The 43,042-nt window shown below is 52.8% G+C and carries 46 protein-coding genes; 21 read left to right on the top strand and 25 right to left on the bottom strand.

Features of this window, described 5'->3' with window-relative positions:
* Positions 1 to 93: 93 nt before the first annotated feature.
* The 4 genes from leuD to leuB all read left to right on the top strand — a co-directional run bounded on the left by leuD (position 94) and on the right by leuB (position 4,072).
* On the top strand, positions 94 to 699 hold the full coding sequence (leuD, locus tag ACPGUT_RS08980) for a 3-isopropylmalate dehydratase small subunit (RefSeq protein ID WP_423990529.1): 606 nt from the start codon (positions 94 to 96) through the stop codon (positions 697 to 699).
* A gap of 284 nt (positions 700 to 983) precedes the next feature.
* A complete protein-coding gene (locus tag ACPGUT_RS08985) occupies positions 984 to 1,823 on the top strand; it encodes a hypothetical protein (protein WP_423990531.1) in 840 nt (279 codons plus the stop codon).
* Between the two features lie 47 nt (positions 1,824 to 1,870).
* Positions 1,871 to 2,896 (top strand): endonuclease/exonuclease/phosphatase family protein, encoded by a 1,026-nt coding sequence (locus tag ACPGUT_RS08990; RefSeq protein ID WP_423990617.1) that lies wholly within the window; start codon positions 1,871 to 1,873, stop codon positions 2,894 to 2,896.
* Positions 2,897 to 2,968: 72 nt separating this feature from the next.
* Positions 2,969 to 4,072 (top strand): 3-isopropylmalate dehydrogenase, encoded by a 1,104-nt coding sequence (gene leuB, locus ACPGUT_RS08995; RefSeq protein WP_423990533.1) that lies wholly within the window; start codon positions 2,969 to 2,971, stop codon positions 4,070 to 4,072.
* A gap of 74 nt (positions 4,073 to 4,146) precedes the next feature.
* Here leuB and ACPGUT_RS09000 read toward each other — a convergent pair whose 3' ends face one another.
* From ACPGUT_RS09000 to ACPGUT_RS09010, 3 genes are all read right to left on the bottom strand, one after another.
* Positions 4,147 to 6,258, bottom strand: a complete 2,112-nt coding sequence (locus tag ACPGUT_RS09000; RefSeq protein ID WP_423990535.1) for a methyl-accepting chemotaxis protein — start codon at positions 6,256 to 6,258, stop codon at positions 4,147 to 4,149.
* A 117-nt stretch (positions 6,259 to 6,375) separates the two neighbouring features.
* Positions 6,376 to 6,813 (bottom strand): hypothetical protein, encoded by a 438-nt coding sequence (locus ACPGUT_RS09005; RefSeq protein ID WP_423990537.1) that lies wholly within the window; start codon positions 6,811 to 6,813, stop codon positions 6,376 to 6,378.
* A 90-nt stretch (positions 6,814 to 6,903) separates the two neighbouring features.
* The gene (locus ACPGUT_RS09010) at positions 6,904 to 7,770 is read right to left on the bottom strand and encodes a branched-chain amino acid aminotransferase (RefSeq protein WP_423990539.1); all 867 of its coding nucleotides are present in this window, start codon (positions 7,768 to 7,770) and stop codon (positions 6,904 to 6,906) included.
* Positions 7,771 to 7,955: 185 nt separating this feature from the next.
* Here ACPGUT_RS09010 and ACPGUT_RS09015 point away from each other — a divergent pair, with 185 nt between their 5' ends.
* From ACPGUT_RS09015 to dxs, 7 genes are all read left to right on the top strand, one after another.
* Entirely contained in the window at positions 7,956 to 8,471 is a 516-nt protein-coding gene (locus ACPGUT_RS09015) for a MarR family winged helix-turn-helix transcriptional regulator (protein ID WP_423990541.1), read from the top strand.
* On the top strand, positions 8,468 to 9,166 hold the full coding sequence (locus tag ACPGUT_RS09020; protein ID WP_423990543.1) for a response regulator: 699 nt from the start codon (positions 8,468 to 8,470) through the stop codon (positions 9,164 to 9,166). The genes ACPGUT_RS09015 and ACPGUT_RS09020 overlap by 4 nt, the downstream gene beginning before the upstream one ends.
* Positions 9,167 to 9,236: 70 nt before the next feature.
* The gene (locus ACPGUT_RS09025) at positions 9,237 to 9,653 is read left to right on the top strand and encodes a hypothetical protein (protein WP_423990545.1); all 417 of its coding nucleotides are present in this window, start codon (positions 9,237 to 9,239) and stop codon (positions 9,651 to 9,653) included.
* A 29-nt stretch (positions 9,654 to 9,682) separates the two neighbouring features.
* Complete coding sequence (locus ACPGUT_RS09030) at positions 9,683 to 10,609, top strand: histone deacetylase family protein (protein WP_423990547.1); 927 nt, start codon at positions 9,683 to 9,685, stop codon at positions 10,607 to 10,609.
* Complete coding sequence (locus tag ACPGUT_RS09035) at positions 10,606 to 10,839, top strand: exodeoxyribonuclease VII small subunit (RefSeq protein ID WP_423990549.1); 234 nt, start codon at positions 10,606 to 10,608, stop codon at positions 10,837 to 10,839. The genes ACPGUT_RS09030 and ACPGUT_RS09035 overlap by 4 nt, the downstream gene beginning before the upstream one ends.
* Positions 10,840 to 11,706, top strand: a complete 867-nt coding sequence (locus tag ACPGUT_RS09040; protein ID WP_423990551.1) for a polyprenyl synthetase family protein — start codon at positions 10,840 to 10,842, stop codon at positions 11,704 to 11,706.
* Between the two features lie 18 nt (positions 11,707 to 11,724).
* On the top strand, positions 11,725 to 13,665 hold the full coding sequence (gene dxs, locus ACPGUT_RS09045) for a 1-deoxy-D-xylulose-5-phosphate synthase (protein ID WP_423990553.1): 1,941 nt from the start codon (positions 11,725 to 11,727) through the stop codon (positions 13,663 to 13,665).
* Between the two features lie 65 nt (positions 13,666 to 13,730).
* Here dxs and rpe read toward each other — a convergent pair whose 3' ends face one another.
* Positions 13,731 to 14,414 carry a ribulose-phosphate 3-epimerase gene (gene rpe / locus ACPGUT_RS09050; RefSeq protein ID WP_423990555.1) on the bottom strand — a complete coding sequence of 228 codons (684 nt, stop codon included), beginning with the start codon at positions 14,412 to 14,414 and terminating at the stop codon, positions 13,731 to 13,733.
* 191 nt (positions 14,415 to 14,605) lie between these two features.
* Between rpe and deoC the strand changes: the two genes are divergently transcribed.
* A complete protein-coding gene (gene deoC / locus ACPGUT_RS09055) occupies positions 14,606 to 15,616 on the top strand; it encodes a deoxyribose-phosphate aldolase (protein WP_423990557.1) in 1,011 nt (336 codons plus the stop codon).
* A gap of 10 nt (positions 15,617 to 15,626) precedes the next feature.
* Positions 15,627 to 17,975 (top strand): aldehyde dehydrogenase family protein, encoded by a 2,349-nt coding sequence (locus ACPGUT_RS09060; RefSeq protein ID WP_423990559.1) that lies wholly within the window; start codon positions 15,627 to 15,629, stop codon positions 17,973 to 17,975.
* 87 nt (positions 17,976 to 18,062) lie between these two features.
* Here the strand turns inward: ACPGUT_RS09060 and ACPGUT_RS09065 are convergent, their stop codons facing one another.
* The 8 genes from ACPGUT_RS09065 to ACPGUT_RS09100 all read right to left on the bottom strand — a co-directional run bounded on the left by ACPGUT_RS09065 (position 18,063) and on the right by ACPGUT_RS09100 (position 26,633).
* Positions 18,063 to 18,752, bottom strand: a complete 690-nt coding sequence (locus ACPGUT_RS09065) for a DUF1523 family protein (protein WP_423990561.1) — start codon at positions 18,750 to 18,752, stop codon at positions 18,063 to 18,065.
* Between the two features lie 7 nt (positions 18,753 to 18,759).
* Positions 18,760 to 19,029: a hypothetical protein gene (locus tag ACPGUT_RS09070; RefSeq protein ID WP_423990562.1), complete on the bottom strand. Its 270-nt coding sequence runs from the start codon at positions 19,027 to 19,029 to the stop codon at positions 18,760 to 18,762.
* Between the two features lie 15 nt (positions 19,030 to 19,044).
* Positions 19,045 to 20,385 carry a DUF6638 family protein gene (locus tag ACPGUT_RS09075; protein ID WP_423990564.1) on the bottom strand — a complete coding sequence of 447 codons (1,341 nt, stop codon included), beginning with the start codon at positions 20,383 to 20,385 and terminating at the stop codon, positions 19,045 to 19,047.
* On the bottom strand, positions 20,382 to 21,221 hold the full coding sequence (locus ACPGUT_RS09080; RefSeq protein WP_423990566.1) for a hypothetical protein: 840 nt from the start codon (positions 21,219 to 21,221) through the stop codon (positions 20,382 to 20,384). The genes ACPGUT_RS09075 and ACPGUT_RS09080 overlap by 4 nt, the downstream gene beginning before the upstream one ends.
* 135 nt (positions 21,222 to 21,356) lie before the next feature.
* Entirely contained in the window at positions 21,357 to 23,291 is a 1,935-nt protein-coding gene (locus tag ACPGUT_RS09085; protein WP_423990568.1) for an ATP-binding protein, read from the bottom strand.
* Between the two features lie 70 nt (positions 23,292 to 23,361).
* Positions 23,362 to 24,492 carry a hypothetical protein gene (locus tag ACPGUT_RS09090; RefSeq protein ID WP_423990570.1) on the bottom strand — a complete coding sequence of 377 codons (1,131 nt, stop codon included), beginning with the start codon at positions 24,490 to 24,492 and terminating at the stop codon, positions 23,362 to 23,364.
* Between the two features lie 231 nt (positions 24,493 to 24,723).
* Complete coding sequence (locus tag ACPGUT_RS09095; protein ID WP_423990572.1) at positions 24,724 to 25,797, bottom strand: hypothetical protein; 1,074 nt, start codon at positions 25,795 to 25,797, stop codon at positions 24,724 to 24,726.
* A gap of 131 nt (positions 25,798 to 25,928) precedes the next feature.
* The gene (locus tag ACPGUT_RS09100; protein ID WP_423990574.1) at positions 25,929 to 26,633 is read right to left on the bottom strand and encodes an HAD family hydrolase; all 705 of its coding nucleotides are present in this window, start codon (positions 26,631 to 26,633) and stop codon (positions 25,929 to 25,931) included.
* Positions 26,634 to 26,749: 116 nt separating this feature from the next.
* Here ACPGUT_RS09100 and ACPGUT_RS09105 point away from each other — a divergent pair, with 116 nt between their 5' ends.
* Positions 26,750 to 27,199 carry a MarR family winged helix-turn-helix transcriptional regulator gene (locus tag ACPGUT_RS09105; RefSeq protein WP_423990576.1) on the top strand — a complete coding sequence of 150 codons (450 nt, stop codon included), beginning with the start codon at positions 26,750 to 26,752 and terminating at the stop codon, positions 27,197 to 27,199.
* A 35-nt stretch (positions 27,200 to 27,234) separates the two neighbouring features.
* Positions 27,235 to 30,429: a reductive dehalogenase gene (locus ACPGUT_RS09110; RefSeq protein WP_423990578.1), complete on the top strand. Its 3,195-nt coding sequence runs from the start codon at positions 27,235 to 27,237 to the stop codon at positions 30,427 to 30,429.
* A 45-nt stretch (positions 30,430 to 30,474) separates the two neighbouring features.
* On the opposite strand, the gene ACPGUT_RS09115 is transcribed toward ACPGUT_RS09110, so the two are convergent.
* Positions 30,475 to 30,759, bottom strand: coding sequence for a DUF3572 domain-containing protein (locus ACPGUT_RS09115; protein WP_423990580.1), 285 nt, complete (start codon positions 30,757 to 30,759; stop codon positions 30,475 to 30,477).
* Between the two features lie 85 nt (positions 30,760 to 30,844).
* Here ACPGUT_RS09115 and ACPGUT_RS09120 point away from each other — a divergent pair, with 85 nt between their 5' ends.
* Positions 30,845 to 32,266, top strand: a complete 1,422-nt coding sequence (locus ACPGUT_RS09120; protein ID WP_423990582.1) for a diguanylate cyclase domain-containing protein — start codon at positions 30,845 to 30,847, stop codon at positions 32,264 to 32,266.
* Between the two features lie 7 nt (positions 32,267 to 32,273).
* On the opposite strand, the gene ACPGUT_RS09125 is transcribed toward ACPGUT_RS09120, so the two are convergent.
* The 4 genes from ACPGUT_RS09125 to ACPGUT_RS09140 all read right to left on the bottom strand — a co-directional run bounded on the left by ACPGUT_RS09125 (position 32,274) and on the right by ACPGUT_RS09140 (position 34,367).
* Positions 32,274 to 32,759 carry a periplasmic heavy metal sensor gene (locus tag ACPGUT_RS09125; protein WP_423990584.1) on the bottom strand — a complete coding sequence of 162 codons (486 nt, stop codon included), beginning with the start codon at positions 32,757 to 32,759 and terminating at the stop codon, positions 32,274 to 32,276.
* A gap of 1 nt (position 32,760) precedes the next feature.
* Entirely contained in the window at positions 32,761 to 33,177 is a 417-nt protein-coding gene (locus ACPGUT_RS09130; RefSeq protein ID WP_423990586.1) for a hypothetical protein, read from the bottom strand.
* Positions 33,170 to 33,763 (bottom strand): sigma-70 family RNA polymerase sigma factor, encoded by a 594-nt coding sequence (locus tag ACPGUT_RS09135; protein ID WP_423990588.1) that lies wholly within the window; start codon positions 33,761 to 33,763, stop codon positions 33,170 to 33,172. The genes ACPGUT_RS09130 and ACPGUT_RS09135 overlap by 8 nt, the downstream gene beginning before the upstream one ends.
* A gap of 73 nt (positions 33,764 to 33,836) precedes the next feature.
* The gene (locus ACPGUT_RS09140; protein ID WP_423990590.1) at positions 33,837 to 34,367 is read right to left on the bottom strand and encodes an EF-hand domain-containing protein; all 531 of its coding nucleotides are present in this window, start codon (positions 34,365 to 34,367) and stop codon (positions 33,837 to 33,839) included.
* A 174-nt stretch (positions 34,368 to 34,541) separates the two neighbouring features.
* On the opposite strand from ACPGUT_RS09140, the gene ACPGUT_RS09145 reads away from it, so the two are divergent.
* Together ACPGUT_RS09145 and ACPGUT_RS09150 are read left to right on the top strand one after the other, a co-directional pair.
* On the top strand, positions 34,542 to 34,943 hold the full coding sequence (locus ACPGUT_RS09145) for a DUF983 domain-containing protein (protein ID WP_423990592.1): 402 nt from the start codon (positions 34,542 to 34,544) through the stop codon (positions 34,941 to 34,943).
* A gap of 27 nt (positions 34,944 to 34,970) precedes the next feature.
* Positions 34,971 to 35,711 (top strand): NUDIX hydrolase, encoded by a 741-nt coding sequence (locus tag ACPGUT_RS09150; protein ID WP_423990594.1) that lies wholly within the window; start codon positions 34,971 to 34,973, stop codon positions 35,709 to 35,711.
* Here the strand turns inward: ACPGUT_RS09150 and ACPGUT_RS09155 are convergent.
* From ACPGUT_RS09155 to ACPGUT_RS09165, 3 genes are read right to left on the bottom strand one after another with little or no spacing between them, the layout of a single operon-like run.
* Positions 35,695 to 36,600 (bottom strand): DMT family transporter, encoded by a 906-nt coding sequence (locus ACPGUT_RS09155; RefSeq protein WP_423990596.1) that lies wholly within the window; start codon positions 36,598 to 36,600, stop codon positions 35,695 to 35,697. The genes ACPGUT_RS09150 and ACPGUT_RS09155 overlap by 17 nt on opposite strands.
* Before the next feature lie 40 nt (positions 36,601 to 36,640).
* Positions 36,641 to 37,549, bottom strand: coding sequence for a fatty acid desaturase (locus tag ACPGUT_RS09160; protein ID WP_423990598.1), 909 nt, complete (start codon positions 37,547 to 37,549; stop codon positions 36,641 to 36,643).
* Positions 37,549 to 37,767, bottom strand: coding sequence for a DUF2061 domain-containing protein (locus tag ACPGUT_RS09165; RefSeq protein WP_423990600.1), 219 nt, complete (start codon positions 37,765 to 37,767; stop codon positions 37,549 to 37,551). The genes ACPGUT_RS09160 and ACPGUT_RS09165 overlap by 1 nt, the downstream gene beginning before the upstream one ends.
* A gap of 103 nt (positions 37,768 to 37,870) precedes the next feature.
* Between ACPGUT_RS09165 and ACPGUT_RS09170 the strand changes: the two genes are divergently transcribed.
* Both ACPGUT_RS09170 and ACPGUT_RS09175 read left to right on the top strand, forming a co-directional pair.
* Positions 37,871 to 38,734, top strand: coding sequence for a helix-turn-helix domain-containing protein (locus ACPGUT_RS09170; RefSeq protein WP_423990602.1), 864 nt, complete (start codon positions 37,871 to 37,873; stop codon positions 38,732 to 38,734).
* Between the two features lie 144 nt (positions 38,735 to 38,878).
* Positions 38,879 to 39,184 carry a hypothetical protein gene (locus tag ACPGUT_RS09175; protein WP_423990603.1) on the top strand — a complete coding sequence of 102 codons (306 nt, stop codon included), beginning with the start codon at positions 38,879 to 38,881 and terminating at the stop codon, positions 39,182 to 39,184.
* Here the strand turns inward: ACPGUT_RS09175 and ACPGUT_RS09180 are convergent.
* The 5 genes from ACPGUT_RS09180 to meaB form a co-directional block, all read right to left on the bottom strand.
* Positions 39,169 to 39,633 (bottom strand): low molecular weight protein-tyrosine-phosphatase, encoded by a 465-nt coding sequence (locus ACPGUT_RS09180; protein WP_423990605.1) that lies wholly within the window; start codon positions 39,631 to 39,633, stop codon positions 39,169 to 39,171. The two genes, ACPGUT_RS09175 and ACPGUT_RS09180, sit on opposite strands and share 16 nt — an antisense overlap.
* Positions 39,634 to 39,682: 49 nt before the next feature.
* Positions 39,683 to 40,162 carry a copper chaperone PCu(A)C gene (locus ACPGUT_RS09185; RefSeq protein WP_423990607.1) on the bottom strand — a complete coding sequence of 160 codons (480 nt, stop codon included), beginning with the start codon at positions 40,160 to 40,162 and terminating at the stop codon, positions 39,683 to 39,685.
* A 46-nt stretch (positions 40,163 to 40,208) separates the two neighbouring features.
* Positions 40,209 to 40,562 (bottom strand): hypothetical protein, encoded by a 354-nt coding sequence (locus tag ACPGUT_RS09190; protein WP_423990609.1) that lies wholly within the window; start codon positions 40,560 to 40,562, stop codon positions 40,209 to 40,211.
* Between the two features lie 125 nt (positions 40,563 to 40,687).
* Entirely contained in the window at positions 40,688 to 40,975 is a 288-nt protein-coding gene (gene rpmB, locus ACPGUT_RS09195; protein WP_423990611.1) for a 50S ribosomal protein L28, read from the bottom strand.
* A 193-nt stretch (positions 40,976 to 41,168) separates the two neighbouring features.
* The gene (meaB, locus tag ACPGUT_RS09200; protein ID WP_423990613.1) at positions 41,169 to 42,158 is read right to left on the bottom strand and encodes a methylmalonyl Co-A mutase-associated GTPase MeaB; all 990 of its coding nucleotides are present in this window, start codon (positions 42,156 to 42,158) and stop codon (positions 41,169 to 41,171) included.
* A 98-nt stretch (positions 42,159 to 42,256) separates the two neighbouring features.
* On the opposite strand from meaB, the gene ACPGUT_RS09205 reads away from it, so the two are divergent.
* Positions 42,257 to 43,042: DEAD/DEAH box helicase (locus tag ACPGUT_RS09205; protein ID WP_423990615.1), on the top strand; the 786-nt coding region annotated here is incomplete at its 3' end.

Genomic DNA, 43,042 nt, shown 5'->3' on the forward strand with positions numbered 1-43,042 from the left:
CGTACGCACCTTGTGTCTCCTGGCATGGCAGCCGCTGCTGCGCTGACCGGTCGCCTGACCGATGTTCGTGAACTGATTTAAGGAACCAAAATCATGGAAAAGTTTGAAAAACTCACCGGGATTGCGGCGCCTATGCCGTTGGTCAACATCGACACTGATATGATCATCCCAAAAATCTTTTTGAAATCAATCGCGCGTACGGGTTTTGGTAAAAACCTGTTTGATGAGATGCGTTTCAATCGTGATGGCACCGAGATCGAAGATTTCGTTCTGAACAAACCACAGTACCGTTCTGCGGAAATCCTGATTGCGGGCGACAACTTTGGTTGTGGGTCATCGCGGGAACATGCACCTTGGGCGATTGCGGATTTCGGCATCAAATGTGTGGTCTCCACCAGCTTTGCTGACATCTTTTTCAACAACTGTTTCAAGAACGGCATCCTGCCAATCGTTCTGCCACAGGAACAAGTTGATCTGTTGATGAAGGACGCGGAAAAAGGTGCAAATGCCCGTATGACCGTTGATCTGGAAGCCCAGGAAATCACCACATCAGATGGCGACGTTGTGACGTTCAACGTTGATGCATTCAAAAAGCATTGCCTGCTTGAAGGTCTTGATGACATTGGCCTGACAATGGAAAAGAAATCGTCCATCGACGCGTTTGAAGCAAAAGCTTCGCAGGCGCGGCCCTGGGTCTGATCCTGTTTCAACACAGAAAGCTACACGGTCCGGCAGAAGTGATTCTGCCGGACCGTGGCATTTTTATGGTTAATTTTTCAGGTGGATGAAAAATTACGCCATGTGCGTTGTGATTTTTCTGTTCTGAAGCATGTATTTATGAAGGTTTGTTTAACTACTTCTTGAAAGTTCCTGTAAAAAGCGACAAAAAGAAGGCAAGTATTTTGTTTGAATTGTTTCGTGGTGCGTATTGAAATGACGTGGCTCACTCAGATCACAGAGCCCGTATCACAGGACAAGATACATTGGTCGCACAATTTACGGGCGCATATATCAGGGCTTTGGCTGTCGTTTTGCTGATCGCATCACCGACACTGGTTTTACCTGCACAAAGCCAAGAAACGGCCCAGATTGTCACCTTGGTTGCCTTGTTTTCCGCAATTCTCGTGTTTGTTGAATACGCTTCGGCCTATCCCAGCCTGATCGAATTCAGGGATGCACCACCGTTCAACCGGGTCAGGTTTGTATCGTTGCTGTTGACAGTTTTGCTGGGCGCGATCGTGGTTCGTGGCCAGTACGAAGTGACCGCACTGACGCAATTCGTAACAGCAATCGGCGCGTTGATCGGGTTTTCGATGGATTTTCCGGGCAGCCCGGTCCGGCTGGTGATCGGCATGTTTCCGGAAGACAGCGACGCCTCCAGCGTGCTTCTTATCCGGGCGCTGGTTGGGGTAAGTTACCTGATTTCTCTTATCTCTCTGGCGGTGTTCGCCATCCTGATGCGGTTGCAAAGTTGGCCTGCTAAGGATCGGGTTTTTAATGTTTGGATTAACCTGCCAACATTCGACCCTACATCTGGCGGAGACGTCGTCGCCCGCTTGCTTCGTGATGCGCGCATTAATATTTTGTTAGGATTTATCCTGCCATTCTTGATCCCGATGGCGATGAGTTCCGCTGCAATACTGTTTGATCCCGGTGCTTTATCGTCTTCGCAAACACTGATCTGGATGGTGGCGATATGGGCGTTTTTGCCTGCAAGTCTCTTTATGCGCGGCATTGCCATGGGGCGCATCGCTTACATGATCCGGGAGCAACGGCGTCAGTCTTACGAACGCTCTGTTGCAGATGGATATGTGCCTGCCTGATAATCTGCCTGTCCACAGCTGGTTGTGCGCGGGCAGATATTTTACGCATCGCAAGTTACAATGTTGGTCTAGATCGAGATGGGCCGGGGCTGTTGTTGCGTGACATATTACGTGGCGATAACGATCAGATTTCTGCCCTGACCAAGATCATTTCGCAGGTGTCCCCAGATATTTTGGTGTTGCAGAAATTTGACTACGATCATGATTTAGAGGCGTTGACTGCATTTTCGGAAGCCCTAGAAGATGCCGGTGTGGCTTATCCATATCTTTTTGCCAGAATGCCGAATGCGGGAATGGCGACTGGGTTGGATCTTGACGGCGATGGGTACACAGGTGATGCCAGCGATGCCCAAGGGTTCGGCCGTTTTGCCGGGAATGGTGGAATGGCAGTTATGTCCAAGCTGCCACTGCAGACCGATGACATGCGGGATTTCAGCGATTTTCTTTGGAAAGACCTACCGGGTGCAAACCAGCCTTATACATCGGATCAGTTTACGCCATCTGATATGGCTAGATCGGTTCAACGCCTTTCATCTGTGTCACATTGGGAATTGCCTGCCATGTTGCCAGACGGGAATATTCTATATCTGTGGACAATGGCGGCCGGTCCTCCAGTCTTTGATGGTCCGGAAGACAGAAACGGCCGTCGGAATCATGATGAAACTGTATTTTGGTTGCGGTTCATGGATGGGGACCTGCCCTTCATCCCTTATGGTGATGATTTCATCTTGCTTGGTGGTTTCAATTTGGACCCGGTTGATGGCGGTGGTCGGGCAGGGGCCTTGCATTCTCTTTTGTCGGATCCACGTGTGCAGGATCCGTCCCAATCTTCGATCGGGGGAATAAAAGCGTCAGTCGATCAGGGGGGGATCAATGACAGTCATCTTGGTGACCCAGCGCTAGATACCGTGGATTGGCCTGATGTTGATGGTGGGCCCGGAAATATGCGTGTGGATTATATCCTGCCGTCGGCGCATCTGAATATCGTAGATTTAGGGGTATTTTGGCCGGAAGACGGATCAGGAAATGAGGCATCGACACATCGCTTGATCTGGGTGGATATCGCGTTTTAGCGCAGTATTCTTGACCTCCCTCGTGACAAACGCTACTCGGGTGCAACGCAGATTTATATGATCGGATACCCCATGAGCAACCCATCAGTTCTTATTCTTCCAGGTGACGGCATCGGCCAGGAAGTTATGGTCGAAGTACGTAAAATTATCAGCTGGTTTGGTGATAAACGCGGGCTGACTTTTGATGTGTTCGAAGACCTTGTGGGTGGTGCTGCATACGATAAATACGGTGTGCCGCTGCATGACGATACCATGGCAAAGGCGCAGGAAGTTGACGCTGTTTTGCTGGGTGCTGTTGGCGGACCAAAATATGACGACCTTGATTTTTCAGTTAAACCTGAACGTGGCCTGCTGCGCTTGCGCAAGGAAATGGATCTCTACGCCAACCTGCGCCCGGCGCAGTGTTTTGATGCGTTGGCGGATTTTTCTTCTCTGAAGAAGGATATCGTTGCAGGCTTGGATATTATGATCGTTCGCGAACTGACATCTGGTGTGTATTTCGGCGAGCCGCGTGGCATTTTTGAAGAGGGTAACGAACGTGTCGGGATCAACACCCAGCGTTATACCGAATCTGAGATTGAACGCGCCGCCCGTTCTGCGTTTGAGATGGCGATGCGTCGTAACAAAAAACTGTGTTCCATGGAAAAAGCCAATGTCATGGAGAGCGGTATTCTGTGGCGCGATGTGGTGAACGAAGTTGCGAAAGACTACCCTGAGGTGGAACTGTCGCATATGTACGCAGACAACGGTGCGATGCAGCTGGTACGTGCACCAAAGCAGTTTGACGTGATCGTAACGGACAATCTATTTGGTGACATTCTGTCTGATTGCGCAGCGATGTTGACCGGCTCTCTGGGTATGCTGCCATCTGCAAGCCTTGGTGCGCCAATGGAAAATGGCCGTCCAAAAGCGATGTACGAACCTGTTCATGGGTCCGCGCCTGATATCATGGGGCAAGGTAAAGCCAACCCATCGGCGTGTATTCTTAGTTTTGCCATGGCGCTGCGGTATAGCTTTGATCAGGGCACCGAAGCGACCCGCCTAGAGAAAGCCGTTGAAAAAGTGTTGGCGGATGGCACGCGCACAGCTGACCTAATGCAGGCTGATGGCGGTAAGCCAGCTTCGACATCAGAAATGGGTGATGCAGTGGTTGCGGCGCTGGACGCCAGCCTCTGATTTTTAGAAGTTATGAAGATTACGAATACCGTGTCGGCCTACGCCGACACGGTATTTCTTTGATGAGATTTTAGTCAGGCATTTTCAGCGATCCCGGCATCAGATTGCTGTGCCTGGCGCCAATTCTCCAGCTCTTCGTTATCACCGGGGCTTTCGACCTGGAATGATGAAGTATTTTCGGAAAGCGTATTCACGGCCTGGCTTAGGTTTTGGGTGGCTGCATTGCTTTCTTCGAACATGGCAGCGTTCTCTTGGGTTACCTGATCCAGTTGATTGATTGCGGTATTGATTTCCTTCAGGGTGGTTGATTGTTCTCGCGAAGATGAGGAAATCTCATCAACCCTTTCGCTGATGGCTATGATCAATTTTTCGACCTCGGAAATTGTGACGCCAGCATTGCCTACCAGTTCAACCCCGTTTTTCACTTCATCCGCAGATGCTGAAATCAACTCTGCGATTTCCCGGGCCGCGTCGGATGATCTTTGCGCAAGGGCACGGACTTCGGCGGCGACAACCGCAAAACCCAAACCTGCTTCGCCCGCTCTGGCGGCTTCGACACCAGCGTTCAAAGCCAGTAGATTTGTCTGGAACGAAATCTCATCAATGACACCAATGATGCGGGAAATCTTGGATGAACTATCAGAAATTTTTTCCATCGCGGCTTTGGTATCGCTCATCACGGATGCGCTTTTCTGGGCGGAATCCTTTGTGTCGTGAGACATACGTTTGGCTGTTTCTGCCAGCTCTGTTGCCGAGAGAACGGATGCGGTCAGCTCATCCACGGCAGCGGCGGTTTCTTCCAGTGCGGCGGCCTGCTTTTCAGTGCGCGTTGCCAGGTCATCTGAAGCGGCCGAAATTTGCGTCACATCCCCCCGGATGGACGAAGTGTTGCTGACGATATCTTTAACGGCAGCCAGCAAAGAGGTCACAGTTGCGTTGAAATCCAGACGGATTCGTTCGAATTCTTCCGGGAAGTCTTCATTCATACTGATCGTAAGGTCGCCGGATGACAACTGTTGTAAAGAGCGGGCGATTGTTTCTACGACCTGGACGCGTCGCGTGATGTCAGTTGCAAATTTCACAACTTTAAAAGGGTTTCCATCGGCATCAAAAATTGGATTGTAGGTCGCCTGTATCCAAATTTCCTGATTGTCCTTTGTTATGCGCATAAACTCACCACCGACAAATTCCCCCTGCTTTAGGGATTGCCAGAACCTTTGATATTCATCGGATTGTCGTGTGTTGTCATCTACAAATATCCGGTGGTGCTGCCCCTGTATTTCCGACAGAGAATATCCAAGGGCATCCAGAAAATTGTCATTTGCCGTGATGATAGTGCCGTCCAGGTTAAATTCGATCACGGCCTGAGATTTCGAAATTGCGGATAGCTGACCCCGGGCATCTGCTGCAATTAACTTTTCAATTGTGATGTCAGATGCAAATTTCACAACTTTCGTGACATTTCCATCTGCGTCGAAGATTGGATTGTAGCTGGCCTGAAGCCAGATTTCGCGTCCGCCCTTTGCAAAACGTTTAAATTCTCCGGCCTGAAATTCCCCATCAGCAAGGCGTTCCCAGAACTGGCTGTAGTCGGTACTATTGGCGTATTCAGGGCCGACGAACATTTTGTGATGTTTGCCAATAATTTCATCCGCGCTATATCCCATTGCCAATTCAAAGTTCTCATTCACAGAAAGAATTGTGCCCGTTGGGGTGAACTCAATGACAGCCTGTGACTTTGAAATTGCGTCCAACTGTCCGGTGGCGTTCTGTTCGATCAGTTTGGTCTGGGTGACGTCTGTTGCAAACTTTACAATTTTCACAGGGTTCCCGTCATGGTCCAGCACAGGATTGTAAGACGCTTCGATCCAGATTGGGTCGCCGTTTTTCTTAACCCTTTCAAAGGTGTCGATGTTTGGCTTGCCACTGCCCAGTTTAGACCAGAATGTCTTATATTCGGACGAATTTGCAATACGTGGCGGAACAAAGATCCGGTGGTGTTTGCCTTTGATTTCGTCCAAAGAATATCCTACGGCCTGAAGGAAGTTATCATTTGCATCCAGAATATTTCCTTCAAGATCAAACCAGATAACAGCCTGGGCTTTGTTTAGTGCCTGTATCAATGCCGTGTTTTCCAGTGCCATGTCCTGGTTGGCATTGCCAATTCTGTTTCGCAGAAAGCCCATCAATCGTATCCTTTACCATAACTGTGGAACTTACATAAATTAAAAGGCTTAAGTATTGGTAACGACTGCTGTTCATGGTTCAGCTAAATCCCTGTGACGTCGATTGCCCTTTCGGTGTCAATGCATTCTATAGGCATCTACAGCCATGCGTATGTTCTGCCCCGCAGATCCAAGGGGCAATGGTCCGAATTCATTTGAACCAACACGATAAATGACGGTTGCCGCGGCGTTTCCTGAAGACGTGAAGGTTACGACAACATCTTCGCCATGTCGGGAAAAACCGCTTTGTAACAGGCGGCGGACGTCTTGTGGGTTACGTGTGCCGCTGGTGCCAAGATCAACAATCGCGATAATCGCCACGCCATTTTCCAGCCCTTGCAAGGCCTGTTGTTCACGGGTGATTGCCAAAGGTGCAGCGCGGCCGGTGTATTTAAACCAAACTGCGCTAAGGGTGGCCGGTGCTGCTAGAAAAACAAAGACAAGAACCAACGTCAGGATCTTATTTTCAGAACGTCTGACAACAATTCTGGGGGTGGTGCCGGGTGCATCTGGCATGCGAAATCTCCGTCCGAGGTTTCGCTAGTGTATCCCGGGGGCATTTTAATATGGTTAATGCCCCCGGGTGTCTTTCATTACAGCTGGATATCAGGAGCGAACGAGTTTCTCGTAGCTTTCTGAAATATCGCGGGCGATATCGCCCACTTCAAAGGTGTAATCACCGATCTGGCCAACAGGCGTAACCTCTGCTGCGGAACCGGTCAGCCAACATTGTTCGAAATCAGCCAGTTCTTCAGGCATGATGTGGCGAACATTTACCTTGATGCCTTTTTCTTCAAGCATCCCAATCACAGTCTGGCGGGTCAAACCATTCAAGATCGCATCCGGCAGGGGTGTGTGCACTTCGCCGTCTTTCACGAAAAAGATATTCGCGCCTGTCGCCTCGGCCACATAGCCGCGATAATCCAAGAACAATGCGTCGGAACAGCCTTTGGCCTCTGCTGCGTGCTTGGACATGGTGCAGATCATGTAAAGGCCTGCGGCTTTGGCTGCAGTTGGAATGGTTTCTGGGCTTGGGCGTTTCCATTTCGCGATGTCAAGCTTTGCGCCCTTCATCTTGGCATCGCCATAATAATTGCCCCAAGACCAGGCAACAACAGCCATACGCACAGGATTGCGCGCCGCTGAGACACCCATATCTTCGCCAGAACCACGCCAAGCAACAACACGTACATAGGCATCGGTCAGGCCATTGGCCGCAACGACTTCTGCTTTTGCTGTTTCGATTTCATCTACGGTGTAAGGGATGGGCATATCCATCAGTTCACCGGATTTGTGAAGGCGTTCAGAGTGCTTGCGCGACAGGAAGATCTTGCCGTCATAGACGCGCTCGCCCTCAAACACAGACGAAGCGTAGTGCAACCCATGGGTGAGAATATGGACATTGGCATCGCGCCATTCAATCAGCTTGCCATCCATCCAGATTTTGCCGTCGCGGTCATCATAGCCGGTCATTGCTTTGGTCCTTATCAGTTTCCCGACATTGCTGTGGGATTTTGCGAAAGTTACGCGAAAAGGTCCGGTTCGGACATTTTATTGCGTAAAAAGTGATGATTGGTACGAATTGATTCTTGGAAAGTCAACATAGCTGACATAAAATCGTAAAAAATGTGATGAAGCATCGGTAAAGAGGATCGTGCATGGATGACACCCCGGGATCAGATGCGTTAGATGGCGGCGGGCTGCTGTTTCTGACGGATGAACAGCTGCTGAAAGGCAGCGAAGCGATGTTCTTTGCCTATCGTGGCTTTACGGCGGATCCAGACCGTATTCTTGCCGATAGCGGATATGGGCGGGCGCATCACCGGGCGATTCACTTTGTCGGGCGCACTCCGGGAACAACGGTGAATAATTTGCTTGCCATTCTAGGCGTGACCAAACAAAGCCTGAACCGCGTGTTGCGATCTTTGATCGAAGACGGTCTGGTGGAAAGCCGTGTCGGCACGAAAGACAAACGTGAACGGCACCTGTTTTTGACGGAAACTGGCAATGCGCTGGATCGGTCTTTGTCAGATGCACAGCGTGCGCGGATGCGTGCAGCTTATTCCGCCGCAGGTCCTGAGGCTGTGCAGGGCTTTCGCAAAGTGCTAGAAGCAATGATGGATCCGGATATGAGACGCCGGTTTAATCGTATGCGCGAGGGTGAAAACCGATGAACAATGACGCTCATCTGCTTATTGTAGACGATGATGAACGTATTCGGACGCTTTTGCAGAAGTTTTTGATTCGAAATGGTTTTCTTGTTTCGACCGCCCGGGATGCCGCGCATGCACGCAAAATTCTGTCGGGGTTGGAATTTGACCTGATCATTATGGATGTGATGATGCAGGGCGAAGATGGCATCACGCTGACCCGCAGTTTACGTGATACACTGAAAACGCCGATTATTCTGCTGACAGCGCGGGGCGAAACAGAAGACCGTATTCAGGGGCTTGAGGCAGGCGCCGATGACTATCTTGCGAAACCGTTTGAGCCGCGCGAACTTTTGTTGCGGGTAAATGCAATTCTGCGACGCGCGCCGGCAGAACAGACGCAAAATCAGGGGCCAAAGGTTCTAAACCTTGGCCCAGTGCGCTACGATGTGGACCGGGGGGAGATGTGGCAGGGCGAAGGGCTTGTGCGATTGACCGCGACGGAAAGCCAGTTGATGCGAATCTTTTCAGAAAAAAGCGGCTCCGCTGTCAGCCGTGCGCAACTGGTCGAAGATCTAGGTCGGTCCGGTGGACAGGCGCAGGAACGGGCCGTTGATGTGCAAATCACACGTCTGCGCCGCAAGATCGAAGCTGACCCGAAACAACCGCGCTACCTTCAGACCGTGCGCGGTGAAGGGTATATGTTGGCGCCGGATTGATATCGCTTCAGGAATATAGTTCTGACACGCCTTGTGTGGTATTATTGGGTGGTATTGTCGGGAGGGTATTATGAACGATGGGTTTGATAAGGGACGTATGGGTTCGGATGGATCGGTCTCACGTAATGTGGATCAAATAGCGATTCAGCTGGCGCATACCAAAATTGAATACGAAAAAATGATTTCTGTACTGGAGCGTCGCATAGAGCAAGCGATAGAGCAGGAAAATGTCGTCGATAAATATACGAGATATTTGTTTCGCATGATCGCTGCCACGGCAGTTGTTATTACCTTGATTGTCGGTTTGGTTGGGTATGTTGGTGGCAATCATATCGCTGACATATTGAGCGCGATGAAAGAGACCCAGTCAGATACTAGTGCTCTTGCGCAAGAGGTGACTTTGAGTGTCAAGGCAACAACAGGGCATACCGAAAATATAGAAGAAATATTGAGGGCGATTGCGAAATCTACAGGTGCCATTAATTAGATGTTCTTGAAAACGCTGGGAATACGATATTGAAGACAGCATTTATTACACATGCGGAATGTGACGGGCATGTCACGCCTTCGGGGCATCCGGAACAGGTGGCGCGTCTGGAGATCATCCGTGACGTGTTGGCTGGGTATGACCTGCATGCTGAGGACGCGCCATTGGGGCGGATGGAGGACATTTTACGGTGTCATCCGCAACATTATATTGATCGTATTGAACGCGCAGTGCCCGAAAGTGGCTGGAATACGTTGGATGGTGACACCCATATGGCGCCCGGATCGCATCAAGCGGCCTTGCGTGGTGTTGGTGGGGTGACGCGCGCCGTTGATATGGTTCTGAATGGGGAGGCCGGCAATGCCTTTGTCGCCAGCCGCCCGCCTGGTCATCACGCAGAAACTGAAACGGCTATGGGGTTCTGCCTGTTCGGCAATGCGGCGATTGCCGCGAAATACGCGTTGGATCATCACGGGCTGAATAAAGTCGCGGTGCTGGATTTTGACGTACACCATGGCAACGGCACCCAGGATCTGTTGTGGAATGAACCGCGCGCAATCTTTGTGTCGTCCCATCAGATGCCTCTGTATCCTGGCTCTGGCGGGCGCAATGAACGTGGCGCACACGGGCAGATGCTGAATATCCCATTGGAAAGTGGTACGGGCAGCGTGGAAATGCGTGCGGCTTGGGCGCATCGTGTGATGCCGATGTTGGAACGCGAAGCACCAGAGTTGATCATCATTTCCGCCGGTTTTGACGCCCACGAACGTGATCCTCTGGCCGGGCTGAACTGGCAGACGGAAGATTTCGCCTGGATCACACGTGAAATATGTCAGGTGGCGCAAAAGGTCTGCGCGGGCAGGGTGGTGTCCACCTTAGAAGGCGGTTATGATCTGAAAGCCCTGGGTGAGGCATGCGCCGCCCATGTACAGGAATTGATGGAGCACGCGACATGAGCGAAACAGCCGTTACCGAGATGAGTTTTGAAGAGGCCATGGCCGCGCTGGAAGGCGTTGTTGGCCAATTGGAACGGGGTGATGTGCCGCTTGATCAGTCGATCTCATTGTATGAACGCGGTGCGGAACTGAAGAAACACTGTGAAACCAAACTGCGCGAAGCTGAAGAAAAAGTGGCCAAAATCACCCTTGGTCCAGACGGGGCCGCACAGGGCACCGAGGCGCTTTAAGTGTTTCAGGAACAGTTAAAACAAGATGCACAACGCACGCAGGCCTGTTTGCAGGCCGTGATGCATGGGCTGCATTCTGTGCCGGTCAATGCTGCGATGCATTATGCGGTGGATGGCGGCAAAGGCCTGCGCGGGTTTCTCGTGCAGGAAAGCGCGCGTCTGTACGAGATTGCCCCCGAACAATCTGTCTATGCCGCCGCTGCGGTTGAAGCCCTGCATGCCTATTCTCTGGTGCATGACGATCTGCCTGCAATGGATAACGATGATCTGCGCCGTGGCCGTGCGACGGTGCATGTGAAATGGGATGATGCCACCGCGATCCTTGCGGGGGATGCGTTGCAGACGTTGGCGTTTGAACTGCTGACCTGGGCTGAAATCGGATCCGCGAACGTGCGCTTGAACCTTGTGACAGAACTGGCCCGGGCCGCGGGTGCACGGGGAATGGTTCTTGGCCAAGCACAGGATATCGCCGCTGAAACCGCCAAAACACCCCTTAGCCTTGATGAAATCACTGAACTGCAGGGCAACAAAACCGGTGCATTGATCCGCTGGTCCGCTGAGGCAGGTGCGATCATGGCCGAACGCAACCGCGAACCTTTGCGGCAATACGCCAATGCGCTGGGTCTGGCTTTCCAGATTGCCGATGACATCCTGGATGTGGAAGGTGATGCGGCGAAAACTGGCAAGCGTGTGAATAAAGATGCGGACGCGGGCAAGGCCACATTTGTATCCCTTCTGGGGTTGGATGGTGCGAAAACCCGTGCGCGTGACCTTGTCGCAGAAGCCTGTGACGCCCTTGACGGTTATGGTGACAAAGCCGCAAACTTGCGCCAGGCGGCAGAGTTCGTTATTGCCCGCGACAGCTAATCCATCAGGATAAACGCCATGAGCGAAGACACAAATCCACGCCCTCAGACACCGCTGCTTGACCGGGTGAAAACCCCTGCGGACATGAAGACCATGTCCGATGCCGAGTTAAAGCAACTGGCGCATGAACTGCGTCAGGAAACGATCTCGGCCGTTTCTGAAACCGGTGGCCATCTGGGTGCTGGTCTTGGTGTGGTGGAACTGACTGTTGCACTACATGCGATCTTTGACACGCCTAAGGATCGTCTGATCTGGGATGTGGGCCATCAATGTTATCCGCATAAGATCATCACCGGTCGTCGTGATCGTATCCGCACCCTGCGTATGGAAAGCGGGTTGTCTGGTTTCACCAAACGCACCGAAAGCGCCTATGATCCGTTCGGTGCCGGGCATTCTTCGACCTCGATTTCTGCGGCTCTGGGTTTTGCAGTTGCCCGCGATCTAGGGGGGGCACCGGATCATGGCCTGGGCGATGCGATCGCGGTGATTGGGGATGGATCGATTTCTGCAGGCATGGCCTATGAGGCGATGAACAACGCCGGACATCTGGGCAAACGTCTGTTTGTGATCCTGAATGACAACGAAATGTCGATTGCGCCGCCTGTTGGCGCAATGTCATCTTATTTGTCCCAGCTATATGCTGGCGCACCGTTCCAAGAGTTGAAATCAGCCGCCCGTGGCGCAGTCAGCCTGCTGCCCGAACCGTTCCGCGAAGGCGCGAAACGTGCCAAAGATATGCTGAAAGGTATGACCGTTGGCGGCACTTTGTTCGAAGCGCTTGGTTTCTCTTACGTGGGTCCGATTGATGGTCATGATATGGATCAGTTGCTGCCTGTTCTGCGTACAGTGCATGAACGCGCGACGGGGCCGATGCTGATCCATGTGACCACGAAAAAGGGCAAAGGATACGGTCCGGCTGAAATGGCCGCTGACAAAGGTCACGCGACCGCGCAGTTTAACGTATTGACGGGTAAACAGAAAAAGACCCCTTCAAATGCGCCAAGCTATACAAAAGTATTTGGCGATGCTTTGGTGAAACATGCCGCTGAAGATGATAAAATTTGCGCTGTGACCGCTGCGATGCCGGATGGTACTGGTCTGAACCTGATGGCAGAACGATATCCCAGCCGGTGTTTTGACGTCGCGATTGCCGAACAACATGGGGTGACATTTGCAGCCGCTCTGGCCGCTGGCGGAATGAAACCATTCTGTGCGATGTATTCGACCTTCTTGCAACGTGGCTATGATCAGGTGGTGCATGATGTGGCGGTGCAGGGCCTGCCCGTGCGCTTTGCCATCGACCGTGCAGGGCTTGTCGGAAATGACGGCGCGACCCATGCGGGCAGTTTTGACATAGCCTTCCTCACGAACCTGCCGGGTTTTGTGGTGATGGCCGCGGCGGATGAGGTCGAACTGATGCATATGGTGGCCACCGCCGCCGCCCATGATACTGGCCCGATTGCCTTTCGCTATCCGCGAGGCGAAGGTGTGGGCGTTGATCTGCCTGAACGCGGCGAAGTTCTGGAAATCGGGAAGGGACGTCGCGTGCAGGAAGGCGCAAAAGTCGCAATTCTATCCTTTGGCACCCGTCTGTCAGAGGTGATGAAAGCCTGCGAATCCTTGTCTGCAAAAGGCATCACGCCGACGGTCGCTGATGCACGTTTTGCCAAACCTTTGGACAAGGATATGATCCTTGATCTTGCGACAAACCACGAAGCGCTGATCGCCATAGAAGAAGGTTCTGTTGGCGGCTTTGGCAGTCACGTGGCGCAGATGCTTCTGAATGAAGGCGCATTGGATGGTGGTTTGAAATATAGGTCTATGACATTGCCGGATGTCTTCGAAGATCACGCCTCGCCAAACGCGATGTATGAAGCTTCGGGTCTGAATGCGTCCGGGATTGAGGCGAAAGTTCTTGAAGTTCTGGGCGTCGCCGACATCGCCAGCAAACGCGCCTGATATTTGATCAACCCTGCACCGGCTCTGGTCCGGTGCAAGGTTTCATGTGGATCCGTTCGGATCCTTCAGCTTTTGCAGGCGGCTTTGATCGCGCTGATATTGGTGCCGTAAGGTGTCGGGTTTTCGACTGAACCACCTTTAAACACGGCAGAGCCAGCAACCAGAACGTCTGCACCAGCGGCGCGCACCAGAGGTGCCGTTTCAGGTGTCACGCCACCGTCGATTTCAATGTGGATCGGACGATCGCCAATCATAGACCGCAGTTCCGCAACTTTTTCGACGCATCCATGGATGAATTTTTGCCCGCCAAAACCGGGGTTTACGGTCATCACGCAAATCAGATCGACCATGTCAAGTAAGGGTGCGACGGCGGATGCAGGTGTGCCCGGGTTCAGCGCAATGCCAGCTTTCGCCCCGGCGCCACGAATGGCCTGCAGGGTACGGTGTGTATGCGCGCCGGCTTCGACATGCACAGTGATGTAATCTGCACCTGATGCAGCGAAAGCATCGATATAGGCATCCACCGGTGAAATCATCAGATGCACATCCATCACAGTCTTGATATGTGGGCGAATTGCTTTGCAGGTGTCGGGGCCAAAGGTGATATTCGGTACGAAATGGCCGTCCATCACATCTACATGGATCCAGTCAGCGCCCTGGGCTTCTACAGCCTGAATTTCTTGGCCGAAATTTGCAAAATCTGCGGACAGAATCGATGGGGCAATCTTGAGGGAACGATCGAAGGACATGGCAGCTCTCCTGAGAGGGTGAATTTTCCTCTCCATACACGATTTCGCCCACGAAGGAAGCAAGATGCAGGAATTTCCAGAAGAATTGACCAAATAGTCAGAAAGGCGTCGGCCTGTTCGCTGTCAGCTTGCAATGTTTGCGCTGTCATGACATTTTCACGCTTTACGCCTTGCCAGGGAAGACACCTGAAATGCAAACCGAAGTCACATCTACCGCAACTGATCTCTCCACAACTGAGGCGGGCCTGCCCCAGTTGCATGAACCCCGTAACCCGGGCACAGACCTTGATCTGGATCGTGTTCTGGCCGTGCAGGTGAATACCTCTGCTGTGGAACGTCGCTGTGCCACTCTGCCTGGCCGTCGGTCCGTGAAGAAAGATTACCAAGCGGCCTGGCTTTTGAAAGCGGTCTCCATGATCGACCTGACAACCCTGTCCGGCGATGACACCGAAGGCCGTGTGCGCCGTCTTTGTGCCAAGGCGCGTCAGCCCGTCTCAAAAGGCATGTTGTCTGATCTCGGAATGACGGGTCTGACAACGGGTGCTGTCTGCGTGTATCACGATATGATTGAAACCGCTGTTTCCGCTTTGAAAGGTACAGGCATCCCTGTTGCTGCGGTGTCTACCGGCTTCCCTGCGGGCCTGTCGCCGTTTCATCTGCGTGTTGCCGAGATTGAAGAAAGCGTCAAAGCCGGTGCCGAGGAAATCGACATCGTCATTTCCCGCCGCCATGTGCTGACCCAGAATTGGCAGGCGTTGTATGATGAAATGCGTGAATTTCGCCGCGCCTGTGGTGACGCCCATGTCAAAGCGATCCTAGCCACCGGCGAGCTTGGATCTTTGCGCAATGTTGCGCGCGCATCTCAGATTTGCATGATGGCCGGCGCCGATTTCATTAAGACATCCACCGGTAAGGAAAGCGTCAACGCCACCTTACCTGTCAGCCTTGTGATGATCCGTGCGATCCGCGACTATTACGACTGGACCGGGTTTCGCGTGGGTTACAAACCTGCAGGCGGTATTTCCAAAGCGAAAGACGCGATTACCTATCTTGCTCTGATCAAAGAAGAGCTTGGTGATCGTTGGTTGCAACCTGACCTGTTCCGTTTTGGGGCGTCTTCGCTGTTGGGCGATATTGAACGCCAACTCGAACATCACCTCACCGGCCGCTACTCCGCCGCCAACCGCCATGCCATCGGGTAAGGACAGAATTATGACCATCGCAGAGATTTTCAACACTATGGATTATGGCACGGCCCCTGAAGGCAATAAAGAAGCACTCGCTTGGCTGGAATGTCACGGGCATTCCTTTGGCCATTTCATCAATGGTAAATTCACAGACGCCACCGCCGGTTTCAAAAGCCACAATCCGGCGAATGGCACCTTTCTGGCGGATTTGTCTGAAGGCAGCACTGACGACGTGAACGACGCCGTGAAGGCCGCGTGCAAAGCGCAGGCTGCTTGGGCTAAAACATCCGGGCATAAACGGGCAAAAGTGCTTTATGCCATAGCGCGCCTTGTGCAGAAACATTCTCGCATTCTCGCGGTGCTGGAAACCATGGACAACGGCAAACCAATCCGGGAAAGCCGCGACATCGATGTGCCTTTGGTGGCACGCCATTTCTATTACCACGCGGGCATGGCGCAGCTGGCCGACACGGAAATGCAAGGCCGCACGGCCCTGGGTGTTTGTGGTCAGGTCATCCCTTGGAACTTCCCGCTGTTGATGCTCGCCTGGAAAGTCGCACCGGCCCTGGCCATGGGCAATACCGTGGTTCTGAAACCCGCGGAATACACGTCGCTGACCGCGCTATTTTTTGCTGAAATCTGCCAGCAGGCGGGTGTTCCTGCCGGTGTCGTCAACATCGTCACCGGCCATGGCGCCACGGGCGAAGCCATCGTCACCCATGACGACGTGGACAAAGTCGCCTTCACGGGGTCCACCGCTGTTGGCCGCCGCATTCGTGAATTGACCGCCGGTTCTGGCAAGGCGCTGACCCTGGAACTGGGCGGAAAATCTCCCTACATCGTCTTTGATGACGCGGATATCGACAGTGCGGTTGAAGGGCTTGTGGACGCGATCTGGTTTAACCAGGGTCAGGTCTGCTGTGCTGGCTCCCGCCTATTGGTGCAGGAAGGGATTGCTGACACATTCTACGCCAAACTGCGCGCCCGCATGGATAAACTGCGCATCGGCGATCCACTGGACAAATGCATCGATGTTGGTGCGATTGTCGATCAACGCCAACTGACCCGCATTACCGATTTGGTAAACGCGCATGGCGATGAGGGTGACGTTTTTCAGGCGTCATGTGATCTACCAGACGGCGGATGCTATTACCCGCCCACCTTGATCACTGGGCTGCACGCGGCAGCCACATTGATGCAGGAAGAAATCTTTGGCCCTGTTCTGGTTGGCACAACTTTCCGCACACCAGCGGAAGCTGTAGAAGTCGCGAATAATTCGCGTTACGGTCTCGCGGCCTCGGTCTGGACAGAGAATGTGAACCTTGCGTTGGATATCGCGCCCAAGCTGAAAGCAGGCGTGGTCTGGACAAACGCTACCAACCTATTTGATGCTGCTGCCGGTTTTGGTGGTGTACGAGAAAGTGGCTTTGGTCGTGAAGGCGGTTGGGAAGGCCTTACAGCCTACACAAAGCCTGTTTCTTTCGCGAAAAAACTCGTGCCCGTCGTGCCCCATGCTGCAGGAACCGCCAGCGCAGAGGACGTAATCGACCGCACCGCAAAAATGTATGTCGGTGGCAAGCAGGCACGCCCGGATGCGGGGCAATCTCAGGCGATCTGGTCACCTAAAGGAAAACTGCTGGGGCATGTCGGCATTGGCAGCCGCAAAGACATTCGCAACGCTGTTGAGGCCGCTGCAAAAGCGCGTTCCACATGGGGCAAAACCACAGGCCATCTACGGGCGCAGATCCTGTATTATGTCGGTGAAAACCTCTCTGCCCGTGCGGATGAATTCGCTGCCCGCCTTGATGCGATGTCGGGTAAAAAAACGGGTGCCGCCGAAGTCGAAGCCTCTGTCAGTGCACTGTTCACCGCAGCCGCATGGGCCGACAAATACGACGGCCAAGCCCACGGCGTGCCGATCCGTGGCGTGGCGCTTGCGATGAAAGAAGCCGTGGGCACCATTGGCATTCTCTGCGCCGATGACGCACCTCTACTGGGCCTTGTTACATCCACCGCCGCCGCCATGGCGATGGGGAATGCATCCGTTGCGGTCGCCTCTCATGCCTTCCCGCTGGCGGCGACGGATTTCTATCAGGTGCTGGAAACCTCTGACGTGCCTGCGGGTGTGGTGAACATCATCACCGGTGATCACGCAGAGCTTGCGAAAACCCTGGCGGATCATCTGGATGTCGATGCGGTCTGGAGCTTCTCATCAAGCAATATCTCAGCTGATATCGAGGCCCGGTCCGCAGGTAATCTGAAACGCACTTGGGTCAACAACGCCCAAACACGTGACTGGAATGATCCGGATATGCGCCCCTTCCTAGAGGCCGCAACAGAAGTCAAAAATATCTGGATCCCTTACGGCGAATAGTCGGATAAATAGGTCTAAATTAAAGCCCCGCCAGAGATTGCTCTGGCGGGGCTTTTTGATGCATTTCAGAATTTCAAATGTGGATTTTCACCCGCGAGGTTTTCCGCGCCAGGTATTCAGCCATCCGATAAACCGGCCCCAGACACCCTGGGCGCGATCCTGCGCCGCATCCACATGTTCATCGATCGCGTTCAACGTCGGATCCAGATTGCGTTCCCGGAATTGTCGCCATGCAGCACGCAAAAACAGCCAGGCAATAATCAGGAAGCTGAAGAAGAAGATGTTGAAGATTGGATAAGTCGGCGCATTTGGCCCATCCACAGGTTTGATGGAAACGGCGTTGGGGAACACTGTCAGCAGTTTGTTTCTCCAGCCATAGTGCGTGATAACAGCCCATTGTTCCTGCCCGCCGGATGCGGCCAACGCCGCAGATTCCGCCTGTAGGTTGGAACTGTCAAACTTGAAATATGGTGGCCAGATCCAGCCCGTGTCTTCATTGCGATACACCATCACTTCTTCAGATTCTCGACGGAAAAATCCCCAGATCCATGTCTTGCGGCGCACTGTGTTGATCAGGCGCATATCACGATTGGTGCCTTCGATGTTGCCACTGTCTGCCTGCGCATAGAACATTCTGTTATACCAAGAAAAATCCTGCCGAATGATCTCGGTTGAGGTTACGCGCACCACATCATGTTGCGGTAAAACGTAGTGAAAAAACCCACCCATAATTACGATCAGAAGGACTTTCAGTCCGAATTTAATTCTGTCCAGCATTGGTCCCTCAACCTGTATTGGTTACATAGAAGGCGGTGATGACAAGGATCACCGGCACAACATAAATCAGCAAAATCAGCTTCTTACGGAAGCCCTTTTCATAAGCGGCCATCCCCGCGTCGATATGGGTCTGACGGGCGGCGTCATCGCCTTGCGGGTCAGCGTCCCAGTCTTTTTCAAGGCGTTCCAGGCGCACGGAACGGGAATACCAGGACACAAGGTAATAGGCTACGGTCATGCCGAGAAAGCCGAAAATAATCAGTCTGATCAATCCCATTTCTGTCTCCCTTGCTTAAACTGCGCTGCCCCAAGGGCCGTTAAATTTCTGGCGTGCCACCTGCGGCCGCGTGGGTTCTGTCATTGGTTCTTCGCCACCAAACAATGCCGCGCGGGCACCTGCCTTATCTACCATATAATCACGCGCAAGGAAGTCTGCCACATATCCTTTCTTGGCGTCGGGCCAAGACATGTAATCGGCATAGAACCGTTCCTTGTGGCAGATGAACAACTGGCGGATGTCTTTGGGCGAAAGTTCCGCCAGCAACATGTTCACAAGATCACGGTCCGCGTGGTTGCGGGCGCGCAGCGTATAGAAATAGGCGGGGTGTTCTGACGTGATTTTAGGCCATTTCCCGGCACCATTGGCCCAACGCAGAAGATCGGCCAGACCATGGAACTCTCTCGGCAGGTCCGCGCCATAGCGTCGTGCCAGTGCGCGAATGTCACGACGCGTGGCGCCTGTCAGATCCTCGCCGGCGTCAGCGGCCACATCAACCACGATGAAATCCATTTTCTGTTGCAAAATCGCGGCTGCATCCACACCACGGGCTTTCACAATCGGTTCGACCAGGTCGTTATATTCCAGAAACTTTGCGATCTGGTTTCTGTTATCAAAATCAAACACATGCTTGATCGGAAGCTTATTGCCAAGCGCCACTTTGTCCAGCCGCGAAATCAACGCCGGATGATCCATATTCTGAAACAGATATAGCCCGCCAAAATGCGCAGACCAGAAATTTTCCTGTTTAAATGTAGGGGTTTTCAGGGTGATGGGTTGGCGCGTCACATCGCCGGTTTTCTTGGCTAGCGTGATCATGTTCGCGATCAATACATCATCCAGCCAGCCGTCATCTGTGTTGCGAAATTCGTTGATCATGCCTTCCAGACGGTTCGCATCAGACACATGAGCTTCGGTCGTGTCGGCCTCAATCGTGATCTGGCGGATATCAAACAGTGTCAGCGCATCGGACACCGCATAAACGGAATTCAGCAATTCCCCCGCCACCGCATCACGTGTGGTCAGGGCAAACAGCTGGCTTTCATTGCGGTCAATGAATTGGCGCAAAATCCCGCGAGAGGTCGAAAATTTCGCGTTCAACAAAGGTGTGGTTTTCTGATCCGTGGTCAGCAGAATAAACTGCCGATTACAGCCCCCGTGGTTCAGATACAGATGATCGCCCAGCTCATCCCCGATCTCAGGGGAATAGCCGGAAATATCAATGTGGAAATCCGTGAGGTTGGTCGTCTTCCCCGTCAAACTCTCCAGCGCACGATTGTAACGCGCAACCAGAGCCGGCGAGGAGACCTCAATCAAATTGCCAAACATCAGGCCATGTTGGATCAGTCGTTTCATTTTTCGGTATCCGCCCACAATTGAGGAGTAGAGGAAAGCTCCTGTAGTTCTTGCACAATTTCAGGCAAGCGGAACATTTCTAAACGCTCTTGTTCTGCATCAGAGATATCAGCTTTCATTCGACTAAGGTCTTCCAACTTTGCAACCAAGTATAAGATTACGATATGTGAATCAGGCAACCGATAATCGATGCTCGTATGCGTATATTCCCACAAACTCTCGCGTAGCCCGGGCAATCTCCTGCGAAGACCAATCAATGTTTCATCGACCGTTTGATCATGCATGTCTTTATGATATAAATTTAAGGCATGTATCTGACCATTCCCACCAGTTTCATCATCGATTATATCATTTGAAAAGCACCAATGAAGCCCCTGGGAAGGCGTTTCAATTACGCTCTGAACAAAAGATGTAAGCTTTTGATTGAAGAGTCTGTCGGCACGCAATTCATCACGCTGTCTCTGCTCCTGCTGCAATATCGAAATCTGCTGATCTGCCACTTTTGCTTGCTTCTGCATCGCATTAGCCATCTTCTCATACTCGCCACGTGCTTGGCGTAGCTCACGACGTTGCTCTCGTAACTCTTGGCTTTGAAGCAGGACAGTCATGATGATCCACAAGAAAGCGAGGCCACCAAAGATTCCGGCAAGCGTATCGCCAATTTCATTTGGACTTGCAGACAGAAATTCCTGCCATTTGCTTTCGTAGGACACAACACCGCAAGTTTCGAGAACGGCAAGCCACCCATAAATTCCAATGAAAATAACAGACAGAATAATTCCCCAAAGAATGGGGTTATTCTTTCGCCAGAAGCGATCCGTTCTCTCCTCACTCATCCGGGATGCTCCGTTTCAGATCACCACAAAGGTTCGCGCCCGGCGCCGAGGGTGGGCGTATTTCACGCCCGCCCTGGGGGGCGGGGTCGGGCGTGAACCGGGCTTGCAGCCCGGGAATTATGTGGCACGCAAAGATCACATCTGGCCTTTCAGGTACCGCCGTTTGGCTTCTTCATTCCGGCCAAAGTCTCGCACCATGTTTTCAATCGCCACCTCATCCGACTTATCAGCATAGCGAAATTCACTGTCGGCGTAGCGGTTGATCTCTTGCACGACCATATCCACGGTGATCGGCTGGCGCATGTCGGAAATCATCGCAAGCTTGGTGTTGTAATCCTTAAACAGGAACAGATCGGGGTTTTCCATCCATTCATCCGGCAATTCAAAGTCCATCGCGCGCACTTTCACAGCGTCCGTGATGTTCTTGATCGCACGGCCCGTGAACCGTTCATCGGCCTCCTGGATCGCCTTCAGATAGGTGCCCAATTTCGCAATGGTATCCAGCTCGCCGATCTGTGTTTCGGTCTGGTCCCATACGCGCAAAAGGCCTTCCTCATGCGGTTTTCCGTGGCCCTCAAAGCTGGCAGCAACGGCTTTTTTGATCTCTTGGGCAGCGAATAATTCATGGTCACCCGTCGGGATGTCATGGTTCTTGCCCATCAACAGATGCAGGATATCGATATAGTCATCGCGCGTCTGTGGCCCATCCACAAGGAAGCGCGCCCCGGCCCGTTGACGCAGCGCATCATCGACGTTTTCCGGGTAATTCGAGAACATCCCAAAGGTACAATTCCCGCGCACAACCGTGTTGGCGCCGGCGAAACTTTCCATCAAAACGGCGGTGATCTCAAGTTGCCCGGCAGAGGACTGACGATCCCCACGTTTGCCCGCCAACTGGTCGATATCATCGATTGTGCCGAAACCAATGACATTGGGATCCAGCACATTGTTGATGAAAGCCTTGGCGTTTTGGCCCGACTTTCCCTGATAGCTATCGATATTATCGGTCGATAGGTTTTGATAGCGAAACGGATAACCCGCGACCTGACAGTAATCATTGATCAAGCCCGCCATCATCTGGATCAGCGTGGTTTTGCCCGTGCCCGGTTTGCCATCGCCCATGAAGGTAAAGATGAAACCACCCAGTTCCGCAAACGGGTTCAGCTTGCGTTCAAAGTCATAGGCCATGACCATTTTCGCCAATTTCATCGCCTGATATTTCGCGATGTGGTTCCCGACGACCTCATTGGGTTTTTTAAAGCTCATGGTCAACTTGCTGCCCTTGGCGGCGCGCGCTGGCGTGAAACCAGCGATCGTCAGATCGTCGGCCTCGACCTTCCAAGATGCATTGTGGAAGGCATCCAGTTTACCCGCGTTTTGCGCCCGCAGACTAACCTTTTCCATCAGCTTTTCACAAAATGCCATGACGGTAGCGACCAGTTTTTCTTCTTCCGTCAGCGCGGAGAGTTCCTGATCCAGTTCCCAAAGCGCACCATGCAAAGCCAACTGACCATTGTCCGTCAGAACCTCTTCGACTTCACCAATATCGGCGGTGACCTCTGTCGCATGCGGGGCCAACAGGAAGGACGCGGCATTGGCGAATACCGATAGGGTGACAAGGGCCTCAGCCGTTAAAAGTTCGCTGAACGCGACCTTGCGATCATCGCCCAACGCGCCTTGCAGATTGTCACGTTTCATGGCGGCCAGATCGGTCGCCTCGCCAAAGTTTTCCGCCACAGCCAAAGCAATCGAAATCGCCCGGCGCAGGTCATTCAGAACCGTTGCCTCAAGCGGGCTGGTCAGCACATCTTCGCCGCCCAGACCCTCAATGCGCGCAATCAACTGCACCCCTTCGGGACGCGCGGTGGATCGCGTCACAAGGCCCGGCGTAGTAGACCGAAAACGGCGACGTGTCGGAATACCAGAAGAACTACCCGCAACAGGTGCAGCATCGCGCCCCTTACCAATACGCGGCGTATGATCGATCCCCGCCAACATATTGCCCGCAGCTTCATAATGTTTACGAATATCGTCTTCGCGCAATTCCATTTGATCGGATGAATGGCTCATAACTTTTTCCTCATAATTTTGCGCCCCTTTTCATCTTGCGGAAAATACTCCCGCCGGAGGCATCAATTCGTCAGCGATACCGCAGCACGCGGCCCTTTTCGCTGACGACAAATTTCTCAACACTGTTGAACCCTGCAGGTTTCATATCATCCAGAACCTGAAATGGGCGTTCGGGCATGATGATCGCGCGTTTGGTACGGGTGGCCCCAGTATCAACGCCATGTCCTGAAAACGGATCCAGCTTGAACACCTCGCGATCAACTGTGGAAAACCAGCCGGATTTCTCCTTCATGGTTTTTTCGCTTTCCAGGTCTTCAACGGTCCAGGCCAAAGCCCAGTCATTGCCTGCAGGCGCTTTGGCCTTTTCCAGAACTTCCCGGATCGGGCCATTTTGACGGGTGAAGGCAGATGAATACATCGGGCCGATGTGGATGCGACGCAGGCGTTTCGGATGCAGGTCGTCGAAATCCTGGTCAAAACCTTTGGCAATGGTCACCAGTTTCAACCCATTCAGCGCCTGTGCCATCAGGTGATGTTGCACCCCAGGCCAACGACGGCTGTCTTTGGGCAGGGCCGTGCGACCGCTGTCTTCAACCGACATCAAATAGATCACCGGCAGGTTCACCTGATTGTCCCATGTCGCCCAATGCACAAGGAATTCCCGGCGGTCATCATTGATGTTCCCCTGCCAAAGCGCCTCTGGATCATTCGATGCCCAGAAAAGTTCCCCCTTGGTCAATTCTTCATAGTACAGCCGTTGGGATAGGGCGAATTGCAGCTTTGTGGGGATCGAAAGATCACCGACAATCTGGCGGATCATATCATCTTTCAGCGCCTCGGTGGACGGCATGTTGCGCAGATGGTTTTCCGCTTGGCTCGCGTCCGTTGCCATGCGTAGGATTTCGGCCAGCACCGGAAAGCCGCTTTCCTGACGGTCAATCGTCATCTCATCCGCGGTCATGCCACCGACACGCCCGGTCATCAGATATTTGGTCGAAAGCGCCTGGAACGTGTAAGACAGCCCGGTCAGATACCGAGTCATCACGGCCATTTCCGCTTTGGAATACTCCCGTTCCTGCTGCATCACCGCCGCCACCCGTGTCAGATGGCGGGTGATCCGCTGAAACTTCACAAAATATCGCCGTGCCAGCCGCCCGTCCGAGAGGTCACTGTGATCGCGGGTGAGGTTAGCTTTCGTCATCGTCTCGCCTCATCATCCATCCAAGCCATACAATCCACCAAGAAATTGCAAGTCCAAGCAATAAAGCCCAATTGGGAACACCGAATATTCGTCTGATCTGATTGTCGCCAGAATAAATGTCGCCAAGTATCATGGTTGTCAGGATGCCGAGGAACACCCATAGGGCGAATGGGCCAAGAAATTCAGTCCATACAAGTTCCTTGGCGATCCGTTTGACTTCCTTCCGCCAGTTCATCCGCCGTAGAGGTTTTTATCGTGTTTCTCTACGATCTTCTCGAAACGACGTGCAAAACGCTCATCAGATTTCGCTTTGGCTTCCAGAACTTCGCGCGCAAAGACCATGTGATCTTCGTGCTTTTCCATCATCTCGGCCATACGCTGATTGGTGGCAGAACCGATGGCGGCCATGGCGGTTTGGGCTTTTTGGTCTGTTTCGACGCCGATTTCGTTGATTTGGTGGGCAACGTCTTGTTGTTGCGCGGTTTTCAAAGAACTTGTCAGGGCTTCATACAGAACCACACGTTGTTTGGTGTCTGTTTGCAGTTTGTTGATCAGAACCATCTGGGTCGCGGCTTGGTTCTGAAGTGAATCAACCCAAGTTTTACCCTTTTCGATGTAGCGTTCCAGGGTTTGGGATTTTGCAATCTTAACCTGTTCTTCTTGAACCATCGCGTTGTAACGTTCGTTCAGTGCAGCCAGTTCCGTTTCCAGTTTGGTGCGCGCAGCAGCATCCTGTTCTACGGCAATTTTGTTTTCAAGTTCGATCATCTTCGGGTCCATGCCCTGGATTTCCGCCTTGAGGGTTTCAAGTTCACCCACGGACATTTCACGTTCGTCTAGGGTTTCGGTCAGGTTGGCAGAGACCTTGTCTTTCTGTTCGTTCAGCACATTCAGCTGGCCTTCCAGAAGCTTTACGATCACATCAGATTTGGAAATCAGATCCTGCAGTTTATCATCAACAGATGCCGTGCGCATCCGTTCCTGACGCATGCTTTCGGATTTGCCTTTTGAGAAAATGCCAACGAAGGTTTCCCAACCGGTTTTGGTCCGCATTTCATCAAATTCTTTGGAGAACCCAGCGGTGACGTCATCCAGCCCCATGATGAGTTCGGCGATGTTAGAATTCATCAGTTCCGTATGAGAATGCACATCTTCAAGCGATGCATTTTCAATGTCGATGTCACTTTCCCCCGCTTTCATTTTTGCGCGGGCGGTTTCGATGCGGCTTGTGATTGCCTCGATCTGGGCCTGTGCCTCTGAAACCTGTTGCTGGCTTTGCTGAATCTGCGTGTTAAAATCGGCCATTGTGCTCCCTAATCCATTTACTACTGCACCTAATATAGGTCTGATAACGGAATTTTGAAGGGAAGGGCAGGGGAAATTGCCGGTTGCCTGCGTTTGTTTCAAGGCACGCAACCGGGGGGCGTGTTGGGGTATTAGTCTTGCGCGTCTGCTTGCAGCCATGCGGGGATATGGCTGATGTCTGGCAGAACGACATCAGCAAAGGGGGCCAGTTCTTCTGTCAGGGCGACACCGGTGAGAACGGCAATGGTTTTCATACCTGCCGCGCGGCCGGATTGTAGATCATGCAGGCTGTCGCCAACCATCGCACAGCGGGCCGGATCGACACCCACATGTTTTGCGAAAACCAGCAGCCCATCCGGCGCTGGTTTTGGTGTGTGGCCACTGTCAGCCCCCAGGACGAGATCAAAATCTTCACGCACACCAGCGTGTTGCAGATTGGCATATGCAGGTTCGAGCGTGTCATTGGTACAGACGCCAAGCTTCAGGCCCATATCGCGAAAGGTCTTCAGCAAAGGTGGCAATGGGGTGACTTCGACCGGGATCACTTCGGTCGCGATCCGGTTGATTGTTGTGTAAAGCCAATCTGCGTCAAAGTCGGGGCGCAGTTCGCGGGCTTTGGCCACGATTTCATGGGGGGTGCCTGCGATGATCACAGACCCGGCCTGAAATTTCCCCGTTTCGGCGTCGACACCCATATGATCGCCAAGGGCTTTTGCCTCTGCTGGGGTTGCTGTGATTTCAGCCAATGCGCGCACAGCCCATTGCCCCCACGTGCCCTCAAAATCAAAAAGCGTACCATCTTTATCGAATAAAAGTGCCCCGACGTCTTGTGCCATGATGCCTCCTTAGTCGCCCTGGTGGGCGTTTTCGTTTGTGAATGCTTAGGCCCGGGCTTTCTGTAATGCCAGAAAATTCTTGACGTGAATCAAACAAGTTGACATTGTCAATTACCATGAGTGACACATATGACCTCCACGCTTCGCTGGGCTATCAGATGTCCGTGACCGCGCGCCTATTGGAACGTGGCTTTGAAACGCGTCTGAAAGAGATCGGCCTGACCCGTATCACCTGGTGTATTTTGCTGGCTGCTGGGCCGCAGCGCTTGTCGCAACCTTCTGATATCGCTGATTTTGTTGGGATCGATCGCACTGCTACGTCCCGGGCACTTCGTCAGATGGAAACGGCTGGGCTGATTGCGCGGATTGGCGGCGACAAAGACAAACGTACGACATTTGTTGGTCTGACACCTGATGCGGAACATAAGCTGGAACAGGCCAGCCAGCATGCGCAGCAAAACGCCGGATACTTTGAGGACAAGCTGACGAAGGATGAAAGCAGTACGCTGCGTGCCCTTCTGGTCAAACTGCGGGCGGATGAAGACGATCCGTTGCAGCGCCTCTGATTTTCACCCCATTCGCCAGCCGGAGACCACGATCCATGGGCAAGCTATTTTCCTACAAAAACCGTCCGTTCCATCAGGGGGCTTACCCGCTGGAAAAACTTACACGCGTGCCAACGGCCCTTGGGGTTGATCAGCTTGGTCCGCAGACGGATTTGTCGTTTCGTCGTCCGGATGATCCCCTGTCTATTGTGAATGCGATGCAGGAATATCAGGCGATGTTGGATGCAACACGCGAAGGTTTGGTGAAAAAAGAGATTGCAGAAATTCCTACGGATTTGCAGGACCGGAGCGATCATTTGAAAAGTTTCGCTTACTTCTGTGATACGCCCATGGTTGGCGTTTGTGCGATTCCACCGGGGGCTTGGTTGGGCGAAAGCGTGTCGAACCCGGATGTGGATCGGCTGGAGCATAAGCTTGAAACCATGCAGGTGAAAACGCTTGCTGCTGGGGTGGATGTGGTGATGGCAAACCTGCGCGAAGCGCTGCGCACGCCGAACCCTGATTGCCACCATCATACCCATGCGATTGTACTGATGTATGATCATCAGCGCGACCCACGTGTGGATGAGGCCGGCAGCGATTGGATCCATGAAGCCCATGAACAACGTGCGGCCCTACGGGGGATGGAAACAGCCGTTACGCTGGCCAGTTATATCCGATCTCTGGGTCATGATGCCCGGGCGCATTCTATGGCGGCGACAGATGTTCATCTAAATCGCCTGGCGCTGGAAAGTGGCCTTGCAGCTGTTGAAAATGGGCAACTGAAGAACCCGTTCATTGGTGAAGGTTTCACTATTTCCGTTGTGACCACCACGCTGGAGATGGCGCCGGATCAACCCATAGCACCAGGGCAAAGCGGTGGCATATCCTGGACGCAGGGTTTGGGAAAACAAGCAAAGAATGCAAAGAACCGTGATCCATTTGCTAAGCGTGATTATGTCAAGGGCGCACATCCGTTTGAAACCTTGAAACGTGTAGACGACACGACAACCTATATTGACGCCGTGAACGTTGCCCGCGTGCCAAAACGTGCCAATATGTTTGCGCGCAGTCTGTTTGGCGACCTAGGGAAACATGTTCAAGAGGGGGCCAAGAACGGCAACTTTATGCGGAAATCTGCATCAGCCTTTGCCTTCCGCCCTTCACTTGGTGCCTTTATTTTGCTGCAGGATGGCGAGGCGGCAGAGGTGCATCCCTCCACCCTGAACCCGGACACTAACGCAGCCAACATTAAGGCGGCCCTGTACTGGCTTGGCGTCGATGCCTGTGGCCTCTCGGCCTGTCCTGATTTTGCCTATTATTCCCATGATGCCGCGGGGCAGGCGATCACGCCATATCATGACAACGCCATTTCCATGGTGATTGATCAGGGGCATGAAACCATGGAAGGCGCATCTGGCGATGACTGGATCGCCTGTGCCCAATCCATGCGGGCCTATTTGCGGTTTTCTTTGTTGGGCGGCGTTTTGGCTGAACACATTCGTCGTCTTGGCTACACGGCGCGCGTGCATAGTGTGATGGATGATGAAGTTTTACATCCACCGCTGTTGCTTCTCGCAGGGCTGGGGGAAGTTTCGCGTATTGGTGAAGTCATTCTCAATCCTTTCCTAGGGCCGCGCTTGAAATCGGGTGTCGTCACCACGAACATGCCAATGACCCACGACAAGCCGATTGATTTCGGCCTGCAGAAATTCTGCGAGGCTTGCAACAAATGTGCCCGCGAATGTCCGTCTGGTGCCATCACCGCCGGGCCAAAGTTGATGTTCAACGGCTATGAGATCTGGAAATCCGACAGTCAGAAATGCACAACCTACCGCATCACCAACAAAAACGGGGCCATGTGCGGGCGCTGCATGAAGACCTGTCCATGGAACCTTGAAGGCCTGTTCAAGGAAGAACCCTTTCGCAAACTTGCGATGACGGCACCGGGATCAGCAAAGCTGTTGGCGAAACTGGATGACTTTGTCGGCAATGGTGAGGTTGTTTCTGGCAAAAAATGGTGGTGGGATCTTGAGATGCTAGATGACGGTGCTTACCGCTCTCCAGCACACCCGGTGAATTCACGTGCCCTGCAGAAAGATCTGGATCTGAAATATGAAGATCAGACGCTGGCGGTTTACCCTGCCCCGCTTGCGCCGCCGCCCTGGGGCTGGCCCGCACCAATGGATCGTGAGGCTGGGATTGAAGCTTACGCAGATATGATCACCGCGGATGAACATAAAACACGTCGCGCACAGGGCACACCGCCGGAACACATCTATACCGCTGACAAAGCTGACAGTCCGGTGATACCGGTTGTGATTTCAAAAGCTGAGAAAATGACATCAGGCGTCACGAAATATGAATTCTCTAGGCCTGATGGGGCAGATCTGCCTCCGCTTACGGCAGGGGCCCATATTGATGTGGTCGTCGCGCCTGAGTTTTTCCGGCAATATTCCCTGTCTGGTGATCCGGCGGATTGCAGCAAGTATCAGATCGCGGTTTTGCGCGAAGACGAAGGGCGCGGCGGTTCCAAACTTATGCACCGGATCTTTGAAGAAGGGCGAAAAGTTTTCATCTCGCACCCGATCAACCATTTTCCGCTGGCAGAGGATGCAAAGTTCACCTTTCTCATGGGCGGTGGCATTGGTGTGACCCCGATGATTGCCATGGCACATCGTTTACATGCCTTAGGTCGTGACTTCGCGCTGCATTATTCTTGTTCCAAACGCGAAAACGCGGGCTTTCTGAAGGATCTGCCAAAGATGCCATGGGCTGATAAGGTGCATCTGCATTTTTCCGATGAAGACACGCGTGCCGATCTGAACGCACTTTTGCAGTATAGTGAAGGGATGCACACCTATACCTGTGGCCCAGAAGCGTACATGAATGGCGTTATGGACGCTGCAAAAGCAGGCGGTTTTCCGGAAGATGCACGCCATCTGGAATATTTTGCCGTGCCCGAAGCGCCGGAATATGAAAATCACAACTTTACCCTGAAACTTGCTAAATCTGGCAAGGTCATTGAAGTGAAAGCGGATGAATCCCCTACGGATGCCATTCTGGCTGCTGGGGTGCATATCGATGTGAAATGTTCAGATGGGTTATGCGGCGTTTGCAAATGCGGGTTGATTTCAGGCGAGGTGGAACATCGCGATTTTGTGCTATCCAATAAAGATCGGGAAACCTCGGTGATCCTTTGTCAGTCCCGCGCGGGTAAGCCAGATGGGGTGATCGAAGTTGATTTATAGGCAGAGAATCACCAGAAAAAGGGTTACCCATTTCTGGTGAGTTGATCACGTCCAGTTAATAACTTCGCCACCTGGAAGACTCATCCGGGCCTTCATCACCGTGTCATATGGCAGGTTGATGGCGTCGCAAAACTGTGTGACCCAGGCGTCATCCATCAGAAAAAAATCTAACACAGATCCTAAAAACTCTGTGTTACCAGCCTGTTGGCGCAGATCGTCCTGGGATGCACCGCTTGCTCCAAGGAACACCGGCAGCAGCTCTTCATTGCCAACAATCCATGCCAATGCTTGTAAACCAATTGTCTCGGCGGACTCCTGCGTCATCGTCATTTTGTTAACCCTTGTTAAAGCATTTTTTAAGTATTCTGACAGACAAGCGATGAACAGTGAATTCGAGCAAGGCAGGAGGAAAAAATTGGCAGGACGCATCCTCATAGTTGATGATGTCGCGACCAATCGCATCATGCTGAAGGTTCGCCTGACGGGGGCCTGCTATGATGTTGTTCAGGCGGACAGTGGAAGGGATGCGCTGATGATCGCGCGACTGGAACGTCCGAACCTGATCCTGCTGAACCACGATTTGCCTGACATGAATGGGGCCAGCGTATGTGAGGCGCTGTGCAAGGATCCGATGACACGCGGGATTCCGGTGGTGATGACTGTCGCCCAAACGGATAAAGATGCCCGCATCACCGCCTTACGTGCTGGTGCAGAGGATTATCTGACCAAGCCATTTGATGAGATGACCTTACTTGCCCGTGTGCGGAGCCTTTTGCGGGCTCGTGAAACCGAAAATGAACTGCGGATGCGTGACGATACCTCACGTGAACTTGGGTTTGCAGAAGCCACACCTGTCTTTGTCAACCCAGCCATTGTTGCACTGGTTGGCGACAACCGAGACAGTATTGCGTGGAAAGCGGGTTTGGGTGCATTGGGCCATCATCATCGCGTGAATGTTGTTGCCCAGGAAGATGCATTGGCTTGGCCTGCACCAGGATCGCCCGCGGAAACCACTGCCGTTGGTACAGCGGCCCAAACGCCTGATATTTTTGTTATTTCGGGTGATCTGAACAATCCGGATGAAGGTTTGCGGTTGTTGTCTGAACTTCGATCCCGACCTGCAACGCGGCATGCGGGCATTATAATGGCCTTACGCCAAGATGCTGCGCAGCAAGCCGTGATTGCGTTGGATCTTGGTGCAAATGATCTGATGTCTGGTGCATTTGATGCAGAAGAACTTAAGCTGAGGATTGATGCGCTTGCGGTGCGAAAACGTCGGTCGGATCAGTTGCGAAATTCGGTGCGTGATCGCCTGCGTCAGGCTATGCAGGATCCACTGACAAGTCTTTACAACCGCCGCTATGCATTTACGCATCTGGCCCGGATCAGCGATCATTCACGTAATTCCGGCAATTCGTTTGCTGTCATGATGCTGGATATCGACCGATTCAAGCAGGTGAATGATACTTGGGGGCATCAGATCGGGGATCAGGTACTATGCGCGGTGGCGAAGCGGTTGCAGGAAAATATGCGAGATGTTGATCTTGTCGCCCGTATCGGGGGGGAAGAATTCCTGGTGGCAATGCCTGACACAGATATTGAACAGGCCCGTCGCGCTGCAGAACGTTTGCGCAGCTTGGTCGAAGAAGTGCCGGTATTGGCGGGCCCTGATGTGCCACCAATACATGTGACCCTTTCAATCGGGGTGTCCATGGGCGGGCAATGCGAAGGCGAGAACACACATCCTGAAGGCCTATTGAAACAAGCGGATATGGCGCTTTATGCATCTAAAAATCAGGGTAGAAACACTGTCAGTTTTAATCTGAGTGCTGCGTAACTTCCAATCAATGAGAGCGGCGATCACGGCGCGTATTGATACGAATGATGTCTTCTACATAGGCGGCACGTTCTGCATCTGACATTTCAGAAATGACGTCAGCCAGTGCGACAGCACCCTGACGCATTCGTTCACCGCCTTCACGCATCTGTCTGGTCAGAAGATCTTCAAATGCTCCTCGGTCAAACGGGCTGCTCTGAAGCAATTCCAGCAGGGCCTCAGAATGTTGCTTTCGGGTCATTCCATGATCTGGGCGCTGGCGGTCATGCATGTTGCGCATGGCCCGACGATCTTCTGCGGGCAGAGCGCGGATCAGCGTAAAAGCATTGCTGCCGCCACGTGCATGTCTTTCTTTGTCGTCCCCAAACCGCAACGTCATGGCGCCAACCGCTGCAATCACGAGAAAGTTGAGTGACAAAGACAGGGCAAAGACGACCTTTATCCAGCGACGCATGCCTTTGGGGGCGATGTTGTTTTCCCGTTGTTCAGCCATGTTATCCCTCCTCCTGAAGGCCATCAAAGCCCGACGCAAATCCAAAATCTTCAGCCAGCGCAACACTTTCTGTATCGGCCAGGGTTGTCAGGTTGAACCCGCTAAATGCGACAGGCTGTACGGTGCCAATCCAGCCGCCAGCCAGAGTAGCGACAGCCATTCCCGATAAAGAAGGCCATCCCCCGATTGCATCAAGAAATGCTGCAAGGGCGGAACGACGGGGTATCTCTGCCTGAATGATTGGTTCGCCAGAAAGACCGGCGACGTCATCCTGTACATCAAAGGCAGCGCCTAACATGCGTGCCATAAAGTCGTCACCCGTATCGTGTTGATCGGAAGCAGAGGGTTTGGCAGCTGAAAACAACTGTTCCAGCATCGCATCATCTGCGTTCTGCGGTTTTTGCTTTTTGTCAGTCATCATTAAACCCCAGTTCATCCTGTTTTCCGGCAAGCTGTACCGCAAGGGCCCGTTTGCCCCGTGCTGTCAAACTTTCAACCGCCTCGACCCCAACACCCAGAACCGCTGCAATTTCCGGGTTTGAATACCCTTCGATATGACGCATCTCAACCGCGATGCGCTGACGTTCCGGCAGCGTTTCCAAAGCTTGATACAAAGCGCTGCGTCGTGCGTTTTGCTGCATCTGTGCTTCGGCTCCATCTTCTGCAGGGGCCATGGGTTCAGGCAGGTCATCCGTGTTCTGGCCACTGTCCTTTTGACGGCGGAACCAGTCAACGCAAAGATTGGAAACCACCTGATATAACCAAGTTGAAATCCGGGCACGTCCGGCTTCCCAGTTTCGGGACACTTTCCAAAGTCGTAGCAGGGCCTCTTGTGCGATGTCTTCTGCAATCGATCGATTGCTAAGCCGTCGCATCGCAAAACCCAAAGCAATCGGCGCAAAACGCTGCGTAAGCACACGCGCAGCGTTGCGATCACCAGATGCGAACTGCATCAGCAAACGTGTTTCATCTTCTGCGGTGTCACAATCAAAAGGCATCGCCATCCCTGAATGTTATTCCTGCCTGCATGCTTTTACAATCGGCCCCGGGCCCAATGCCCGGGGCGTTCCGTCGTGATCAGTTGTGGTGGCGTCCGCGGCGGCTTTCCATGTGTTCTTTTGCCGCTTCGAATTCCGCTTCGGAAATTGTGCCGTTTTCGTCTTCGTCAAAGCGATCCATGAACCCTTCGCGAGCTTCGTCATCGTGTTTGCCACGGCCTTCACCGGATGGCATTTCATCCATGGAAAGCATTCCATCGTCGTTCGCATCGAAACGGTCGATCATGCGGCTTGCACGGCGGGCTGCGCGACGACCACCCATTTCCTTAATCTCATCTTCGCTGAGAAGACCGTCGTTATTTGTGTCTCCTGTGTTGAAGCGTTCTTCACGCTTTGCTGCGCGGAATGTGGTGAATTCTTCTTCAGTGATCTGGCCGTCACCATTGGCATCAACCTGGGAAAATTCGATCTTGGGGCGGTCACCGTGGTGGCCAGCAGTTGCTGGCATGGCTGCTGTGATCATCAGGCCGGCGGCAATTGCGCCAGTTGTCATCCAGAGACGTGTGGTGTCAGAGGTTCGCTTCGCAAAGTTCATAGTCTTACCTTTCATTTGCAGCGCCTGCACTGTCTTCGTGGCGCTTTCACAAGGTAAAACGCAGCAGGTGGAAACTTCCGTCGCAAAAAGTGAAATTATTTTTCAAACCCCTGCGACATTGGCGACTTCGCAATTCTTTTGGGAATACCATATAAGGGCTGTCAGCTTATGATCTCTGAGGAAACGCGAATGACAGATTCAACAAGCGACACCCTTGCTTTGTCCCATGTGGAAGAGCGTCTGACAAAGCCGTCGCTGTTACGCGGCTGGCGTCGTCGGTGTCCTAATTGTGGTTCAGGCCCTATGTTTAAAGGGTATCTGAAGGTGCGGGACAATTGCCCGAACTGTGAAGAAAATCTGTCGCACCACCGTGCGGATGATGGCCCGGCATATCTGACTATCCTAATTGTCGGTCACCTTATGGCACCGTTGATTCTGGTTTTTTATGAAACCTTCCGTCCAGAGCCGCTGACACTGGCCACGCTGTTTACAGTTGGTTGTGTTGGACTTTCTCTGTATCTGTTGCCTAGGCTGAAGGGTATTGTTGTCAGCTATCAATGGGCTAAGCGGATGCATGGGTTTGGTGACTGACGCGCCCAATCGCGCAGGGGACAGATGATGACCATCGACAAAACAGCAATCCGCAATGCGGCGACGATTATTCTTGTGCGTCCGTCACAGGATGGAAACGCCGGTAATGCGCAGGTTCTGATGGGACAACGCGGTGCGAAAGCTGCGTTTATGCCCAATAAGTTTGTCTTTCCTGGCGGAGCGGTGGATGCAGGCGATGCAGATGTTGCACTTACCGGTGAAATATCTGCCGATTGCCAGGCACGTCTTGCAGAAGATGCAGATCCAGCACTTGTGGCGGCGCTTCAGGTGGCCGCCATTCGTGAGCTTTGGGAAGAAACAGGTTTGATCCTTGGCGTGCCAGGCGCTTTGAAATCCCCCACAGCTGATTGGGAAACCTATGCTGCGTCCGGCTTTGTTCCGTCGGGAGAAGCACTGAAATTCGTATTTCGTGCCATTACGCCTCCGGGGCGCCCTCGGCGTTTTGATGCGCGGTTCTTTATGGCGGATGCCAACGCAATTCAGGGCGATATAGATGATTTTTCGCATGCGTCGGATGAGTTGTCCGCGCTGCAATGGATCCGACTAGAAGATGCGCGCCATTTTGATCTGCCCTTTATTACCGAAGTCGTTCTGGCTGAACTTCATATTCGTTTAAGTGGCGCCGCCCGTGATCCGGGCGTTCCGTTTTTCCGCAACGACGATGAAGAAAGCCTGTTCCTGCGCCTTGGCGGAGAACGGCCACTGGATGCGCAGATCCGTGATGCCAGCTTTAAGTCACAACAATAAGCAGCAAAATTGAAGCTGTGATCAGCCCCATTGCGATAAGTTCGCGTGGGCTGGTCTTTTCTTTAAAGACAAAGAAACCTGCCAGAAAACTGAACAGAAGTTCGATTTGCCCGACGGCCTTTACGTAAGCAGCGTTCTGAAGCGTAAAGGCGGCGAACCAGCAAAAGCTACCAATCATAGACGTCAGACCGACCAGCCCGGCGACGCGCCAATGTTTTAGAACTTTTGTGATTTCACCTTTTTCACGCCAGGCCAGCCATCCTGCCATGATCAACGCCTGATAACTGGCGACCAACGCCAATGTGGTGCCCGCGCTGAGTACCACATCCGAGATGCCCAGTGACAGTGATGCCCCGCGATAACCGATGGCTGAGAATGCAAATAAAACGCCGGATCCAAGGCCAAGGGCAGACGCGCGATTGAAAAGACGCTGGCTCCAGTGTTTGCTGCCGCCTGTGGGGGGATCTGACAGCAGGATGACGCCCCAGAAACCGATGGCAATGGCAATGAGTCCGGCCTGTGTGACTGCCTCACCCAGAACCAGAAAGCCAACTATTGCGGTTTGTACGACTTCGGTTTTCTTGAATGTAATGCCAACTGCAAAATTTCGTTCAGCAAACAGGGCCACAACGCACATGGTCGCAAGTATTTGCGCGAGACCACCGATCAGTGCATAGGGCCAGAAAGTGCCGGGCACCGCAGGCAGGCTCTGGTCGCTGAACCGGGCGTACAACAGGATCAAAATACAAACGAGAGGGGCAGAAAAGATAAACCTAGAAAAGGTTGCGCCAGCGGTCGAAAAACTGGTCGATTTCAGGTGTTTTTGCAGCATAAAGCGCAGGTTTTGCGAAAATGCAGCTGCGATTGATATCCAGATCCATGCTTCCATACGGGCTTAGTGACAGCCTGAACTGGTAAAGTCGAGGATGTTAGTCTTTTTTCCACAACGGGTGTGGGACAGGGTCTTTGCGCCGGAAGAAATATTTGCGGAAAATCTCGGCGTATGACCGGTAAACATACCCGTCGTTCCGCGCCAGATACCGATCTTTATTTTTGCGATAGTAATCCCATAGCCGATACCAAGGGACAGCAGGGTGCATGTGATGAACCACATGCAGATTGTTATTTAGAAAGAGAAATGCAAGGGGCCCGCGATCTTCGATGATTACGGTGCGTGCGCGGGCCCGCTCATGTGCCTGATGTTCTAGGAAGGTGCGGATTTTCAGAATCGCCAAACCACAATAGGCCGCCAGTAAATAAAGCCAGGCAGGCATCTGACCAAGGGTGGTCAGCCATATGATGATCATTGCAACCCCAGGAATATGCCACAACCATCCAATCAGAACTGTGCGATCACCGGCCTTGATTTTATGCCAGTCCGTGACACTGAAACTGATGATGGAAATCGCTGGGCCAAGCAGCAGGCGCCCAGCCAGAGTGTTGTTAAAGGTCAGAACCATTTTCTTCCAGCGGGGCAATACGGCCCATATCTCGGGGTCCTGAAAGTTACTTTCAGGGTCATCGTAAGGATCAGTCAGGATCGAATCCTGATGATGTGCCAGATGTGTGTCGCGGAACCGCTGATAGGGAATGCACAGCCCCAAAGCTGGAAAAACCAGTGCCTCGGATAGGTGGCGATTGGCGAACGGATGACCGTGCAATACTTCATGCTGGAGGGAGGAATGCAGTGTGATAGACAGGGTTGTTGCGACAAACCCCAGAGGTAGCCACAGGCCTGACAGCGCTGTTGTTCCCAGAGCCCAAAGTGCATAGCAAAGAATGATCAGAGAAAACGTGGGCCACTCAACAAATTTGTAACCTCGGGATTGGTTTTTCATTATTTGTTACTTTCCAAAGGGATGCGACCCCAGTTGATCTTATTCCAAGTGCGTTCAAACAGAATGTAGACGGTCAATCCGATCACGGCGTTGACCAACGCCATCGCGCCGCCAACCATCACAGATCCAGTGAAGAAAAAGCCAACCAACATCATGGTTAGGAGGCCCATCACCTGCCAGAGAATCGCTTTTGTCCATGTGCGCTTGGGAGAATCCATAACTACCTGCCAATATTCGATTGGATATTTCTAGCGTTAGAAGGCTGATAAGGGTATTTGGTGAGTGGTAAACAAAATCCAACATATGTGAATTTATTCAATAATGGTGTATAAAACTGATAAAAGAGACCGCGCGCTACTGTTTCGTCAAAGGCTTAGCCAAGCGCTAGATCTTACGGAACTGAACCGTAGCAGCCTGGCGCTGGCGGTTGGTGTGGATCGTTCAACAATCTCTCAACTGCTCAGTGGAAGTGGTGCGCGCTTGCCGAATGCACAGGTGGTTGCTGAATGCGCCTCAGCGTTGGGGGTGTCTGCGGACTGGCTGTTGGGGTTGACGGAACGTCCGGAACGAACGGCTGATTTATTGGCATCAACGGTTCAGATGACAGCTGCACCCAGGGCGCTGGTCGATGAGCAAATCCTTGCGTGGCATCAGGAAGCGGCAGGTTACAAAATCTGCCATGTGCCCGCGACGATTCCGGATGTTCTGAAAACCCATGAAATGTTGCGATGGGAATATGCGCCGCAATTGGCGCGCACGGCGCGGCAAGCGATCGGTGCGGCAGAAGATCGATTGAACCTGATGCGCAATGATCTGTCAGATTTTGAAATCGCTATGCCGATTTCCGAAATCACCACGTTTGCCCGCGCCGAAGGGTATTATCACGGTTTGCCTGCGGCGCATCGGATTAATCAAATCGACCGGATCTTGGAGTTGCATGAACAATTGTATCCAAAGTTGCGCATTTACCTGTTCGATTCGAAAAAATTGTTTTCCGCACCAGTGACGGTTTTCGGGCCATTGCAGGCTGTCATCTATCTTGGTCAAAGCTATCTGGCGTTCCGGGATAAGGGTCGTGTCGATTCCATCCGGAATCACTTTGACAGCCTTGTGCGGGAAAGCGAATTTGACAGTCGTCAGTTGCCGGCGCGCCTTGAGATACTCCGTAAAAACATACGGTTATGAAGGTTTTAGGCGTGAAATAGCCGTTGGCATAAGGTGCCGAAATCTGACGGATTGAATTTTTGTAAAGATTGAGTCATATTTTCTAAAGACTTTGCACATATCCCAGAGGGCACAAGCCCCACCGTGTAGACAACGAGGCAAAATATGAAACGATTTCTTTCCCTGACGCTTGTCGTCACCCTTGCATCTTCTACCTCTGCATTTTCAGGCAGCATTGAATCTGCGTGTAATTCTTCTGATCGTAGTGCGGCCAATCGACAATTGTGTGGATGTATCCAGGATGTGGCCGACCTGACCCTGCAAAATGGTGATCAACGCCTGGCAGCGTCGTTTTTCCGTGATCCCCATAAAGCGCAAGAAGTGCGCCAGTCTGACCGCGCAAGCCATGAAAGTTTTTGGCAGCGGTATAAAAACTTTGGTCAGACCGCCGAAGTCTACTGCCGCGGCTGATCTGACTGCAACTTAACAATCAACGCTTTGGCGGCCTTTTGAATAAGATCAAAGGCCGTTGGGTAGTCACCCGTGTGCCAAGGGTCGGCGATTTCATTTGGCCCTGATGAATCCGGGTATTGCATGAAGCCAGTGATCCGTGTGCTGGCCTGCGCGGGGCGATCCGTGATGAGTTTGGCAACAACGGAATTATCCATACCAATGATTAGGTCAAAATCTTCGTAATCGGTGCGCGCGGTCTTTCGGGCTTTTAGCCCTGCCATATTATACCCGGCTTTTTGTGCAAGATCTTGCATGGCGGGGGTAGGGGCAGCCCCAAGACGATCGGCTGATATGCCGGCGCTGTCGAGATGCAGATCAAGGCCTGCATCTATTGCCATCTTCCGAACCAGTGCCTCTGCGGCGGGGGAACGGCATGTGTTCCCGTGACAGACAAACAGAATGCGCATCGTTCCCCCGTATGCCAGAGCCTGCGGAAGGGCCCTGGCGTAGTGTTGTTCAGTTGCTGTGATCACCATGTGACATTTCGCCAGCTTCACCTGCCTGACGTTCCAGATCAACCGGGATCTCAACCTCGATTTCCCCGGCGTTTTCAAACACGAAGGTCACTTTCAGAAGGTCGCCTTGGACAAAGCTTTGGTTCAGGCCCATAAACATGATGTGATCACCGCCACGCTGCAACATATGTGTTTCGCCTGCGGGGATCACAAAGCCATCGTCGACCTTGCGCATTTGCATCACGCCATTTCCAGCGTCAATATGTGTGTGCAGCTCGGTCCGTTTGGCAACTTCTGAACGGACATCGATCAGGCGGTCATCCGTGTCGGTGTGGTTCATGATTTCCATAAAGGCTCCGCCTGCCATGGCAGATGGGCTGGCTGAGCGTGCATAAGCATCATGCACCATGATGTCCTGCGCAAAAGCTGGAAGCGCCGTTAGGGCAAGCGCGGCTGCGCCAAAAATTGTTTTCAGTTTCATGTCGTTACTTTCAGTAGAAGGGCCAATGCCCGGGAGATATGAGGATTCACACTGAAAGGGGTGGTCCGCGTGCCTGTTGCGTTATGATGCAATCTTGGCATTGCTCTGTTTGGGCTGAAACGAAATAACCCAGCTTTATGACACGAGAAGGTGATTGCGCAGTAATTGCGGTGATCGGGGTCATGTCCATAAAGGACAGGGCACAATCGGGGCAATATTGAACGGGCCCAATCGGTTGATTGTCCTGATCAACCGCGATGACCTTCATCGTATAACCGGTACAGATCACGATTTGCCCGGCTGCCATTGCATGCCCCCGTGCAACAGCCATCGTTCCGCTGGTCATGATGATCAGGGCTGACAGAAGATATGCAACAAGGATGCGAATGCGGCAGGTCATAGAACTGCTCATACTGTAGAAACGCAGACAGGTGAAGCCCGTGCGGCAAGATCACGCTGTTCAGGTCGAAATGCAAAAAGCCCCGTCTAGGACGAGGCTTTCATACATGATGTCTCTGATAAAGATCAGGCGGCAGCTTGTGCTTTCGCGATGTCTTTTTTGATTTTCAGAGCGCTTGCAGAAAGTTCTGCGTCTTTTGCTTTTGCAAGGAACGCGTCCAGACCACCACGGTGATCAACAGTACGCAGAGCCGCAGCAGAGATGCGCAGGCGGAAGCCGCGATCCAGTGTTTCAGACTGCAGAGTAACATCGTTCAGATTCGGCAGAAACCGACGACGTGTTTTGTTGTTAGCATGGCTGACATTGTTGCCAGTCATTGGGCCTTTTCCGGTCAGTTCGCAACGGCGTGACATTTGCGTCTTCCTTGTCTTAGAGGGGCGTGGGCCGCCCGCGGTCGGTTGAGGCCGCGGAATCTCCGTGCCCATAAATTCATCTGCTGGCTCATAATGGGAATCACAGGGGGCGTCAACCGTCCGGCCCGTTTTCCGCCAGCAATATATATTTAAATACCCTTATCTTGTAAAAGTCGACCGGAAAGACATATTTTTAGGGCTGTATCTTTAACATTTGCAGAATTTCTGCTGCTGCGGCCGACGCATCGGTTTGCCCATCTGACACGGCCTGCCCCAGTGTATTCATGCGCGATGCAACGGCGTTGTTGGTCTGAAGTTGTGCAAGAAGGCTTTGACGCACTTCTTCTTCGAACCAGTAACGCGCCTGTTCTGCACGGCGTGTTGCCCAGTGGCCCTCTGTTTTACGCCAGTCAGCCAATGCCTTCATGTCATCCCAAGCGGCTTCAAGCCCGTGCCCTTCCCAGGCGGAAACAGTACAGGCTTTGGGGAAGTTTTCTGGATCATAGACGCGTTTGCGCATTAGACGCAGGGCGCCTGCATAATCGGCGCAGGTGCGGGTTGCGACATCTTTCAGGGCGCCATCTGCTTTGTTCACAAGAATCATATCAGCGATTTCCATGATGCCGCGTTTCACTCCCTGCAGTTCATCCCCGCCCGCAGGGGCCATCAGCAAGATGAACAGATCTGACATCTGGGCCACTGTGGTTTCGGATTGTCCAACACCAACGGTTTCAATCAGGATGACGTCAAATCCGGCAGCTTCACACAGGGCGACGGCTTCACGGGTGCGACGGGCGACGCCGCCCAATTCGGTTTGGCTGGGAGAAGGCCGAATAAAGGCGTTGCGATCACGTGACAAGTGTTCCATCCGGGTTTTGTCCCCCAGAATAGAACCGCCGGACCGTGCGGATGATGGGTCCACGGCTAGAACTGCAACTTTCAGTGCTTGACCGGTTAACATCAGGCCGAAACTTTCGATGAAACTGGATTTTCCGACGCCTGGCGTTCCGGACAGTCCGATATGCAGGGCCTGGCGTTCAGGGGCATGGTTGCGTAAGGTTTCAAGAAGGGTCCGTGATTGCGCGCGATGATCCGCACGGCTGCTTTCTACAAGTGTAATTGCACGCGCCAAGGCCCGGCGTTCCCCCGCTACAATCCGCTTTGCCATATCCACGATATCCATCGGCGTTTCCCCCTCATTTGGCCCCTTTATCGGTTATGGCAATCGGTGACGTGACACACAAGCTTGATCCCATCGGTTTGCTGCGGCAATAAGCCAGTATGTCCAAAACATTTGCCCTCCCTATTGATGATGTTCTGCCCGAACTTCTGACCGCAGTCTCCGAACATGGGCAGGCTGTTTTGCAGGCCCCGCCAGGTGCAGGTAAGACCACTAAAGTGCCTTTGGCATTGCTTGATGTCATTCCATCTGGTCGCATTCTTATGCTTGAGCCGCGCCGTCTTGCGGCCCGTGCTGCCGCCGCGCGTATGGCAGAGACCCTGGGTGAAAAACCTGGTGATACTGTGGGGTACCGTATTCGTGGGGAAAGCAAGACGTCCGCCCGAACCCGGATCGAAGTGGTGACCGAAGGCATTTTGACGCGGATGATCCAAAGTGATCCTGAACTAAGTGGCGTCAGTTGTGTCATCTTTGATGAATTTCATGAACGATCATTGAATGCGGATCTGGGTCTGGCACTGACCTGTGAAATACGGGGGGCGCTGCGTGAAGATCTGAAATTGATCGTGATGTCTGCAACATTGGATGCGGAACCCGTTGCTTTGATGTTGGGCGGGGCACCTGTCATCACATCAGAAGGGCGGGCCTATCCGGTGGAAACCCGCTGGCTGGCCCGGCCACGCCCGGCCAAGCAGCGATTGGAAGACGCGACGGCTGACTTGATCCTAGACGCATTAAATACCGAACAAGGTAGCGTTCTCGCCTTTTTACCAGGGGAAGGAGAGATCCGACGCACGGAAAACCTGTTGAAAGGCAAGCTGCCCCCGGACACAGAATTGCACCCTCTTTTCGGCGCAATGGATATCAAAGCGCAACGGGCTGCGATC

Source organism: Halocynthiibacter sp. (assembly GCF_049608145.1).
Taxonomy (GTDB): Bacteria; Pseudomonadota; Alphaproteobacteria; order Rhodobacterales; family Rhodobacteraceae; genus Halocynthiibacter.

Coding starts and splice junctions, on each gene's coding strand:
- ACPGUT_RS09115 (WP_423990580.1), bottom strand. CDS start 30,759: ATGACGATGACGCAGGAGTCCGCCGAGACAATTGGTTTACAAGCATTG.
- ACPGUT_RS09090 (WP_423990570.1), bottom strand. CDS start 24,492: ATGACGAAAGCTAACCTCACCCGCGATCACAGTGACCTCTCGGACGGG.
- leuB (WP_423990533.1), top strand. CDS start 2,969: ATGAGCAACCCATCAGTTCTTATTCTTCCAGGTGACGGCATCGGCCAG.
- ACPGUT_RS09005 (WP_423990537.1), bottom strand. CDS start 6,813: ATGCCAGATGCACCCGGCACCACCCCCAGAATTGTTGTCAGACGTTCT.
- ACPGUT_RS09130 (WP_423990586.1), bottom strand. CDS start 33,177: ATGACTGACAAAAAGCAAAAACCGCAGAACGCAGATGATGCGATGCTG.
- ACPGUT_RS09135 (WP_423990588.1), bottom strand. CDS start 33,763: ATGGCGATGCCTTTTGATTGTGACACCGCAGAAGATGAAACACGTTTG.
- dxs (WP_423990553.1), top strand. CDS start 11,725: ATGAGCGAAGACACAAATCCACGCCCTCAGACACCGCTGCTTGACCGG.
- ACPGUT_RS09020 (WP_423990543.1), top strand. CDS start 8,468: ATGAACAATGACGCTCATCTGCTTATTGTAGACGATGATGAACGTATT.
- ACPGUT_RS09190 (WP_423990609.1), bottom strand. CDS start 40,562: ATGACCTGCCGCATTCGCATCCTTGTTGCATATCTTCTGTCAGCCCTG.
- ACPGUT_RS09010 (WP_423990539.1), bottom strand. CDS start 7,770: ATGACCGGCTATGATGACCGCGACGGCAAAATCTGGATGGATGGCAAG.
- rpmB (WP_423990611.1), bottom strand. CDS start 40,975: ATGTCACGCCGTTGCGAACTGACCGGAAAAGGCCCAATGACTGGCAAC.
- ACPGUT_RS09150 (WP_423990594.1), top strand. CDS start 34,971: ATGACCATCGACAAAACAGCAATCCGCAATGCGGCGACGATTATTCTT.
- meaB (WP_423990613.1), bottom strand. CDS start 42,158: ATGGATATCGTGGATATGGCAAAGCGGATTGTAGCGGGGGAACGCCGG.
- ACPGUT_RS09015 (WP_423990541.1), top strand. CDS start 7,956: ATGGATGACACCCCGGGATCAGATGCGTTAGATGGCGGCGGGCTGCTG.
- ACPGUT_RS09160 (WP_423990598.1), bottom strand. CDS start 37,549: ATGAAAAACCAATCCCGAGGTTACAAATTTGTTGAGTGGCCCACGTTT.
- ACPGUT_RS09035 (WP_423990549.1), top strand. CDS start 10,606: ATGAGCGAAACAGCCGTTACCGAGATGAGTTTTGAAGAGGCCATGGCC.
- ACPGUT_RS09180 (WP_423990605.1), bottom strand. CDS start 39,633: ATGCGCATTCTGTTTGTCTGTCACGGGAACACATGCCGTTCCCCCGCC.
- ACPGUT_RS09075 (WP_423990564.1), bottom strand. CDS start 20,385: ATGAAACGACTGATCCAACATGGCCTGATGTTTGGCAATTTGATTGAG.
- ACPGUT_RS09110 (WP_423990578.1), top strand. CDS start 27,235: ATGGGCAAGCTATTTTCCTACAAAAACCGTCCGTTCCATCAGGGGGCT.
- ACPGUT_RS09140 (WP_423990590.1), bottom strand. CDS start 34,367: ATGAAAGGTAAGACTATGAACTTTGCGAAGCGAACCTCTGACACCACA.
- deoC (WP_423990557.1), top strand. CDS start 14,606: ATGCAAACCGAAGTCACATCTACCGCAACTGATCTCTCCACAACTGAG.
- ACPGUT_RS09100 (WP_423990574.1), bottom strand. CDS start 26,633: ATGGCACAAGACGTCGGGGCACTTTTATTCGATAAAGATGGTACGCTT.
- ACPGUT_RS09065 (WP_423990561.1), bottom strand. CDS start 18,752: ATGCTGGACAGAATTAAATTCGGACTGAAAGTCCTTCTGATCGTAATT.
- ACPGUT_RS09080 (WP_423990566.1), bottom strand. CDS start 21,221: ATGAGTGAGGAGAGAACGGATCGCTTCTGGCGAAAGAATAACCCCATT.
- ACPGUT_RS09155 (WP_423990596.1), bottom strand. CDS start 36,600: ATGGAAGCATGGATCTGGATATCAATCGCAGCTGCATTTTCGCAAAAC.
- ACPGUT_RS09070 (WP_423990562.1), bottom strand. CDS start 19,029: ATGGGATTGATCAGACTGATTATTTTCGGCTTTCTCGGCATGACCGTA.
- ACPGUT_RS09175 (WP_423990603.1), top strand. CDS start 38,879: ATGAAACGATTTCTTTCCCTGACGCTTGTCGTCACCCTTGCATCTTCT.
- ACPGUT_RS09145 (WP_423990592.1), top strand. CDS start 34,542: ATGACAGATTCAACAAGCGACACCCTTGCTTTGTCCCATGTGGAAGAG.
- ACPGUT_RS09085 (WP_423990568.1), bottom strand. CDS start 23,291: ATGAGCCATTCATCCGATCAAATGGAATTGCGCGAAGACGATATTCGT.
- ACPGUT_RS09125 (WP_423990584.1), bottom strand. CDS start 32,759: ATGGCTGAACAACGGGAAAACAACATCGCCCCCAAAGGCATGCGTCGC.
- ACPGUT_RS09165 (WP_423990600.1), bottom strand. CDS start 37,767: ATGGATTCTCCCAAGCGCACATGGACAAAAGCGATTCTCTGGCAGGTG.
- ACPGUT_RS09025 (WP_423990545.1), top strand. CDS start 9,237: ATGAACGATGGGTTTGATAAGGGACGTATGGGTTCGGATGGATCGGTC.
- ACPGUT_RS09095 (WP_423990572.1), bottom strand. CDS start 25,797: ATGGCCGATTTTAACACGCAGATTCAGCAAAGCCAGCAACAGGTTTCA.
- ACPGUT_RS09170 (WP_423990602.1), top strand. CDS start 37,871: ATGGTGTATAAAACTGATAAAAGAGACCGCGCGCTACTGTTTCGTCAA.
- ACPGUT_RS09185 (WP_423990607.1), bottom strand. CDS start 40,162: ATGAAACTGAAAACAATTTTTGGCGCAGCCGCGCTTGCCCTAACGGCG.
- ACPGUT_RS09060 (WP_423990559.1), top strand. CDS start 15,627: ATGACCATCGCAGAGATTTTCAACACTATGGATTATGGCACGGCCCCT.
- ACPGUT_RS09000 (WP_423990535.1), bottom strand. CDS start 6,258: ATGGGCTTTCTGCGAAACAGAATTGGCAATGCCAACCAGGACATGGCA.
- ACPGUT_RS09105 (WP_423990576.1), top strand. CDS start 26,750: ATGAGTGACACATATGACCTCCACGCTTCGCTGGGCTATCAGATGTCC.
- rpe (WP_423990555.1), bottom strand. CDS start 14,414: ATGTCCTTCGATCGTTCCCTCAAGATTGCCCCATCGATTCTGTCCGCA.
- leuD (WP_423990529.1), top strand. CDS start 94: ATGGAAAAGTTTGAAAAACTCACCGGGATTGCGGCGCCTATGCCGTTG.